At 62.1% G+C, this 57671-nt stretch carries 40 protein-coding genes and 7 pseudogenes (1 of these 47 running past the window's edge); 23 read left to right on the top strand and 24 right to left on the bottom strand.

Annotation, left to right across the window (positions count from 1 at the left end; translation table 11 throughout):
• The 4 genes from N825_RS28905 to N825_RS28890 form a co-directional block, all read right to left on the bottom strand.
• Nucleotides 1-510: the beginning of a glycosyltransferase gene (locus N825_RS28905; RefSeq protein ID WP_198038945.1), read on the bottom strand. It extends 831 nt beyond the left edge of the window; 510 of the gene's 1341 nt are visible here — the first part of the coding sequence; its start codon is at nucleotides 508-510; the stop codon falls past the left edge of the window.
• A complete protein-coding gene (locus tag N825_RS28900; protein WP_084165149.1) occupies nucleotides 497-2878 on the bottom strand; it encodes a GumC family protein in 2382 nt (793 codons plus the stop codon). The genes N825_RS28905 and N825_RS28900 overlap by 14 nt, the downstream gene beginning before the upstream one ends.
• 64 nt (nucleotides 2879-2942) lie before the next feature.
• Nucleotides 2943-4091, bottom strand: coding sequence for a glycosyltransferase (locus N825_RS28895; protein WP_063833946.1), 1149 nt, complete (start codon nucleotides 4089-4091; stop codon nucleotides 2943-2945).
• 89 nt (nucleotides 4092-4180) lie between these two features.
• Nucleotides 4181-4888 (bottom strand): sugar transferase, encoded by a 708-nt coding sequence (locus tag N825_RS28890; protein WP_084165148.1) that lies wholly within the window; start codon nucleotides 4886-4888, stop codon nucleotides 4181-4183.
• Between the two features lie 841 nt (nucleotides 4889-5729).
• On the opposite strand from N825_RS28890, the gene N825_RS28885 reads away from it, so the two are divergent.
• The 3 genes from N825_RS28885 (at nucleotide 5730) to N825_RS28875 (ending at nucleotide 9697) form a co-directional block, all read left to right on the top strand.
• Nucleotides 5730-6707: an acyltransferase gene (locus N825_RS28885; RefSeq protein ID WP_198038944.1), complete on the top strand. Its 978-nt coding sequence runs from the start codon at nucleotides 5730-5732 to the stop codon at nucleotides 6705-6707.
• A 397-nt stretch (nucleotides 6708-7104) separates the two neighbouring features.
• Nucleotides 7105-8274: a methionine adenosyltransferase gene (gene metK / locus N825_RS28880; protein ID WP_157619610.1), complete on the top strand. Its 1170-nt coding sequence runs from the start codon at nucleotides 7105-7107 to the stop codon at nucleotides 8272-8274.
• A gap of 172 nt (nucleotides 8275-8446) precedes the next feature.
• Complete coding sequence (locus N825_RS28875; RefSeq protein WP_084165147.1) at nucleotides 8447-9697, top strand: polysaccharide pyruvyl transferase family protein; 1251 nt, start codon at nucleotides 8447-8449, stop codon at nucleotides 9695-9697.
• Nucleotides 9698-9787: 90 nt separating this feature from the next.
• On the opposite strand, the gene N825_RS28870 is transcribed toward N825_RS28875, so the two are convergent.
• The 4 genes from N825_RS28870 to N825_RS40845 form a co-directional block, all read right to left on the bottom strand.
• Nucleotides 9788-10873: an acyltransferase family protein gene (locus N825_RS28870; RefSeq protein ID WP_037459532.1), complete on the bottom strand. Its 1086-nt coding sequence runs from the start codon at nucleotides 10871-10873 to the stop codon at nucleotides 9788-9790.
• Nucleotides 10874-10917: 44 nt separating this feature from the next.
• The gene (locus tag N825_RS28865) at nucleotides 10918-11979 is read right to left on the bottom strand and encodes a glycosyltransferase (RefSeq protein ID WP_037459530.1); all 1062 of its coding nucleotides are present in this window, start codon (nucleotides 11977-11979) and stop codon (nucleotides 10918-10920) included.
• A gap of 110 nt (nucleotides 11980-12089) precedes the next feature.
• A complete protein-coding gene (locus N825_RS28860; protein WP_157619607.1) occupies nucleotides 12090-13070 on the bottom strand; it encodes a class I SAM-dependent methyltransferase in 981 nt (326 codons plus the stop codon).
• A gap of 405 nt (nucleotides 13071-13475) precedes the next feature.
• Nucleotides 13476-17558 carry an Ig-like domain-containing protein gene (locus N825_RS40845; RefSeq protein ID WP_281174388.1) on the bottom strand — a complete coding sequence of 1361 codons (4083 nt, stop codon included), beginning with the start codon at nucleotides 17556-17558 and terminating at the stop codon, nucleotides 13476-13478.
• 447 nt (nucleotides 17559-18005) lie between these two features.
• Here N825_RS40845 and N825_RS39255 point away from each other — a divergent pair, with 447 nt between their 5' ends.
• From N825_RS39255 to N825_RS28850, 3 genes are all read left to right on the top strand, one after another.
• On the top strand, nucleotides 18006-18260 hold the full coding sequence (locus N825_RS39255; RefSeq protein WP_157619606.1) for a hypothetical protein: 255 nt from the start codon (nucleotides 18006-18008) through the stop codon (nucleotides 18258-18260).
• 406 nt (nucleotides 18261-18666) lie between these two features.
• A complete protein-coding gene (locus N825_RS39250; protein WP_157619605.1) occupies nucleotides 18667-18858 on the top strand; it encodes a hypothetical protein in 192 nt (63 codons plus the stop codon).
• Nucleotides 18851-20911, top strand: coding sequence for a recombinase family protein (locus N825_RS28850; RefSeq protein WP_198038942.1), 2061 nt, complete (start codon nucleotides 18851-18853; stop codon nucleotides 20909-20911). Before N825_RS39250 ends, N825_RS28850 begins: the two co-directional genes overlap by 8 nt.
• A 36-nt stretch (nucleotides 20912-20947) precedes the next feature.
• On the opposite strand, the pseudogene N825_RS28845 reads toward N825_RS28850, so the two are convergent.
• From N825_RS28845 to N825_RS28835, 3 pseudogenes are all read right to left on the bottom strand, one after another.
• Nucleotides 20948-21310, bottom strand: a pseudogene (locus tag N825_RS28845) (transposase); the annotation flags it as partial.
• Nucleotides 21311-21343: 33 nt separating this feature from the next.
• A pseudogene (locus N825_RS39245) lies at nucleotides 21344-21646 on the bottom strand (transposase); the annotation flags it as partial.
• A gap of 68 nt (nucleotides 21647-21714) precedes the next feature.
• Nucleotides 21715-22936, bottom strand: a pseudogene (locus tag N825_RS28835) (IS256 family transposase).
• A 301-nt stretch (nucleotides 22937-23237) separates the two neighbouring features.
• On the opposite strand from N825_RS28835, the gene N825_RS28830 reads away from it, so the two are divergent.
• Nucleotides 23238-23918: an IS5 family transposase gene (locus N825_RS28830; protein WP_084165144.1), complete on the top strand. Its 681-nt coding sequence runs from the start codon at nucleotides 23238-23240 to the stop codon at nucleotides 23916-23918.
• 105 nt (nucleotides 23919-24023) lie between these two features.
• On the opposite strand, the pseudogene N825_RS28825 reads toward N825_RS28830, so the two are convergent.
• Nucleotides 24024-24868 (bottom strand): annotated as a pseudogene (locus N825_RS28825) (IS256 family transposase); the annotation flags it as partial.
• 146 nt (nucleotides 24869-25014) lie between these two features.
• On the opposite strand from N825_RS28825, the pseudogene N825_RS40505 reads away from it, so the two are divergent.
• The 3 genes and pseudogenes from N825_RS40505 to N825_RS28815 all read left to right on the top strand — a co-directional run.
• Nucleotides 25015-25173: pseudogene (locus N825_RS40505) on the top strand (IS3-like element ISPsy28 family transposase); the annotation flags it as partial.
• Nucleotides 25174-25439: 266 nt separating this feature from the next.
• Nucleotides 25440-25850, top strand: a complete 411-nt coding sequence (locus N825_RS39240; protein WP_157619604.1) for a hypothetical protein — start codon at nucleotides 25440-25442, stop codon at nucleotides 25848-25850.
• 288 nt (nucleotides 25851-26138) lie between these two features.
• On the top strand, nucleotides 26139-27590 hold the full coding sequence (locus N825_RS28815; RefSeq protein WP_198038941.1) for an IS4 family transposase: 1452 nt from the start codon (nucleotides 26139-26141) through the stop codon (nucleotides 27588-27590).
• A gap of 37 nt (nucleotides 27591-27627) precedes the next feature.
• Here the strand turns inward: N825_RS28815 and N825_RS41070 are convergent.
• The 3 genes and pseudogenes from N825_RS41070 to N825_RS28800 form a co-directional block, all read right to left on the bottom strand.
• Nucleotides 27628-27849, bottom strand: a pseudogene (locus tag N825_RS41070) (IS6 family transposase); the annotation flags it as partial.
• Nucleotides 27850-28124: 275 nt separating this feature from the next.
• Nucleotides 28125-29125: pseudogene (locus tag N825_RS38155) on the bottom strand (IS110 family RNA-guided transposase); the annotation flags it as partial.
• Nucleotides 29126-29257: 132 nt separating this feature from the next.
• On the bottom strand, nucleotides 29258-30076 hold the full coding sequence (locus N825_RS28800; RefSeq protein WP_037459518.1) for an IS6 family transposase: 819 nt from the start codon (nucleotides 30074-30076) through the stop codon (nucleotides 29258-29260).
• A gap of 608 nt (nucleotides 30077-30684) precedes the next feature.
• Here N825_RS28800 and N825_RS28795 point away from each other — a divergent pair.
• From N825_RS28795 to N825_RS28775, 7 genes are all read left to right on the top strand, one after another.
• The gene (locus tag N825_RS28795) at nucleotides 30685-32484 is read left to right on the top strand and encodes a hypothetical protein (RefSeq protein WP_157619603.1); all 1800 of its coding nucleotides are present in this window, start codon (nucleotides 30685-30687) and stop codon (nucleotides 32482-32484) included.
• Between the two features lie 247 nt (nucleotides 32485-32731).
• A complete protein-coding gene (locus N825_RS39235) occupies nucleotides 32732-33028 on the top strand; it encodes a hypothetical protein (RefSeq protein ID WP_157619602.1) in 297 nt (98 codons plus the stop codon).
• A 112-nt stretch (nucleotides 33029-33140) separates the two neighbouring features.
• Nucleotides 33141-34109, top strand: coding sequence for a tyrosine-type recombinase/integrase (locus tag N825_RS28790; RefSeq protein WP_198038939.1), 969 nt, complete (start codon nucleotides 33141-33143; stop codon nucleotides 34107-34109).
• Between the two features lie 2 nt (nucleotides 34110-34111).
• Nucleotides 34112-34435: a hypothetical protein gene (locus N825_RS39230; protein ID WP_157619601.1), complete on the top strand. Its 324-nt coding sequence runs from the start codon at nucleotides 34112-34114 to the stop codon at nucleotides 34433-34435.
• Between the two features lie 248 nt (nucleotides 34436-34683).
• Nucleotides 34684-35229 carry a recombinase family protein gene (locus N825_RS28785; RefSeq protein ID WP_037459512.1) on the top strand — a complete coding sequence of 182 codons (546 nt, stop codon included), beginning with the start codon at nucleotides 34684-34686 and terminating at the stop codon, nucleotides 35227-35229.
• 544 nt (nucleotides 35230-35773) lie between these two features.
• Nucleotides 35774-37375 carry a sensor histidine kinase gene (locus tag N825_RS28780; RefSeq protein ID WP_037459510.1) on the top strand — a complete coding sequence of 534 codons (1602 nt, stop codon included), beginning with the start codon at nucleotides 35774-35776 and terminating at the stop codon, nucleotides 37373-37375.
• 603 nt (nucleotides 37376-37978) lie between these two features.
• A complete protein-coding gene (locus N825_RS28775; RefSeq protein ID WP_037459509.1) occupies nucleotides 37979-39658 on the top strand; it encodes a methyl-accepting chemotaxis protein in 1680 nt (559 codons plus the stop codon).
• Between the two features lie 327 nt (nucleotides 39659-39985).
• Here N825_RS28775 and N825_RS28770 read toward each other — a convergent pair whose 3' ends face one another.
• From N825_RS28770 to N825_RS28760, 3 genes are all read right to left on the bottom strand, one after another.
• Nucleotides 39986-41680 carry a methyl-accepting chemotaxis protein gene (locus N825_RS28770; RefSeq protein ID WP_037459564.1) on the bottom strand — a complete coding sequence of 565 codons (1695 nt, stop codon included), beginning with the start codon at nucleotides 41678-41680 and terminating at the stop codon, nucleotides 39986-39988.
• 177 nt (nucleotides 41681-41857) lie between these two features.
• Nucleotides 41858-42124, bottom strand: a complete 267-nt coding sequence (locus N825_RS28765; protein WP_037459507.1) for a hypothetical protein — start codon at nucleotides 42122-42124, stop codon at nucleotides 41858-41860.
• A 120-nt stretch (nucleotides 42125-42244) separates the two neighbouring features.
• Nucleotides 42245-42430 carry a hypothetical protein gene (locus N825_RS28760; protein WP_037459506.1) on the bottom strand — a complete coding sequence of 62 codons (186 nt, stop codon included), beginning with the start codon at nucleotides 42428-42430 and terminating at the stop codon, nucleotides 42245-42247.
• Between the two features lie 352 nt (nucleotides 42431-42782).
• On the opposite strand from N825_RS28760, the gene N825_RS28755 reads away from it, so the two are divergent.
• The 5 genes from N825_RS28755 to N825_RS28735 all read left to right on the top strand — a co-directional run bounded on the left by N825_RS28755 (nucleotide 42783) and on the right by N825_RS28735 (nucleotide 47080).
• Nucleotides 42783-43613 carry a carbonic anhydrase gene (locus N825_RS28755; protein WP_198038937.1) on the top strand — a complete coding sequence of 277 codons (831 nt, stop codon included), beginning with the start codon at nucleotides 42783-42785 and terminating at the stop codon, nucleotides 43611-43613.
• 28 nt (nucleotides 43614-43641) lie between these two features.
• Entirely contained in the window at nucleotides 43642-45684 is a 2043-nt protein-coding gene (locus N825_RS28750; protein ID WP_037459504.1) for a methyl-accepting chemotaxis protein, read from the top strand.
• Between the two features lie 2 nt (nucleotides 45685-45686).
• Entirely contained in the window at nucleotides 45687-46007 is a 321-nt protein-coding gene (locus tag N825_RS28745) for a hypothetical protein (protein WP_037459502.1), read from the top strand.
• A gap of 230 nt (nucleotides 46008-46237) precedes the next feature.
• Nucleotides 46238-46687: a PAS domain-containing protein gene (locus tag N825_RS28740; protein ID WP_037459499.1), complete on the top strand. Its 450-nt coding sequence runs from the start codon at nucleotides 46238-46240 to the stop codon at nucleotides 46685-46687.
• A gap of 171 nt (nucleotides 46688-46858) precedes the next feature.
• Nucleotides 46859-47080 carry a hypothetical protein gene (locus tag N825_RS28735; protein ID WP_037459497.1) on the top strand — a complete coding sequence of 74 codons (222 nt, stop codon included), beginning with the start codon at nucleotides 46859-46861 and terminating at the stop codon, nucleotides 47078-47080.
• 43 nt (nucleotides 47081-47123) lie between these two features.
• Here the strand turns inward: N825_RS28735 and N825_RS37085 are convergent, their stop codons facing one another.
• The 5 genes from N825_RS37085 to N825_RS28710 all read right to left on the bottom strand — a co-directional run bounded on the left by N825_RS37085 (nucleotide 47124) and on the right by N825_RS28710 (nucleotide 56523).
• Complete coding sequence (locus tag N825_RS37085; protein ID WP_157619600.1) at nucleotides 47124-48965, bottom strand: PAS domain S-box protein; 1842 nt, start codon at nucleotides 48963-48965, stop codon at nucleotides 47124-47126.
• A complete protein-coding gene (locus N825_RS28725) occupies nucleotides 48955-49965 on the bottom strand; it encodes a PDC sensor domain-containing protein (protein ID WP_157619599.1) in 1011 nt (336 codons plus the stop codon). The genes N825_RS37085 and N825_RS28725 overlap by 11 nt, the downstream gene beginning before the upstream one ends.
• Nucleotides 49966-50862: 897 nt before the next feature.
• A complete protein-coding gene (locus tag N825_RS37080) occupies nucleotides 50863-53316 on the bottom strand; it encodes a VCBS domain-containing protein (protein ID WP_051513423.1) in 2454 nt (817 codons plus the stop codon).
• A 115-nt stretch (nucleotides 53317-53431) separates the two neighbouring features.
• Nucleotides 53432-54787, bottom strand: coding sequence for an HlyD family type I secretion periplasmic adaptor subunit (locus N825_RS28715; protein ID WP_084165140.1), 1356 nt, complete (start codon nucleotides 54785-54787; stop codon nucleotides 53432-53434).
• Nucleotides 54788-54798: 11 nt separating this feature from the next.
• Nucleotides 54799-56523, bottom strand: a complete 1725-nt coding sequence (locus N825_RS28710; protein ID WP_051513419.1) for a type I secretion system permease/ATPase — start codon at nucleotides 56521-56523, stop codon at nucleotides 54799-54801.
• Nucleotides 56524-56789: 266 nt separating this feature from the next.
• Here N825_RS28710 and N825_RS28705 point away from each other — a divergent pair, with 266 nt between their 5' ends.
• The gene (locus tag N825_RS28705) at nucleotides 56790-56996 is read left to right on the top strand and encodes a hypothetical protein (protein ID WP_037459493.1); all 207 of its coding nucleotides are present in this window, start codon (nucleotides 56790-56792) and stop codon (nucleotides 56994-56996) included.
• Between the two features lie 454 nt (nucleotides 56997-57450).
• Here the strand turns inward: N825_RS28705 and N825_RS39880 are convergent.
• The coding region (locus N825_RS39880; protein WP_037459492.1) for a hypothetical protein at nucleotides 57451-57671 on the bottom strand (221 nt) is incomplete at its 5' end.

The raw sequence follows: 57671 nt of genomic DNA, 5'->3' as shown, positions 1-57671 counted from the left end.
GTTGGGACAAGCGATGAAATAGTCGTGCGCCGTCATGACGACGCGGTGGCGGACCCGCCGCAGCGCACCGAAGATGGACGGCGACAGGATCTTCGACCAGCCGTGGACATGATAGATCGTACCCGGCGTATCCGCCTCCAGGACCGTCGCGACCAGATCCCGTGCCGCCGTGTTGAAGAGGCCGCGGATGACGGCGCGCTGCCCGGACGACCGCAGGTTCTTCTGGTCAAGGGCCGCTACCGGGATGCCAGCCCGCTCGAGATCGGCCGACCTGCCGGCATCGCCACAGACGTAGGTGACCTGAAGCCCCTTGGTCCGAAGCATGCGCGCCGTCGACAACGCGATGCTGCTCGCTCCGCCGATGACCTCTGAATAATCGTTGATGACGACCACGCGTTCCAACGGAAGGCGCTCCAGCGGTGCCTGTCCCATCACGATCCGACCATTCAGCTGTCCCGGGTCGGACGCCGCTGACGCGACGCGTTCCGGGGCGGCGTCAAACATACTCATAGCGGGATCTCTCATGCGGCTGCGACCAGTTCTGGAAATGCCTCAGTCCGACCTGTGTCATCACCGTCCCCAGGATGGTGATTCCGGCGTGGTTTAGTTCCTGCTGCGCTGTCGTCACCGATTGCGCGGGGGTCTTACGCCACCGGGCGACCAACACCGCGACATCGACCAGCCGGACCAGCATGCGGGCGTCGGTGCCGACAAAGATCGGTGGCGCATCCAGGATGACGGTGTCGTATTGGGACGCCAATTCCTTGACGCACTTCCTGAACTCTCGGGACGAAATCATCTTCTCGGGATCGGGAGCGAAACTTCCCTCGATGAAATCAAGCCCGGGGGTCCGCGACTGCGCGATCACATCGTCCAGCTTGCAGGTTCCCGAGACGACATCGAGCAGCGACTTGCCGGTCGTGCGGCCAAGCAGGCGGCTCATGCTGGGCCGGCGCATGTCACAGTCGACCAGCAGCACCTTCATTCCCATCTGGGCGAGCGAGACAGCGACATGATAGGCCGTGGTGGTCTTGCCCTCGCCCGGCAGGGCCGAGGTGAACAGCAACGTCTTCGGCAGTCCGCCGCCGGAACTGTGCATGACGGAGGTCCGGATGGTGCAGAGCTGATCGTAGAACATCCTGTTGGTGTAGCCACCGCCCCCAGTCCGAGTCAGTTGCGCCGTCTTGTTGACATCGCGGCGGGAGAGCCGGGGCAGGATGCCCAGCATCGGCAGGCCAGTCGCCGTCTCGAGTTCCTTGGCGTTTTGGAAGCCGTGTCGCATCTGCTCACGCAGCATGATCACGACGAAGGCCGAGATCATCACCAGAAAGGTGAAGGCCGCTACCGTGATCCCAACCTTGGGCGACGAGTGGAGACGCGGCACCACTGCGCCCGATACAAGCCGAGCGTCGGGATATTCCACCTCGCCGCTGACCTCCGTCCGCTTCAGCCTCGCCAGCAGATCCTGGTAGAGCGTCTTGTTGGCATCCGCCTCGCGTTCCAGCTGGGCCAGCGGTACGGAAGCGCGATCGAGGCTCTCGGCGTTCTCCTGCAAGGTGCCAAGCTGCTCGCGCAGTTTCTCCTCGCGTGCGGTGGAGATCCGAAGCTGGGCCGCGAGGCCTGAAACGATCTTGTCGATCTCGGTCGCGATCTTGGACCCAATTTCGGTCCGCTGCGCCCGGAGATTGATCATCGCCGGGTGCGAATTGCCGTAAACGGCTGCGGCCTCCGCCTCCTGCCGGGACAGCGCGATCTCCTGCTCCCTCAAACGCTGCACCAAGGGCGAGCCGAGAACCTCGGGGGATGCGCCCGCACCGCTGCGGTTGTCCTGAAGCGTCTTCGCCTGGCGAAGGGCGGCCTCCTTCTGGGCACGCTCGGCGGTCGCCAGGACGAGTTGCGTGTTCAATTCGGAGAGTTGCTGTCCAGTCACGGTATTGCCGCGCGTCTGGACCAGTTCGTGCGCCTGGCGGTAACGCTGAACCGCCTGGTCAGACTGCTCAACAAGGTTGCGCATCGACTCGACTGTCGTGTTCAGCCAAGTGTTCGCATGAGTATTCGCTGCGATCTTCGCGTTGATCTGCTCGTCGATGTAGACCTTGGCCACCAGGTTCGAGATATGGGCCGCGAGATGGGGCGACTCCCACTCGCTACGGATGGTGATGACGTGCGACCGGCCGTCGTTAAGGATCTTCAGCCGGCTGAGGATGAGGTCGCGCAGGCCTTCCTCGGCGTCGTCATCGCCGTCCGGCAGGGTCGCATTCGCCGTGAGGGCGGCTCCCAGGTCTCCCATCACGGCTTGCGGCCGGGATGATGGCCGGTTGACGGCAGTTCCAGCCGCGGGATTGGTCGGACCCCCCGGACCCTCTATCGGATCGATCGTCGTTTCCGGGCCGATGATGCCCGACATCTCGTCCTCAATGAAGGTCCACGTGGCGGTGAACACGCCTTTGAAGGACTCCGCGTAAGGCTGGTAGAAAGGTTTGGTATCGATAATCGTTTCCAGCAGTTTCCGCTCGTCGTCATTCAGGCTCTTGACAACTAAGTCGGAGATGCGAGGCGACTGCAATACCTGCACTTCGCTCTGCACCATCGCCGGGTCGATCCGTGACTCGCTGACCTGCGTGGTCAGATCGGCTACGCGGGTCGTCGGAGGATCGATCAGAACCGTAGCCTCGGATGTGTATTTCTTGGGCAGGCTCAAGGTATAGGCGAGACAGGTCAATCCGGCGACGGCGCTGACGATCAATATGGCCGGCCATCCCCCCCGTATGGCCGACATGATGAGCTGAATCGAAAGGGCACGGGGATGGATCTGGCTGGCCCGCGCTCCGGATGGCTGATGCGCCTTCGTCGAGCGGTTGAACGTCATAGCGGTCATGACTTCATGCCTTCCGTCCGTTTACCGCCGCCGTGCCGACGAGTTCGAATCTTGTCCGGGCGGATCATATCTGCTTGGCCACGGCCGGTAGGTAATGAGGCCTGGAGCTGAGACGGATTTGGGCGGTCCGGTCCATCGTCTCCTCGATGACAGCCTTCATGCGCTCACGAAAATTGGCGCGAGCGAAGTGGCTGGACTGCTCCATGATCGTCTTCCGCGAGAACGCGTGCGAGTTCCGCTCGAACCATTTGACCGCCGCCACTAGGGAGTCGCTGGTCTGCTCGTGGAAAAGCACGCCGGTCACGCCGTCGATGATGGTGTCGCAGACGCCGCCCTTGCCATAGGCGATCACTGGCTTCCCGGCCGCCATGGCTTCCACCGGGACGATGCCGAAATCCTCCATTCCAGGAAAGATCAGGCCGCGGGACCGGGCGAGGAGATCGGAGATCGCTTCCTTGGGCTGCCAGCCGAGCAGGCTGATGGTGGGGCCGGCGATCTTCTGAAGCCGGGTCATCTCCTCGCCGGCGCCGATCACGACAAGGCGCTTGTTCATCCGGTTGAACGCCTCGATAGCGAGATCGAACCGCTTGTAGCGGACGAGTTGCCCAAGAGCTAGGTAGAAGTCCTCCTGCTCCCTTTCCAAGTAGTCGATGTTCGTGTTGACCGGAGGAGGAACGACTATGGATTCCTGCCCGTAGTAGCGCTTGATCCGCTGCGCCACGAAGGTCGAGTTGGCGATGAACCTGTCCACCCTGGCGGCGCTCAAGGCGTCGCAGATCCGCACGTAGTGGGCTACGGGCGCCGCGGCCATCCTGATCGCCGTGCCGAGGTGGCTGGAGTAGTTGGACCTCATGTCCCAAATGTAGCGCATCGGCGTATGGCAGTAGCAGACATGAACCGCGTGGGGCGCCGTGATGACATTCTTCGCCGGGCCGGATTCGCTGGAGATTACGAGGTCGTAATCGGTAAGGTCGAGTTGCTCCAGGGCTAGCGGCATCAGCGGCAGGTAAGCCTTGTAGAGCTTGACCGCAATCGGGAGTTTCTGGATGAAGGTGGTGTGGATGTCGTGTTCACGGATAACCTCCGAAATCGCCGAACGATCGAGCACGTTCGTGTAGACATCGGCTTCGGGATACATTCGACACAGTTCTTCCAGCACCGCCTCGCCGCCACGCATGGAAACGAGCCAATAATGGATGATAGCCACTTTCATAAGACCAATCTTTCACGTTTTTGGCCCCACCGCACGAATGGCGGCGGCGCAATATTTGTTGGGTTGTCGGATCTGTCGGCCGCGTGCCTTCAATAGGCGCCAACGCACGACAGAAGCACGCGGAAAGTCTTCAAGATGATCAACAGATCGTTTTTGATGCTCCATTGCGTGGCATAGGCCACGTCCAGAATGACACGCTCTTCATAGCCAAGATTGCTACGGCCGTTCACTTGCCAATGTCCGGTGAGTCCAGGCCGACAGCGATAATAGAAGTGTATACACGCGCCGTATTCCTTGAGCTCAGGCTTGGTGATCGGACGCGGCCCTACCATGCTCATCTGGCCAAGAAACACATTCAACAATTGGGGCAGTTCGTCAAGGCTGGTGCGGCGCATGAACTTGCCCAAAGGGCCCACTCTGGGATCGTTTCTGAGCTTTCCAGTCCGCCGCCACTCTTCCATGGCTTGGGGATGATCCGCCAGGTGCCGCTTCAAAATCTCGTCGGCATTGTTTCTCATGGTCCTGAACTTGAGACAAGGAAACGACATGCTGGTCGAACTGATCCTTCTATGTACAAAGATTGGTTTCAATCCGGATGCCACAAGGCAAACCGCGAGCAGCAACATCAAAGGCAATAGAAAAATTAGTAACATAGACGAAATTGCTACATCCATAAGGCGTTTTAGCTTTGAATCCCGAGGCAATGGGTAATGATGTGGCCTAGCGGTTCCGGTTGACAACTCGCCCTTGAGGGCGGTGCGTATCGGATTCTCATCTAAGGAGATGGTTTCGAACATGGCTTACTACCCCCTTATACTCGGTTGTTAAGCAAGTGCCTGTCAGTTATTGGATTAGATTTTCGTGAACAATATTCTTGGCACATCGCATGGCGAAAACTTTCTCGACTTCATCAGGTCCGACGGCGACACCGCCATACTAGCGATGATCAGAGTTTCTCGCGATCATATAAGTGGATATTGCAGTGCATAAATGGAGACGTTCGGGCAATCCGTTGGGGCAGGCTGATCCCATTTGGTACAAATTCGTTATGTCGAAAGATGCTGTACCATAGATTTAATGAAATTTTTTGTGATTGTAGTCCGCTGATCCTGCTCTTTTTCGATAGTTCAAGTCAGACGATTTATCATCGGCGCTTCGATCGATCCCCTTGTCATTCTCATAATAGGAATCGTTCAACGAAATATATGGATCTTAAACGGCCATTTTATTGTCATTTCTGGCTTTAAATGAGAAAAAATTGCTGTTATATTACGATCATGGTGATAACGTAGCTGTTGTCACACAGTGGGTGGGCATAGTGTCATTGCCGCGCGCGCCCCAACTGGCCGCACACGGATCCGCCCAAGCCATGCTTAGCCAGGACGTCAAGATGGGCCGGGGAGAGTCCCGCCGGTCAGCGTTGATCCCAGTGGTCCATCAGGCTCCCAAGGGTGGATTGACAAGAGATCGGCACCGCTGCCACATTGCTCCCCCACTTGTGGACCCTCATCGAGAACTCCGGCAATCCATCCAGCAATTCGATTGATAGAAGTTTACCAAAGTCGAGCGTGATCTTTGCTCCACATCGAAGGCTGGCTGACGCCTGAACCAAAAAATTAGATGATGAGGAGTTGCTTGATGGAAACTGGAAAGGGAAGATTGTTGGGGATCGACACGGTCCGTTACGCAGCCTTTGTTGCCGTTGTCCTCATACATACCGTTGGAAGTGATAGTGTCAACGAGTACGGAGTCAACGCTGGCGCTGTATTAGGACAGATGTCACGCTTTGCGGTCCCGTTCTTCTTCATAGCGAGCGGCTATTTTCTTGCCCAGCGTGAGCAAAAAGCAGTCATCGCCCTGATTAACGTCATGAAACGGATCGTTCCGGTATTCCTTTTTTGGTTGTTGTTTTACGTGTCTATCACCGACGGTGGTATCGCGCGCTTGCTCAATGTAAGATTTTTGCTTTCATGCCTCGTCAGCGGAGGTCCAGGATACCATCTATGGTTCCTGCCTTCACTGTCGTTATCCGCAGCGATGCTTATCCTGCTCAGAGGAAGAGGCTGGTTCACAATATTTAGCATTGCGATTATTTTCTATGTGACGGGATTAACCTTGGGATCATACAAGGAAATATTGCAAATTGGGTTCGATTTTCCTTTCAATACGAGGAATGGTCCTTTTCATGGGTTCCTCTTCATCCTGGTGGGATACTGGATAGCCAAAGCGAAGCCAGTCTATCCGGTCTGGGCCGCTGTATCCCTATGCGTGTTGGGTATGCTTCTCCATCTTTCCGAAGCGTTTTTTCTCGATTTTGCCCATTTTCGTCCTTTCGCCGCGAATGATTTCCTGCTTGGCACAGTTCCATTCGGCATTGGTACCTTCCTGCTATCCTTAAAGCTGCCATCGGATATTCCAGCCATTCGGAAGCTATCCGATCTGGGAACTTACAGCCTTGGACTTTATGGGATACACTTGTTGTTCGTGCTGGCGATCCACGATCGCAATGCCGGACTCCCCCGATCCCTGGCCGATACACTCGTCATCTTGTTGATGTCGACCCTGTCATGCATGCTCCTCGTGCGGGTAAAGGTACTGCGCCGTCTGTTGAGGTAAAGGCGTTCGCGTCTGGCATGTCCTTTTCACTCGCCTCCCAGGATGATTGTCCAGCCACCCAACATCATCTGAAGAGAACATGGTTCAAGGATGCTATCACCATGGAATTGCCACCCGGTATTCGAAAGTCAGGGCCAACCGGTCTAGTCCGCCCCGGACGGAGTGTTCCGCTCGGCGCACCAGCCATAGCCGGATCTCACTAGGCTCGTAAGGGTCAGATTCCGATCTCCTAATGCCGAGCGTTGATACGATTAGATTAATATTATGGTATTATAGATGCTACATCAGTAGTGCGCCAATATATGATCACCAGATTTTAGGAAGACACGATAAAATTCAAAATCTGAAAAATGATCCTCAAAATATATCCCGTCTTTCACCTTTTCAGGGGTTAGCGATACCTATGGAAAACTACTTGTTCACGAGCGAGTCCGTGTCTGAAGGCCATCCAGACAAAGTCTGTGATCGAATATCCGACGCGATCGTCGACCTTTATCTGTCGCATGACCCAACGGCCCGCGTGGCGGTCGAAACCCTCTCGACGACCAACCGGGTTATCCTTGCCGGTGAGGTGCGCGGACCCGACACGATCACGCCGGAGCTGCTGGTGGAAACGGCCCGTTCCGCCGTCAAGGACATTGGTTACGAGCAGGATGGATTCCATTGGGAGAACATGGACGTCAAGTGCTTCATCCATGCCCAGTCCGCCGATATCGCGCAGGGGGTCGACGCGACGGAAGACAAGGATGAAGGCGCTGGCGACCAGGGGATCATGTTCGGCTATGCCTGCACCGAGACGGAAGCGCTGATGCCAGCGGCCATCCACTACGCCCACGGCATCCTCCAATCTCTATCCGTCGCCCGGAGAAGCGGTGACGCCAACATCCTGGGCCCGGATGCGAAGAGCCAGGTCACACTGCGCTACGAGAACGGCATACCAGTTGGGGCAACGGCGATCGTGGTCTCGACACAGCACGTCGAGGGAGTTTCCCAGGCCGATGTGCGGGATCTGGTCTATCCGCATGTCCGGAAAGCCCTGCCGGAGCAATGGATGTGCGACGACGCCTTCTTCTACGTCAATCCGACCGGTCGATTCGTGGTCGGCGGGCCGGACGGCGACACGGGTCTGACCGGCCGCAAGATCATCGTCGACACCTACGGCGGGGCCGCCCCCCATGGCGGCGGCGCCTTCTCCGGCAAGGACCCCACCAAGGTCGACCGCTCAGCCGCCTACGCCGCGCGCTACCTCGCCAAGAACGTCGTCGCGGCCGAGTTGGCGGAACGCTGCACGATCCAGCTTTCCTACGCGATTGGCGTCGCCAAGCCGCTCTCGGTCTATGTTAACACCCATGGGACTGGGCGTGTCGATGAAAGCCGGCTGTCGGCGCTGCTCCAGGAGTTGGTCGATTTGTCTCCACGCGGCATCAGGACCCACTTGGGTCTCAACAGGCCAATCTACGCCCGCACGTCGTCCTATGGACATTTCGGTCGCGCGCCGGAATCCGATGGTGGCTTTTCGTGGGAGCGGACCGATCTGGTGCCGGACCTCCGTTCTGGGCTGGTCTGACGACCCCGGACTTATGACATCGACCGGCTGGCGCGGTGGCCGGGAGCGCTCGGGAAGTTTTCGGACGCTCCCGATCTCTCGTCAGTTTCATGATCATACCTCGGTGCTACGCCGCCAATCGAGCGCGCACCCCGCCCCGGATCGGCAACATGCGCAGGGTTGAGGAAATTCGATGCGGATCTGTCTGGCAAATGTGAGATACAGTCCCAATTTGGGCGACGGCCTGATCGCCGAATGCCTGATGTACGCGATAGAGACGGCGATGCCTTCGGCGTCGATCGACACCATAGACTTGGCGGGGCGGGTCGGTCACGCCGCGGAATACGGCAAGAACCGGCGCCTTTATCTGAAAGTGATGAAGTCTCTGCCGAAGCCCTTGAGACTGGCGGCGGTCTGCGGCGCGCTGCTGCCATCACTCGCCTTGAGACTGGGGCCGGGCTGGGCAGCGCGCCTGCGTAACGCCGATATCCTGATCATCGGCGGCGGCCAAATTTTCGCGGACTCCGATCTAAACTTCCCGCTGAAATTATCAACCGTGCTTCGGCAGGCGCACGCGACCGGGACACCGGTCGCGATCCACTCCGTCGGAGTATCGGCCGACTGGTCGACGATCGGACGCCACCTGCTGCGGTCCGCACTGACCAAGGCCGAACTTGTCTACGCCTCAGTCCGCGACGGATCGTCCGCCGCGCATATGAGCCGTCTGTTCCTTGAAGGTTCGTCCGTCCAAATCCGGCAGGTCAGGGACCCGGGGCTGCTGGCCAGCCGCGTCTACCCTCCCCGTCCGGCGTCCGAGCCACCGGATGCAGGGTGTCGGGAAATCGGCATCAACATCAGCCATCCCGACGTGCTAGGTTACCATTCCGACCGGGGAAACAAGATCGACCCCGAAGCCATGGCTTGTCTCTACCTGGAAACCGCTGAGAAAATCCACAAACTCGGGCTGAAGCCGGTGTTGTTCACCAACGGCTCGCCAGAAGACCACGGGTTCATGACCGCGTTGGCTGATCGGCTCATCCAGGGATCGTTGACGGCGGAGAACTTCCGGGTCGTGCCTCGCCCTACGACACCTTCAGAACTGATCGAGACCATATCGAGCTTCCACGGTGTGATCGCGCACCGACTCCATGCCAATATCGCGGCCTATTCGTTCCGGATCCCGCATGTCGGCCTGCCCTGGGACCGTAAGGTCGACAGCTTTTTCGCCTCGGTCGGTCGAGAAGCCTTCATGATCCCAGTGAACGGGGTGACGTCCGACATCGTCGTCTCGACCCTGGCGGCGGCTCTGGAGGCTGGCATTGATCCAGGCACCCATCACGCGGTGCTGAATGAAACAGCGGAGAGTATTCGTGGCCTGCTTCAAGCGGTGCAAGCGCATCGCGCCAAGGATCGGGAGCGCACTCTCATTTTGAAATCGATCTGACGCTCGCTTGGAAGCCGGTCTGACAACTGCAGGGGCGAGGATGGCGAAGGGAGCCCGCATCCCCGCCGCCATCGTCGCTTGCGAGATATTTCAGGCCGTGATCGCGACAGCTTCCGATCGGGGATGGCTCAAGCGGCGCAAGGCGGCCGTCAACGGCACTTCCACCGTCAGGTAGATCAGCACACCCGCCGCAGTGGCCGCGATCGACGAGATCCCCACGAAAACGACTGGATCGGCCCAAGGGATTGTCCTCCCGACAGCGACGATGGCGAAGAAGTGGAAGAGATAGATGCTGTAGGAGGCGTCGCCCAGGAACCGGGCCAAGCGGATGACCGAATGCGAACCTCCCCGCATATCGCCGAAGACGCAGAGACCGATACAGACGACCGCCATGAAGTACACGGCGGCCTGCGATGCGAGGGGAAACGGATAGGCTCCCAGCCATGCCACGGTGATTCCGATCGTCGCGAACATGACGGTGGACGCCACGAGGACAGGTTTGTTGATCCGCTGGCGCAGGCTGGGCATGCCGCGTTCGCACACGGCCAGCATCATTCCCGCGACAAACAGCAGAATGATTGGATCGGTCAGGAAGGTGAAGGCCGTAAGCGGTGAGGATGTGTCGCTCAATGGCTTGAAGGCGGCTCCCACCGTCACCAAACCGGCGAGGACGATCGTGGTGACTAGTATGCCCAGCCGCCTTCGCAATACCAAGGTCAGCGCAAACAAGGCATAGAAACCCATTTCGTAGTTCAGTGTCCAACCAACGCCCAGCACCGGCCGCATCGCGACGTCAACCTCGGGTTTGGCGAGGAAAGGAATGAAGAACATCGACTGGAGCAGGTGGGACAAATCCGGTGCGGTGCCGCCCCGCACGCGCAGGCCATACTCCAGCAACGTCGCGAGCCAGTACAGTGGAACAATTCGGATGATCCGTTTGAATAGGAACCTGCCCGCGCTTCCCTGCCGGCCGAAATTCTCATACGAGGTGCGGAGCAGAATGAAGCCGCTGATCGTGAAAAACATCAATACGCCGAAAATGCCCGTCCCCGACGCCACATCCAGCATCCGTTTGGTCATCGCGCCCCACCCGCTTGAATGCTCGATGGCATGGGCCACGACGATCAGGAAGGTGGCCAAACCGCGCATGGCTTGGATCGACTGGTATTTTTCCATTTGAGCCCTACCGATCAGCTTCCAGCCAGCATGGGAGATCGCTCTCAAGCCACCGTGTCGACGATGGTCAGGAAGCTTTCGATCTGCCGGTCGATGTCTATTTCGGGCCGGCGCGAGTGGGCCAGCGCCGCTTCAGATTTGGCGGCATGATAATCCTTGTCATGCCAAAGCCGGCGAAGCTCCGCCGCCCATACCTCCGGCGCCGCCTCGGCATCCAGGATCGTGCCACCGGGGCCGACCGCCTCGGGCAGGCCACCTCGGTTGCTGGCGAGTACGGGGATACCGCTGAACTGCGCCTCGGACGCGACACGGCCCCAGGTTTCGGCCTGCCATTGACTGGGCGCCAGTAGGATACTGGTGGACCCATAGACCGGCAGCATGTCCGAACTGCGTTCCGCCAGTTCGACGTTGGGCAGCCGACTCAGACGCCGCCGCAGATTCAGCAAGTCCTTAGGACCCAACGGCCATCCCTTGATGAAGCGGAACGGGATTTCCGGGCACGATGCCGCCAGCGCCAGCGCCAATTCCAAGCCCTTCTCGGCAACCGGATTGATGAAGGTGACGCAACGACGCTGACCGGCCGCGCGGTAGCGCTCCGGGCGGAAGACGGGGGGTATCACATGGGCATCGATCCCGAACCGCTCCTTAAAGCGGGCCGCGGTGAACCTGGAATTGGCGATATAGGCACGGAACGGAAGGTCCTTGCCCTCCCCCATCCAACGGTTGCGGCCCAACTCGAATTCCAACCCATGGAAATAGGCTATGACCGGTACGCCTCGGCGGGCGAAAGCCTTGCCGATCTCAACCATGTTGCCGTTCTGCACGACGACCAAGCGCGGCATCGGCAGTCCGGAGAGCTGGCTCCAAGGACGTCGCGACCGGTAGACTTGATACCCCAGCCCCATATCCGTCGAGATCTCAGCGCGCCGGATGTGGTTCGCCACTAAACGGATCACGCCAAAACCATCGCACAGCGAGAGCTTGGACAGAATGGCCGTCCGGTGCCCTCGCTGATTGAGTTCCAGCGCCATCTCATGGGTATTGATCTCCAGACCGCCGAAAACCTGCGGGAGATGTGGAGTTCCGGAGGCGAAGAGGAGGGTCACGCGCCGTCACGCTCCTGGATTGGTGCGGATTTCGACCGGTGGCCGCTCCAGAGCTTCTGGAAGCGGCCTACGTTTCTCGATGGAAAACTTCTTGATGGGAACCGTGACCGTCAGCGGCCCTGCCGCTTCGCTTCCATGTAGAGCCATTGCTGCAGCCCCGTGCGCCGCTCGTTCATCAACTCGACCGCCAAATCCGGCATCCGCCGCGGCAGCCAAGGCAGGATGTTCTTCGGAAAATCCTTAAGCGTTCGCGGCCGCGCGGTGATCCGTTCGATGTTGTGGGTCGCCGAGAAACGGTCAATCAGGGTTTCCGTGCAGCCTGGCACGAAGGCATCGTGGGTTTCGACCAGGATGTCCGTGATATCGAGTTCCCGAGCCCGCGCCGGGTCCAGTAGGTCGATCTCGCCGCCTTCGATGTCGGAAATCAACAGCGTTCGGCCTTCCGACGCGCCAAGCGCGCGCTTCAGGTCCGGCGGTTCGCAAAAGCCGTTGATGGTAAAGCGGTCGGCCACGCCATTCAATTCCGCAGAGTGCCGCAGCACTGGATGCAACTCGGCAAGTCCTTCGAACCCGACAATTCTGGCCTTGGGCAGGCGCCGCGCCAAGCCGACGGCATAATAGCCGTCGGCGGCGCCGACGTTGACGATCGTCTTGTAGTCGCGGGTGACGATGCGCTCAACGACGCCATGAAGCTCCAGTTCCTGCGTTCCCAGGATATAGCCCAGCAGGTGCCGGCTGGAAACAGGAGACAGGTCCATCCTCATGCCTTGAAACGGGCCGCTTACCACGGCTCCGCGCGCGGCGACCCTGACCATCGTGGTGACGATGTGCCAGCGCGGCATGACGAGCCACCGCGCGGGAGCCCTCACGAAGTCCGGAAGCTTCCGGTAGGACCGGTAAAGCCGGCTGGCGATGGACGAGGACTCGATTGCCATCCAAGTTGCGTGGCGCATATCGATCAATAACCTCCCGATGATCGGTGGCGGTGCCACCGGAGCTATGACGCCGGACTGTTTTCTGACCTTTCGCGAGGAAGGCTGGATTTCCAAAGAAACCTGAGGAACAACGCTCCCCAAAATCTTGGCTTGCACAAATCCGACCGCATAGTAAACGTCTAGGGAAAAAAAAGTAATTTCGTTCTTCCCTAGACGATTGTTTGCGCCTCACTCAGTAGATCGCATTTTTCAAAGGATAGTCACAAGCCCAGATAAATTATCGACTTTCATGGTGCGCCGCAAGAGGCTCAATCGGAGATGCGTCGATGGCATTCCTTGCCGCGGTTAAGCGCTATGGAGAGCCGAGGCGTAAACTGGCTAAGTGGTTTGGGCACCAATATGGGCAAAGTGTCTAAACTGCCAGATACTGGCCGTGTCGTGAAGGGTATAGGAGGATTTGTCCAGTCGGGTCGCGGACATGCACCTTGGAAAGGCGACTAGCGGGCGGCGCCGCGCGGTCGATGCCGGATCGGGAACGGAGCGTCCCGATCCGGCGGACACTCATTTGTACACGAAGTCAGTCTGGTCGAGGCTCGACGCCGTGATTCCGGCCAGGACGATCTTCACTCCGGCGGCGAAGTCGGAGATGTCGATTAACGTGTCAGCGCCCTGTTGTATGATGTGGCCGGCAAGGTCACTGAAGGCGTCAAGACCGGCGATCCTGTCGAAGAGGATATGGTCGGTTCCCTTCGTGTAATCCATTATCTTGTCGATGCCAGCGCCCGTGCGGAAGACGAATTGGTCCTCCCCCGCTCCGCCGGTCAGGATATCGGCCGCGCCGCCGCCGACAAGCCGGTCGTTGCCACCGCCGCCAATAAGGGTATTGGCCGCCTTGTCGCCGACCAGCAGGTCATTGGAGCCGCTACCCGTGAGATTGCCGATGGTGGACACTATCGCCTTGGCGGTGCCTCCGGGCGTTCCGCCTTCGTTAGGGAGGGTTGCCATGATGGCGTCGAACCAAGTGGCCGCCAGCTTCGCGTAACCCGAGCTGGTGGGGTGGACTCCGTCGGCTAGATCCTTGATTGTCAGCGTCGGCTCCACCAGCTTGACATGAAGCCCATCCTTGATCGCGTCAGCCGCCATTGCGCGGATCGCCTCGTTGGCTTCCGGGATCGGACGGGTCGGCCCAGACGGCGGAAGGGTGGACAGGAAGATCGTGGCGTCCGACCGCTGCGCCGCAACGCCGTCAATGATCTTGCGGATGTCGCCCGGCAGCGTCGGGATAGTGGCGGTCCCTTCCTGTAGCACGTCGTTCGTGCCTATCATCAGTAGCACGGCATCCGGATCATAAGTCTTCATCACGGTTGGGATCTGCGGCGCCCACCAGTCCGCGCGTTTGCCGGCGGCACCCATGTGGTCACGGTCGATGAAGCCAGGCGTACCGGTGTTCCACTGACCGACGTAATCAATCATCATGTCCTGCGCCGCGAACTTGTCCCAGAGAGGGGCGCGGTAGCCTTCGAGCTGAAGGCTGGGACCGTTGACCCACCCGAGCGTGATCGAGTCGCCAAGCGGCATCACCTTGAGGACCTGGGACCATTCCCTATCCTCAAGATTGGCGACGATGCCCTTCGTCGACGTGGCGAAGGAAAGCGTGCCTCCGCCAGCGGTCGGCTCGGCTGCCTCGACGATGCTGACCGTCAGGCTGGAACCGGCGGTCCCGCCCTTCCCGTCGGAAATGGAATAGGTGAATGTGTCCGTGACGGCCTGCCCCGCTACCAGCGCCCGCACGTTGGTGGCGCCGTTGGCGAGCGTGTAGCTGTAGGAACCGTCGGCGCCCAGGGTGAGCGATCCGTAGGTACCGTTGATGGCGTGACCGAGATTGCTGGCGGAACCCCGCACCTCGCTGACGGTCAGCGTGTCGCCATCGGCGTCGGTGTCGTTCGCCAGCACCGCGCCGGTGGCGGCCAGTATCCCGTCCTTGGACACTGTGGCGGTGTCGGCGTTGGCCACCGGGGCGTTGTTCAGCTTGGGGGGGGTGTTGGGAGAAGTGCTTGGCGGCTGACTCGAACTTTTCAGGATGATGAAGCTCGAGAGGGTGACAGGCGCGTTGAATGCGGCCATGGCCATTCCCGCCGCCTTCCCCGCGCCGTCCGCATCCCACATCAGGGTCTTTGTCGTCGTGTTGAAAAGGAACTGCCCGTGATCGGCCGCCGAGCCTTGAATCGTGGTCGTTCCCGTCACGGCCTTGAAATAGGAGGCGTCGAGTGCGCCGCCGGTCAGGCCATGCCCTTCGGTCAGGCCATAGTCGGCTGCCCAGATTCCGATCCGGTCCTCGACCATGAAATCGGTCACCTTGTCGCGGCTCGACGCATCGACTGGACGGAAGACGAACACATCGGCACCGGCGCCGCCGCTGAGGCTATCCTGCCCGGCGCCACCTTCCAGCATATCGGCCCCGCCATTGCCGACCAAGGTGTCGGCACCCGATCCGCCAAATAGATTGTTGGCGCCGTCTCCGCCCGTGATACGGTTGGCGAGGTCGTTGCCTTTCCCGTCCACCGCGGCGGTTCCGGTGATCGTCAGATTCTCGACGAAGGCGCCAAGCGTGATGGAGTTTCCGCCGGTTGCAGCGAAGGAGGCGCCATCGACGTTGATGGCGTCGATCCCGCCATTCAGCGCGTTTTCCTCCTCCACCACGCTATCGCCGGCGTCGTCCACATAATAGGTGTCATTGCCGGTCCCGCCGAACATGGTGTCAGCGCCCTGCTGGCCATACAGCTTGTCGTTGCCGCCGAGGCCACGCAGCACGTTCGCGCCGCTGTTTCCGTAGATGGCGTTGTCGCTGTCATTACCCGTGCCATTGATGGCGACGGCGCCCAAGAGGTAGAGTTTCTCCGTGTTGGCGGCCAGGGTCAGCGTCACTGTCGAGCGGACGGTATCGTATCCTTCGTCCGGCAATTCGACGACGGTATCGCCCGCGGTGTCGACATAATAGGTATCGTCGCCCTTACCCCCGGTCATACGGTCCAGGCCGGCCCCGCCATTGAGGATATCGTTTCCGGTGGAGCCTGTCAGGACATCGTTGCCCGATGTCGAAGTAGTGGACACGGCGGGTGGCACAGGAGTGCTGGTAACAGGAGTAGACATGAAGTCACCTGAGTAATTAAGATCGATGTTGACAATGGTACTGTCGTCTTTTGTGTTTTGATTGGGGCCGAGTGCGAAATCGAGTTGATCGCCGCCTTTAATTTTTACTGCCAGATTATTGAGTTGAAATTCTCCGGAGACTATTCGATCCAGCAGTGTCTCGCCGTTGAGCGAGATGCGCAGTTCGACGCCATCGCCAGCGCCGTTGAGCTTCCAAGTCCCATCGATTTCAATGGCGGCATCCTTGACCGCCGTATACCTTTGGACCGCAAAGATGGGATTGGCACCATCGCCGGCGGGCGTGATCCGCTGCGGCTCAACCTTCAAGGGCTGGAGATAGCGGTTCCCGAGATAGGACCCCCAGAACCAGGTTACTTCGCTCAACGGGACCAGCGCACCATCTTTTCCTTGCCCCCAGTAGGACCATTCGGGTTGCTGGAAATCCAGAAAGCTGTTCGACAGGACGCTGGACTTGCCGATCTTCATGTCAAAATCGCCCTTGACGACGATCGGCTCCGTGTCGAGCATCTTCACCGTCGCCAACGCCTGTCCCCGCGCATCCAGGAAAGTAGGCGTTCCAGTGAAGGTCACGGGCGTCTTGTAACCCCAAACGACATGCACATCTTGGGCATACTCGAAGACGTTCACCTTGTTGTCCCCAACATCCTCACGAACGGGATCCCCGTGGACCAGGAGTTGCTTCTGGAGAACGTTGAAGGAGTCAGCGGCCGGCTTCGGCGCGCCATCAGCCTTCAGAAGGCCCATGTTCTTGAACCAGGGCTCATCGATGAGCGCGTACCACTGGCTTTCCTTGACATGGGCGGCGGCCAGATTGGTGCCCATCTTGATCATGTAGCCAGGGGCATCGGCCGGATCGTCCAGCTCCTGCCCCATCTCGGTCACATGGAGCGGCTTGACACCGCCATAGCTGGCCATCAAAGCGTTGAGTTGGCCAATTTCCTTGCCAACGTATTCCGGAGTAGATGGATAGGGATGGATCGCCAGCCCATCCATGTATTTCAAGGCATCCAACTTGAAGAGACCTTCAAGGTAGCCAAGCGCTATGGAATGCGAAGCACCTCCTATGACGGTAACTTCTGGATGAGCCGCCTTGATCGCCGTGTAGGCGGTCTTCAGCATGGCCGTATAGTACGTCGCCCTGTCGTTCAGCGCCGGGCCAGTCACGAAGCCGCCGCCGTTATACTCATTCCAAATCTCGATCTGTTCGATTTTACCATCGTATTTGTCCAAGAGGGCGACGCAGTAATTAGCGAACGCCTTACGGCCCGCATCCGTATAGGGTGTCAAACCACCGTCGTAGAGTGGGTTGGGTGTGGAGACGACGATCAGGGGGTCGATTCCCTTACTTGTGGCGCTGTCGATATATGAACCGGAACTTGCTGGAAAAGCATAGACACCCGGAGACTTCTCCACTGATTTCCAGTAAATTGAGTCGCGAATGCTATTAGAACTAAAGGAATCTATCGATTTCATTAACTCCAGGCTCCAACCCTGTGAGAAATGTGTGACAATACCTAATTTCATAATGGTCACCTCATAGAAGTCGATAATGCACTTCCCTTTGTAGAATCGGATTCATTAAAAAATTATATTCGAATTGGAAAATCGCATCATTGTTCTAATTATGAATTTATAAGTTTTCAAACTTTACCTTGATCATATGCATTTTCCGTGTTCGTGAACTTCCTTTGCGAAATCGAGGCACTATGCGTTATGTGCGCGAGTTTGGAACAATCTTGTTATTGGTCACAAGGTTGGCAAAAAGTGAGGTGGCTCCGCTTGTCTAAGAGCATGTTTGTAGCGAGGCCGTCCCGGCCGGCACTGAGCGGGATGCTACTTCAAGCTGAACGGAGTCGTTGCGTCGGAGGAGCGATCTGGTTAGCGCTGTGGGCTTCTTTCTCACCGCTTGGATTGTAGTTTATGGGCACCGCCGTTCGTCCCGCAAGCACCACGTCGGCGTCGTGGAACGCGTTCTCCGACGTCGATGCCTTCGTGGATGAGGTACTGACCGAATTGGCGGCGATGGCGGCGGACGGCACACGCCCGACCCGCTCGGGACCAAAGCCGACGCTGACGGGCGCGCTGAGCTGGCTCCGCTTGTCTGAACAGATTTTTCGGCGGATAAGTGGAGCGCCTGCCGGGTTCAGGCTGCCGCGATCTGCGGAAGTGGGGTGAAGTAGGCCTGATCTGGTGTTTGCCGGTCAAGCCTGGAATGAGGTCTGCGGGAATTGTACAACGAAGCAACACAACGCCCATGGGACCGAGGTACGGGAAGTTCTTTATCCCTGGCATCCCTGGTTTGGCCGCGAGGCGCATGTTCACGAAGTCGTCAAGCGCGGCAACATGCCCGTGTTCTGGTGCAGTACGACGGCAGACCGGAAGGGTCAATGTTTAGCGGTGCCATCGTGGATGTTCGATCGCGCTGCATGCCTTCATCTTCACCCTGCCCAGGTACCACGGGTCGATGTGGCCGCACTGGATAATCTCAAAACACTGCTGTCGCATATCATCGGTCGAGTATCGACGGCCGTTTCAGTGATAGGAGCAAGGCATTCCTCCCACCAGAGCCGAGGAGATGCCGATGCCACGCACGAACCTGCCGCTCCCAACCAGACAACTCAGCCTGTTTCCTCAGTCCTGCCCAGGACCCGATCGGACCAGCCTGCCCAGGGAGGCGCTCGACACGGCGGCGCGTCTGATGGCGCGGATGCTCCTGACGGCGGCGGCGGGCAACGTGGTCGGCGGGCGGATGGGAGGACAAACTGATGAATGACAAGATCCAGTCGCATCACCTTGAGCGCAAGGCGGTGCTTTATGTTCGTCAATCTTCACCTCACCAGGTTGCTCACAACCGCGAGAGCCGAGCGCTGCAGTACGCCATGAAGGATCGGTTGCGTGCCCTGGGATGGTCGGAAGTCGAGATTGTCGATGAGGACCTTGGGCGCTCCGCGGCCGGAATGGTGGCGCGGACAGGCTTCGAACGGATGGTGGCCGACGTCTGCCTTGGCAAAGTCGGAGCGGTGGCGGCGCTCGAGGTGTCGCGCTTCGCCCGCAACAGTCGGGACTGGCAACAACTGATCGAGATGTGCCGTGTTGTCGACACCCTGCTCGTCGATCAGGAGACCATCTACGCGCCGCGCCAAGGTAATGACCGGCTCCTGCTGGGTCTGAAGGGCAGCCTGAACGAATACGAACTCGACCTCCTGCGTCAGCGCTCCCTGGCCGCACGCCACGAGATGGCGCGCCGCGGCGAGTTGGTCGTGATGGTCCCGATCGGATACATCAAGGCCGATGGCCACCACCTGGAAAAGGATCCCGACCACCGCATCCGGGAAGCCATCGCCCTGGTCTTTTCAAAGTTCGCCGAACTCGGCAGCGTCCGTCAGGCCCTGCTGTGGTTCCTCGAGCACAACCTCGATCTCCCAGCCCGGCGATCGGGTGCCGATGTCATCTGGAAGCGTCCCTGTTATGGAACGCTCTACCGGATCCTGACGAACCCGGTTTATGGTGGCGCCTATGCCTATGGCAAGACAAAGACTGTGGCGCTTCACGACGGACCGACCCCACGGCGCGGTACCCGGCGTCAAGCACGGGAGGACTGGTTGGCGCTGTATCCCGGCGCGCACGAAGGTTATGTCGATTGGGAGCGATCCGAGGCCATCCGGGCGATGATCAAGGACAACACTCAGGGCGGTGAAGCCTGTGGCGCAGCCAAGCGCGGCGATGCCCTGCTCGCCGGTATTCTGCGCTGCCGGCGGTGTGGCCGTAAACTGACCGTCCGCTATACCGGCAACGATCATGACATCCTGCGCTATGCCTGCAACCGCGGCTGGATGGACAATGGCGAGCCACGCTGCATCGCCTTCGGTGGATTGCCGGTGGATGCCGCCATCGGGGAACAGGTGCTGCAAGCCGTCGGCCCGGAGGCCGTGGAAGCGGCCCTGCGGATGGAGCGGCAGGAAGCTCAACGACGCGACGATGTCCGCGAGGCTCTCGAGCGCGACCTGACGGCCGCCCGATATGCCGCCGACCGAGCTTTCCGGCAATACGATGCCGCTGATCCGTTGAACCGGCAGGTCACGGCAGAGTTGGAAGTGCGATGGAACCGCGCCCTTGAGCGCGTTGTCGCCGTCGAGAACCGGATCGCGGCGCATGTTCAGACCGTGCCCCAACGACCGTCGGTGACATCCGATGAGTTCGCGACGCTGGCTGACGACCTGAAGATCGTGTGGCAGGACCCGTCTGCCGACGCGAGGCTGAAGAAACGGATCGTGCGGACCCTGGTTGAGGAGGTTGTCGTCGATGTCGACGATGAAGCTGCCGAAATCGTCCTCGTGGTCCATTGGGCCGGAGGCGTCCACACTGAACTGCGTCTGCCGCGTCGGCGCCGTGGTCAGTGTACCGGGACCTCCATTGAGATCGTCGAGGCCATGCGCGTGCTGGTCCGGATTGCCGGCGACGACCTGATCGCCGGTCTGCTCAATCGAAACGGCCTCGTCACGGGTCTTGGCAACCGCTGGACGCGGGAACGCGTGACCGCGCTCAGGTCACATAACAGGATCCCGGTTCACCGCCCGGAGGTTGCCGGCGGGGAAGGATGGATGAACCTGACCAAAGCCGCGGCGTTCCTCGGCATCAGCACCAAAACAATGCGCTTGGCCGCCGAGGGCGGCGAGATCGAGGCCGAGCATCCCCTCGCCGATGGACCATGGCTGTTCCGCAGAGCCATACTTGAGGGGGAAACCGGACAGCGGATTACAGATCAGGCCCGCCGGCGCCACAGGCACCCCGCGGGACCATCGAACGAGCAGCGATTGTTATTCTAATCAATGGCATAGCCGGGTGAGGTAGTATGAAACAGCATTGTAAAAGCCGAAGTAACTGGCGAGCGAATTCCGCGCCTCGGTTACCGTGTAGTAGGCGCGCAGGTACACTTCTTCATATTTTACGGAGCGCCAGAGCCGCTCCACGAACACATTGTCCCGCCATGCGTCCCGGCCGTCCATGCTGATAGCTATGGCGTTGGCGGTGAGCAGGCTGGTGAACACCGTGCTGGTGAACTGGCTGCCCTGATCGGTGTTGAAGATCTCCGGCTTGCCGTGGTTGGCCAGAGCTTCTTCGACCGCCTCGACGCAGAACCCGGCTTCCATCGTGATCGACAACCGTCAGGACAGAACCCGCCGGTTGAACCAATCGGTAACGGCAGCGAGATAGACGAAGCCGCGCGGAGCTATGGCGGAAATTGGGTGACGAGGTGATCAGGCGGCGCTCTGTGATGTCGGTACGCTGACCCCGATGCCGTCGCGGAATTTGACGCCCTGAATGATTTTGGGCAACTGGTTTTCGCCCTGGAGCCGTCGCCAGGTTCTGGATGCAGCCGAGATCAGCTTGAAGACCATGAGCTTTGCAGTGTCCTGGGAAAGCGCACCTTTGGTTCGGACCGTTCGGTGCCGGACCATGGCGAACACGCTTTCTATGGGGTTTGTTGTCCGCACGTGGTCCCAATGCTCTGCCGGGAAATTGTAGAAGGCCAGCAGAGCATTGCGGTCCTTGGTCAGGCACTGGTCGTGTCCGAAGGTTGGTAGGAATTTGCTGAGGTCGCATTCTCCTGAGCATCAGGGTCATCGGATCAGGCGGCGAGGTCAAGCGGCTCGTCGGCGGGAGCGACGTGCAGGGTGTCCCAGCCGTCAACGCGACGCAGGGTGATCTGGCCGCTGGCGAGCAGGGCCCAAAACAGCATGCAGGCGGTCTCGGCACACGGCAACAGGCACTGGGTCTTGATCCGGCGCTTGAACTCCTCATGCAGCCGCTCGATGGCATTTGTTGTCCGGATCGACTTCCACTGATCGGGCGGATAGAGCAGGAAGGTGAACAGGTTGGCGCCTGCCTCTTCGAGGCTGGCAGCGACCGCCGGGCACTTCAGCCGCCACTTTCGCACAAACGCCTTCCGCCTGGCTTCGACCGCCTTCACCGTCTTGCCGTAGATCATGTCGGTGTAGTCGGCGCTGATCTCGTCGTGCAGCTTCTTCGGCGCGTGGGCAACGAGGTTCCTATGCTTGTGCACCGTGCACCGCTGAACCGGCACGGTGGGCCAGAGAGCGGCAAGGGCCGCCTCCAGGCCCGGAGCGCCGTCGATGATCATCAGCTCCGGGGTGGCGAGTTTGCGGGCAACCAGATCGTCCAGGAAGGCGCGCCACGCCGCTTCGCTCTCGCCGCCCATGTTGCGCAGGCCGAGAAGAACCTTCTGGCCGTCGCGTCGGACGCCCAGCGCCACCAGCACCGAAATGCCGGTGGAGCGCTTGTCGAGCCGGACCTTGACCACGGTGCCGTCCAGTATGACACGCACGATGTCGTCCTGCGACAGATCCCGCCTCTGCCACGCCTCCCAGTCACCCTGGACCTTGCGCCACGCCCGGCTGACGGTGTCCTTGCCGACCGCTCCGCCGAACAGCGCTCCCAGGGCACGGCGGACCCGGCGGGTGTTGGTTCCGGCCAGATAGGTTCCGGCAATCAGAGCCTCGGCCCGTTTGGTCAGCCGCTTGTAAGCGGGCAGCGTTTGGTTGCGCCACTCCTGTGTCGTGCCGTCGGCCTCGACCAGCCGGGCACGTGGCACAGACACCGTGGTCGGACCGAAAGTGCCAAGGATCTGGCGATCGCGGTGACCGTGCCGATGCCCCGTGGCCGGCCCGGCGCGCTCATAACGCCCGCCGGTTCAGGACCGCCTCCAGTTCGCTCTCCAGCATCGCCTCAATGAAAGAGCGGATGTGCTGGCGCACCCCAGCCTCCAATGGATCGAACCAGTCCTCGCCGAGCAATGGAACCGGAGCCTCGTTGGCTGTAATCTTCTCCATGGCGTGATCTCCTGCGGCGGTGGTCAGACCGCCGATGTGGGTTCTTCACCTTCAGGAGATTACGCCACCCGCCAATTTCCTACCAACCAAGCGACACGACCCAGGCACTCGACGGCCCCAGAGTACTTGGCGCCGTACTTCTTCTCGAAGGTATCAAGAGCACGCTCCGCCGGCTTAGAGGCGGTTTCCAATAATCCGCAGCCCAAGCGGTCGAGCGCAGCGGTCAGGCTATTCAATGTACAAATTCAGGTGATGCTCTCCCATATGTAGCTCCTGGACAGTATGGGAGTGATCATTGGAAATGACGATCGACGGTCTGGTCGCTGGGATCATCGAACGAATTGAAGGAAGTCTGGCGGAACGCGGACGACCTCGTCCGCCTGTGGCGGAAGTGGTTGGGACGTTACGATTTTTTCTGCGTGAAGGCGTCCAGTGGCGCGAACTTCCCACCCGCGACGGTCGCGCGTCCGGCTCGACCCTGCGCCGACGGTTGCGCGAATGGCGTGACACGGCGGTGCTGGCGCGGGTTCATGGCGTGCTTCTGCGCATGGCGCGGTCCGATCCCGAAGCAGCCGCCCGCGAGTTGGACGTGATCGTCGACAGTTGCGGCGTCCGAGCCAAGCAAGGTGGCGACCTGACTGGGCCGAACCCGACCGACCGGGGCAAACGCGGCACCAAGTATCACATCGTCGTCGCGAGCGACGGACTGCCGCTGGGCGCGGTGGCGTCGGCCGCGAATGTTCATGATACCCGAATGTTCCCTGAACTGCCGCGCCTCGCCCTGCCAGTCGGCGCCAGGATCGCGCGCCTCCTCGCCGATGCCGGCTACGACAGCGCCGACAACCTCTGGCTCTGCCTGCGCGAGGGCATCCAGCCCCTGATCCGCGGGATTGGTTCCGAACACGGCTCCGGCCTCGGCGTCGTCCACTCCGTCGTCGAGAACGCCAACGCGTGGCTGCTCAACAACAAGCGCCTCGATTGAAGACACGACCGCTCTGCCGGTATCTTTCAATCTCTGCTTACCACAGCCTGCTTCTTTGTCATCCCAAACAGGCTCGCCGATTTATGAAAACCGCCTCTTAAGGTCGGGCGCCATCCAGATTTTCCGCGGGCCCTGCTTGACCGTGGGCTGGATGGATTTCGCCACTTTGTTGATAACATTGCCGGTTTTGTGAAATCAGCACCGCTGGTGCCGTGTTCCGGGAAAGACCTCGCCAAGCGCCTTCCAGAAGCCCAAAGCACCATCGGCAGCCGCCAGTTCAGGAGCGATCGTGAGCCCGCGCGCCTTCAAGTCGATCAGCAGTTCGCGCCAGCTCTGGGCGCTTTCGCGGACGCCGACCTGAAAGCCGAGCAGTTCCTTTTTACCTTCCAGCGTGGCGCCGATCATCACCAGCATGCACTCGGCAGTGGGCTCCATACGGGTCTGGAGGTAGACGCCGTCGGCCCAGACAAAACATAGCGTCGGGCCGACAGGTCCCGCCGCTGCCAGCGCGTATAGTCCTCCGCCCTGCTATCCTTCAGCCGGGCGATGACGGAAGGCGACAGGTTGGGCGCATCCTTGCCAAGCAGGACACCCAGCGCCTCCTGGAAATCACCGGCCGAAATCCCCCGCAGGTACAGGATCGGCAGCAGAGCGTCGAGGCTGGTGGTCCGGCGCGCCCAGCGCGGCAGCAGCGCCGAACTGAACCGGATGCGCTCGGCTGCCGGGCCAGGAGCGCGATCACGGACCTTGATCCGCTGGACCTCGATTGGCCCGATCCCCGTCTGGATCAGGCGTTTTGGCCCGTGGCCATGCCGGACCAGCCGGTCCCGGCCGTCAGCCAGCTTCAGGTCTTTGCCGGCAGCCAGGAATGTCGCCACCTCGGCTTCAATGGCCTGCTCCAACAACTGGCGTGCTCCCGATCGGAGAAGGGTCGTCAGCGGATCATCGATTTCTTAGGGCTGGCAAAGCCGGACAATGCTGGTATCTTCGTTCATGGCGTAGCGCTCCCTCATGGATGTTCTGGCAGGCGTCAAGCACCTACCTCGTTACGCCACCTTCCTCACCTCGTCATCACCCAGTTTCCGCCATAGCTCCGTTGAAGGTTAAACGCCTGCATGGCATGCACTTCGAGATCCGGCGCCAGGCCAAAGATGAGGTTATTGACTGGCTGACCTTCCACAGCCGGAACAGAATGCATTCCACCCTGGGCTACACAAGCCCGATGGTGTTCGAGGAAAATTGGCGTCGCCAGCAGCAAAAGGGTGGCGGCATAACTCAGGCGCTATGGGAGGCGCTGCACGGGGGCAAGGTCAAGCAGACACCTTCTCCCACGCTCTGCCATGCTCCCCTCTGCGATAACGTAACCGACAATTTTCGCATCACATTGCCGGAGGGCGTTCGGGTTCTCAGGTGAACCGGGTACACCTTTAACAGGAATTTTTCATCTCTGCAAAAAAGACCCTTTTCATCCCTTTCGATCAGGACCAAGGTTCAGTTACTGAAGGCTTTAGGAGCAGCGCAATGTACAGGACGTTGAACATCACTAACCATCATCAGTGTCATGAGGAAATATCCTCAGGCATGAACTGCTCAGATTTGTCTGATTTAACCATGAGAGACATAGTTGCTGTTAATTATCTTACAGTATCTATGGGATTTTCCCTCAGAGAAGCGCTTCAGATGACAGAACAATACTATGCAGTACCTTGTGGAGGCATAACGATATGCGAAGCGATATTGAAGAAATGGCACACCGAAGCCAGAGATGCCGACAGGCTTATAAACCGTCGACTTGAAGATCTTGTCTATGAAGCCAGAACTTACTTTTTCGGGGACAAATGGATAGTTTTTTCGGCCATGCCAATTGTGGGAGCAATGAAAAAAAGTTTACGAAAGGGCAGTAAATACGGAGTTGGTGCAACGAAGGTTTAACTAGCTAATGACGGATTTCATATAACTTGGAAGTATTCACAATTTTGCGTTTCGACGGTTCCCTCTCTTCCTCACTGTCCTTGGTGTAGCAGTCGGCGTCGGGAGCTTGGCAAAGTGTAGAAGGCGGTGTTATCGGCGGCGGCCGGAAATAGGCTTGGAGATGCAGTCTTGTCCCAAAACTACCTTTGGCAGGGTAAGCGTCCGGGGAACCTTTCAATTACCCACAAACCGCCGCCGTGCCGGCGCTGGTGACGATGTCTGGTCCGGGCAAGAGTGGCCCATGGTCTGTTGGCACTGAACGATGTTCAGGAGGCGCCGATGGCCACGGGATCAAACGCATGGATTGACGATGAACTTTCCGGCTGCCGCCTCGCCGACGAACGGTTGGGCCGGCGGCTGCGCACGCTGATCGAGCAGCTGGCCGGGGCGATGGGGGACAGCATTCCCCTGGCTTGCCAGGACTGGGCCAACACCAAGGCAGCCTACCGGTTCTTCGCCAACGACCGGGTGAGTGAAGGCGACATCCTCGCCGGGCACTTCGATTCGACACGCCGGCGTGTCGCGGCGGCCACCGGTCCCATCCTGGTCATTCAGGACACCACCGAGTTCTCCTTCCAACGCGAGCACCCGGAGAAGATCGGCCAGACCGTCCGGGTGAACAGCGGCCAGGACAAGGACGGCCGGTTCCGCATGCACACCGTGTGTGGGCTGCTGATGCACGCCAGCCTGGCGGTCACGACCGAGGGCTTGCCGCTGGGCCTCGGCGCGGCCAAGTTCTGGACCCGGACCAAGTTCAAGGGAACCGCCGCTCTCAAAAGGAAAATCAATCCGACGCGGGTTCCCATCGAGAAAAAGGAGAGTATCCGCTGGCTGGAGAACCTGCGCCGGACCACCGAGCTGTTCGGCGATCCCGGGCGGTGTATCCATGTCGGTGATCGCGAGAGCGACATCTACGAGCTGTTCTGCCTGGCTCAGGAACTGGGGACGCATTTCCTGGTGCGGACCTGCGTCGACCGGCTCGCCCTCGGCGGCGACACGACCGTCGACCGCGTGATGGAGGAGGTCGCGGTCCAAGGCGTGCATGCCGTCGAGGTCCGGGACCGCGAAGGCCACGTCGGCACGGCGGAAGTCGAACTGAGCTACCGCAGCCTGCGCGTCCTGCCGCCGGTCGGGAAGCAGAAGCGCTATCCGGGGCTCACCCTGACGGTCCTGCATGCCCAGGAACGCGAGGAGCCCGCCAACCGGCCCCGGATCGACTGGAAACTCGTCACCGATCTGCCCGTCCTCTCCCCTGATGCGGCGATCGAAAAGCTGCGCTGGTACGCAGTGAGGTGGAAAATCGAGGTGTTTCACAAGATTTTGAAATCGGGGTGCAAGGCAGAGGAAGCGAGGCTCCGAAGCGCCGACCGCTTGGTCAAGCTGATCGCCATCTATTGCTTGGTGAGCTGGCGAGTTTTCTGGCTGACAATGATCAATCGGTCGGCACCCGACATCGGTGCCGGTGTCGTCTTCACGAACCGCGAGCAGGAAATCCTTGACTTCCTGGTTCCAAACAAGGCCCCAAACCTACCCGGCAGCAACACCCTCGAGATCTACCTTGTCAAAGTCGCCAAGCTCGGCGGTTATCTCGCCCGTCGCTGCGATCCCCCACCGGGAAACATGGTCATGTGGCGCGGCATGGCGCGCCTGATCGACATCACCTTGGGCTCGGAGATCGCGCCGCAGCTTGTGGGTAATTGAAAGAGCTTGCGGGCGTGGGCGCATCCCTGGTCGGTGATTAGGCGGCCAAACGGACGCCGGCGACCTCGGCCCAGTCCTCGAAAGCCTGAGCGCGAGCGGCGCGGTACTGGCTGGCAGTGACGTGGTCTCGGCGGAGATGGAAGAGATTGGCGATGGGGTTGTGGATCGAGACGAAACGCTGAACTTGGCCGGCCGACTTGAACCGCTTCATCTGTCGTTCGCGTCGTCGCGTTGGCTGATGGGAGTTCTCGGCCCGGTTCTGTCATGTGTGGATGGCCCCCTGCGTGCAAGAGCTTTTTTGAGCCACGTTGGAACGCTTGCAGTCATGTGTCCGGCCTTTCTGGGCGGTCGTTTGACCGCTGGCCCTGATGGGATCCGCGGGTCGAGGCCTAATCAGCTTTCCGGGGGCAGAACCCCATGACAGAACTCAGGCTTGTCTCGATCCGTCGGAGCGACCGACGTGCCATCATCGTGCTCTTGCAAGCCTCGGAAGAGGGCTCGGCGGCGGCTTAAGCCGGCGTCGCCGCGAGCCCCCCGGAAGTCCTCCTTCTTGCTCATCACCGCCCAGGCAATCCGGGCGATCTTGTTGGCCAGGGCGACCGCCGCGACCAGGCGCGGCTTGCGCGTCAGTAAGGCTGCCACCCAAGGATGCGCCCGGAGCGACTTCGAACACTGCAGGGCTGCCTGCGCCCCGATGATCAGGAGCCGACGCAGTTGGCCGTTGCCCTGCTTGCTGACCCGCCCGAGCCGGTCCTTGCCGCCGCTCGAGTTCTGCCGCGGCACCAGGCCAAGCCAGGCCGCGAAGGCCCGCCCGTTGGCAAAGGCAGAGCATCCGCCACGGTTGCGGTAAGGGAGCTGGCGATGATCGGGCCGATGCCTGGGATGGTTGCCAGCCACCGGCTGGCCTTGCTGGCGGTATGCCAGGTCCGGATCTGCTTCTCGATGGCATCGATCCGGGTGTTCAACTCATCGACCAGCGCCACAAGCGCAGTCAAGGCGTTACGGGCCTCGGCCGGAACACGGTTATCCGTCTCGTCCTGGACGATCTGTGTCAGACGCTCGAGTTTGTGCAGGCCCTGGGCCTCGATGATGCCGAATTCCGCAAGGTGGGCGCGTATGGCGTTGGCCAGTGCAGTGCGCTGACGAACAAGCAGATCGCGGCTGCGGTGCAGCGCCAGGACCGACTGCTGCTCGATGGTCTTGACCGGAACGAAACCCATGTTCGGCCGCCCAACCGCCTCGCAGATCGCCTCGGCATCGGCGGCGTCGTTCTTGTTGCGCTTTACATAGGGTTTGACGTACTGCGGCGGCATCAGCAGCACCTCGTGACCGAGCGTCCGTAATTCCCGCGCCTAGTGGTGAGCGGTCGAGCACGCCACCATACCAATCCGGCACGGTGGCAGCTGGGTAAAGAAGACCAGCACGTCCTCGCGCCGGAGCCGCTTGCGCAGTACGACCGCTCCGGTCGCGTCGACGCCGTGAACCTGGAACACGCGCTTGGCCAGATCGAGGCCGATCGTGGTAATCTTGGTCATGGATGGGGCTCCCTTGCTGAGGATCGTCGATGACCCCAGTGTGGCACACAGAGGCCGGGTGGGGGCCATCCACCCCATCAGCTTTCGGGGAAAGTAGAGATGGTGCCAGGCTGATGTCTACCAGAAGCTGCATCAGGCGGCGGAGATCAGGTCCCGCAGCGCGGCCACGCGTTGCAGGTGGATAATCCGCCGATGGGCGAGCGAGACGTTCTGGTTGATGTAGGTGGCCGGGCGCAGGAAATTGCGGACCTCGTCGAAGGCGCGGCAGAAGCGATGGGCCGCATCGAAGTTCTTGAAGCCGCGCATCGGCCGATAGCGCCCTTTTATGCCCCGGTGATTTTGTTCGATCACATTGTTTTTGTACTGACTGGTGCGGTGGTCGACGTCGGTGCCGAGTTCGTCGGCAATGGCCTTGGGATAGCTGGTATGGCCGTCGGTGGTGACCTGCTCCGGCTCGACCCGGGTGACCGACCGGGCGGAGCGTAGGAATGCTTTCGCCGCGGCCATGTCGCGGGTTGCGCTGAGATAGGCGTCGACCAGGGTGCCGTCGCGGTCGATCGCCCGGTAGAGATAGCACCATGCGCCGGCGACTTTGACGTAGGTCTCGTCGACGTGCCAGCACCAGCCGGCCTTGCCGGCCCGGCGCTGGCGAAGGCCCTCGGTCAGCAGCGGCGCCAGCCTGGCTTCCCAGTCGCGCACCGCCTCGTGGGTGAACACAAAGCCCCGGATCAGGAACATCTCCGCCAGATCCCGCAGGCTGAGCTTGTAGCGCAACCTCCAGAAGACGACCAGGAACACGATGTCAGTCGGGACCTGGACCCGGTTCAGTGCCGTGCCGGTCCGCTCATTGAACCGCCGCCCGCAATCCCGGCAGTGGAAGCGCCGGAAGCCATGGACCGTTCGCCCCTCCCGCTCGGTGGTCGACGACATGTGGCAGTGCGGGCAGCCCATGACGGCTTTCTTGATCGCTCAAAACGTGGCCGAGGAACCTATCCGCTGGGCGCGCTCTCGGCAAGCTGCCCCGAGATCTGACAGAACCCCTCCACGCGTGGCGGAAATGATGACGCGCTGTTTGGCGTCGGCCGATACACTCTGCGCGTCGGCGTCGAAGGTTCTGAATATGCTCGTGTCTCCCGCGCAACCCGTGAGTGAGATCACTGAAAACAGCAAGGCTGGAAGAATTAGCGAAGTATGGCCCCTGCCGGTACGTATGAGCGACCTCCGGTTTCTCGATTAGCTTCGGAATGACAAGGCGGAATGCCATGTATGGAATAGGTTGTGATCACGGATATTCATAAAACTGATTGGAACTGATCTTGATGTTCCAAATCACCCATGAATGGGGCCGTTCTGGCTCAAAAGATCATAATATCATTACTTTTGATTATTGCGTTTCGCGGTTTTATTAGTCAATAGTTTTGCTAGATCATGTACATTTGGGTAACTTATAGAATTTATAAGTATCAAAAGAGGAAAACTGAAGCATTGTCATACTTATGGCAAACATGTTTTGCTTCGTGGGTGTCGTGACCGCATGATTGGTTTCAGGGGAAATCTTCATGCCCACTCCCCTTTCCAGCGCGGAGTCATGGAAAATGCACTCTTCCGAGGAAAATGAATCCGCCACCACGTCTGAGCGCGAGGTCCGCCGGATCGGGCTCATCGTGGTCCATGGCATTGGCGATCAGGGGCGTTTCCATTTCCTCGACGCACTCGTTCGGGATCTGCAGTGTGGCTTCAAGGCGGCCAGGGAAAACGCCATCGTATCCGTGGTGCTGCATACGCCTGCGGCGTCGCTGGTGGGGGCCGCAGCGCCGACGCTCAGTGAAGGGCCGGGCCCCAGCGCCGAGATCGTCATACTCGATGAAAAATGGGAGACACGCGTCGGAATCCATGAGGTCTGGTGGGGCGACATCATCGATCCGCCGACCATCTTCCAGCCGTTGCGCTTCTTCGCCTGGGGCCTCGCCATGTGGGCAGTTCCACTGAAGCACAGGAGGACGTTTGAAAAAGGCCAACCCGGCAAGGTTGGGGAATTCCTGGCCGAGCCCGATCCTCCCGAAGGCCGTGGCTTTCTGACCAAGCTCGGAGTCCGGGCACGCCTGTTCCTCGTCGGCTACCTCGTCATCACGGCTGGAATCGTGCTGTATCTGGTCACGGCGCTGCTTCGTCTGATCACGCGCCAGAACATTCCCGACCCGGTCATGACGGCCGTCAGCTACATGTCGGACATCAAGCTCTACACCCAACCGACCTCACCCGATACCGTCCCGCTCGACCATCTGGGTCAGCACGCGCGGTTCGCGATCCGCGCCCGGATGTTGCGCACCACGGTTGATGCCGCTTTGCGGGACTATGATGGTTGGTGGGTGCTGGCACACAGCCTAGGTTCGGTCGTCGCGTTTTCCGGTCTGATGACACCGGAGGGCCTGATCGCGCGCTACCTGGACGAGCCACGGTGGAGGCGACTGGAGGCGGACGCGAAAGCCGCCCTTTTCAACGACGAAACGAAGGTGCCGAAAGACACCCGAGTCGATCGGCCGGCTTGGCTCGAACCCGACGCGTGCGTCAGCCACAAGGAGCTTTTCAAACGCTTCCGAGGCTTGGTCACCTATGGCTCCCCACTTGACAAGTTCGCCATGCTTTGGCCCGCCACCATTCCGACGCTGCGTGATCAAACGCCCTTCGGCGAGGCGACCTGGCACAATTTCTATGACGAGACGGACCCTGTATCCGGTCGCCTCGACAGCTTTGACAAGGTAGGAGCCAAACCGGCAGGCCTGCGCCCGCGAAACATCCCTTACTGCTCGTCCCCGATCCCGCTGCTCAGCCATGTCAAGTACCTGGGCGTGCCGCGCCGGGATCGGAAAGGTGCCCAAGACAGCTTGACCGGTCGACTCTGCGCCTGGTTCCTGGACACCTCGGCGCCGGCGAGCTCACCCAAGATACCCAAGTTCGAGGCGGGGAAAGGAGGGCGCTGGCTGTCGGAGGAAATGCCGAAATGGAAGGCGCGGCGCGCCTGGAACTGGGTGTTCTGGATCGGGCTCGCTATCCTCAGCCCGTTGTTCACGGCCTGGATTGTCGATTGGCTCCGCCAATCCGGCTGGTTGGATGGAATCCTGCCCGATTTCATGGGTTGGCCATCCCTGCTGCCACAGTCGATGGGTGGCCTCGCCCTTGCCATCGCCGCGCTCGCGGTGCTGATTGTCCTCGCGGCCGGACTATTGGGCAAATTGCTCGCCTTCTCAATCCGGGATATCGATCCCGAAGCTCCGGCATCGGCGTTCGGGGGCGTCTTCTCAGGCGATACGACAGGCACCGCGAAGCCGGCGGTCAAGGACAGCGCGCCATATGCCTGAATGCTGAAATCGAGCGAACGCAAGGTTCATTGCCTGCTTTGGACAGGGCGCAATCTGGCTGAGTACAGTTCGCTTTATGACACATGAAGGACGTTATGTTTCACTAAACGGGGGGTCTCCAATGCAACTGTGGGCGACGTTCGACCTTGCCAGCCTGTTAGTCGGATTGCTGATCGGTGTGGTGTTGGCTTTCCTGATGCGGCTCCGATCGCTAAGGCGGCTTGACGTTGATGTCCGAAGGATAGGCATGAGCCTCGGCGTTGAAGGCTTTGAGGAAAAACCAGGCGGGGTCAATATTGGTGGTAATGTTGGAGAATATGTTGGTAGAGATAAGACTACTAACCGCTATGGTGATATGGTGAGAAATATTAACTCCATGTTGCAACGTGATGAGTCTGTAAAGTTGTTGAGGAGATATGGAGATAGATTAACGATTTCAGATTTAGAATTAAAAGATGACTTAAATACTATACAGGATAGAGGCGGCGATTATTGGACTCAGCAATGGATTGACAGGTGTTTAGAAGACAGGTCAATCAAGTAGAATATTAATAACATAATTAGAAGTTATGAAGCTGATGGATGGAAAGTTAAAAATCTAAATTTTGACAACACACCTGATGAAATTCATGTCAACTTCGAGGCTGAGAAAATTGATGATTATCGTTGATCTCAGATTTTCTCATGATGGAGTATCAAAAATATTTATTATTTCATTTATATTGAATTCTCATAGTGCGAAAGCTAACAATAGTTGTATTGATTTGTTCACCGTCACCACTCGAGCCGCCTACGCCTGCGCCTGCTCGCAAATCCTCGCCTGGGGCGAAGGTCACGGCCTCGCCCTCCCCGCCATCCAGCCGGTGCATGTGGCGGCGTGGGTCGAGAAATTGGGCCAGCAGCTCACCACCGTGCGGATGCTGTTTGACTGGCTGGTGGTCGGTCAGATCGTGCCGAGCAATCCTGCGGCCAACGTGCGAGGCCCCTCCCATGTCGTCAATACCGGCAAGACCGCTATGCCGACGCGCGACGAAGCCAAGGCGCTGCTCGCCGGTATCCCCACGGACGCACTGATTGGCCTGCGCGACCGGGCGCTGGTCGCCACCCTGCTCTACATCTTCTCCCACGTCTCCGCCATGCTGGGCATGCGCGTGGAAGATTACTATCCGGTCGGCAAACAGTGGTGGCTGCGGCGCAGGGAGAAAGGCGCCAAGGAACACGCCATGGCCGCAAATCCGGTGCTGCAAGGCTATTTGGACGCCTATATCGAGGCGGCAGGCATCGCCGGAGAGCGGAAATGCCCCCTCTTCCGTTCTGGCGCGAAAGGCTCCGGCCAGCTCACCAACAAGGCCATGTCGCGCGCCGGTGTCTACCGCATGATCCAGCGCCGCCCCGAGGCGACGGGCCTGGATACCAGGATCGGCTGCCACTCCTGGCGGGCGCGCGGCATCACGGCCTATCTGAAAAATGGCGGGCTGCTCGAACACGCGCAGCAGATGGCGGTGCATGCCAGGGCGAGCACGACGAAGCTGTATGATCGACGTTGTGAGGCGGTCTCTGCCGAGGAAGTCGGGAAAATATGGTTACATAGGAAATGCAGAGAACCTCAGACAAAAGGACCATAAAAATGGATGGGTGGCGGCAGACCATAAATTTAGTTATAGCAATAGCTGATATTGGCGGAACAGCTGTGCTGATTTTTGCATTATGGGCTAATCGTTTCGATCTTGTTCTTTCAGAACTAGTAATAAAGAATTTTGCAGCAATAATAGGATTGCCTTTTTCTTTCATTGGGGCGTTTGTTGTTGTAGCTTTGTTTAGGCAAGGTGCTGATCCCATCGAATTCGAAGGGTTCGGCCTTCACTTTAAGGGTGCTTCCGGTGAATTAATATTGTGGATATTGTGTTTTATTGCTATATCGGGCGCCATACGCCTTCTTTGGCGAAATTAGTTAAACGGTTGCTTGAGAGTGGGCAGAAGCTTATCTGGTCTGCATTGTCGAACTCAATCAGCAAAGACGAGACGCCCTGCCATCGCTGTCAGCAGCGTAATTCCGCCAAGCGGTAGGGTACACCCATGCGGAACAGTTCCGCGGAACATCCGAACCCAGCTTCCACCTGTGCCATTAGGGTCCACTTTCGCCAAACGGCACAGCAAGGTATGATGGTCTAGATCCTAACGGAACAGACCGAGGGGAAGATGGCGATCTACGGTTACGCGCGGGTCTCGACGACCGATCAGGACCTGACGCTCCAGCGGGAGGCGTTGATGGTGGCCGGCTGCCTCGTGGTCCGCGAGGAGAAGGTCACCGGAACGACAAGGTCGGGTCGGTCCGAACTGCGGACGCTGATGGAGTTCCTGCAGCCGGGCGACACGCTGATGGTGACCCGGATCGACCGGCTGGCGCGATCCATCGGCGACCTCCAAGACATCGTCCGCGAGCTGAAGGCGAAGGGTGTGGCGCTCAAGGCGACCGAGCAGCCGATCGACACGTCGACCGCCGCGGGGAAGGCGTTCCTCGACATGCTGGGCGTCTTCGCGGAGTTCGAGACGAACCTGCGGCGGGAGCGCCAGCTCGAGGGCATCGCCAAGGCCAAGGCCGAGGGCGTCTACAAAGGTAGGAAGCCCAAGCTCGACAGGGCCACCATCCTGGCCTTGAAGGCGGAGGGCCTGGGCGGTAGCGAGATCGCCCGCCGGCTCAAGATCGGCCGGACGAGTGTCTATAGGCTGCTGAGATCCGCGTAACGCGCTTCGCGGCAACCCTCACGGCGGCGAACATCCGGCGACCCGCGCAATCCGGAGCGGTCGAAATCCGCGGCTGGCCGCACATGGCGGTGGGTCGCGTGGGATGAAGCTTGGCTGTTGGAAGCGGCATGGGCATTCGCGCACGATCACCAGCCCTAGGGTCAGGAAGGTGCCGACCGTCATGAGGAGAGCGAAGTGAGGGGAGTGGACGGTCCTGTCGGTGGTGGGGGATGTCGCAAGAGAGACCCCCGTCGGGATCGTCTTGATCGTGGTCATCCAGGTTTCCGATATCCTCGTCACAGGATCCAAGGGACACCGCCCATGGAGCGGACGGGATCATGCTCCAAGCGAGGGGACATGTCGCACCCACCGGTTCTCGTGGCATCGTCTGACCATCAGGGGAGAGGTTCTCCCAATCGGCGCATTTTAGGTAAAGTTATTTCGCGATCGGATCAGATGATATATACAAATGGCGATGTTGTTGGCACGCCATTGGTGGGGCACGATGTTTGGAACGGCGGGTGACGGGTTTGGGTCGCGTCGGATGCGTTCCGTGCTGTTCGGCGCCGCGGGTCTCTTCATCATCGCGCTCGTTTGCACCCGTGGCCTGTTCCTGTCGATCGAACACCGGAGCGCCCTGGAGCGCGCCGAGGCGGCGTCGCGCGACGTCACCGTGATCCTGGAGGAGCACGCGCGGCGCACCTTCGAGACCGGCGACCTGATCGCCGAGGACGCCCTCGGTTTCGTGGCTGGCCGCGGTGGGGTCGGAGGTCTGCGGGGCGACTACGAGACACACCGTTTCCTGGACAAGCTCGCCGGCAAAACCACGGTGAGCAGCGTCATCTGGATCATCGACGCGTCCGGCGTTCCCATCGCGATGTCGAACCGGTTTCCAACAGTCCCCTTCGATCTGACGGATCACTCCTGGTGGAAAGCCCACGCGCTGGAGGGAGTCGACCGTCATGTCGGCCCGGCCCTGTTCGGCAGGCTGATGCCGGAAATCTTCTACACCTACAGCCGCCGGATAACCGGGCCTGACGGGACCTTCCAAGGTGTGGTGCTGATATCGCTCCGCCCGACCTTCTTCCAGACGATCGCGCTCACCACCGACTATGGGCGTGACGCCATCTTCGCGATGGTGCGCCCGGATGGCCAGATCGTGGCCCGAACGAACCTGCGCGACGATCAGATCGGCGTGACCGTGCGGGACACCCCCATATTCACCAGGTTCCTGGGCCAGGCGACCGGCACGTATCGCGCAGCGACCGCGCTGGACAACCAGGATCGGATCGTGTCCTTCCGGCGCGTGCCGGAATGGTCCGTCATCGTGGTGTCGAGCATCCCGGCGCGGGCCGCCTTGGCCGCCTGGTGGCAAGGCGTCGTCTGGAGCCTGCTCATCCTGGCGCTGGTCGTGCTGGGCGTCGGCTGGTTCGTCCGGACCGGACTCCGGGTCAGCGGCGCCGAGGAGAAGGCGCGGGCCGCCCTCGCGACCGCGTTGGACGACAAGGAGGCCGCGCGGGCCGCGCTGGCATCGGCGCTGAGGGACAAGGATATCCTGTTCCAGGAGGTCCATCACCGCGTCAAGAACAACATCCAGGTGACCTCGGCGCTGTTGGCGATGCAGGAGAGGCGATTCGAGGATCACGATGTCAGGGCCGCGTTTCGCGAGACGGGGGATCGGCTGATGGCGATAGCGCTGGTTCACGAGACCCTGTATCGGACCGACCGCGCCTCGAACGTCGATTTCTGCGATTACATGGCGGGCTTGCTGCGGGGACTAGCCGAAAGTCATGGCGCCGAGCGGCGCGGCATCATGATCCGGACGGATCTGGGGCGGGTGACGCTTGGCCTCGACCAAGCCATTCCAGCGGCGTTGGCGCTGACCGAGGTGCTGACCAACGCCTTCAAGCACGCCTTCCCGGAAGACGCCGGTGGGGTCATCCACGTCATCTCGCGGCGGGATGGGGATGGCGTCGAGATCGAGGTCCGGGACACCGGGTCCGGGATGCCTGCCAACACCAACCAGCCGGGCGGCTCGCTGGGACTGACACTGCTTGAAAACCTAGTGGCACAGGCGAATGGGCGATTCACCTTCAGGAATGATGGAGGCACCGTGTTCAACATGTCGTTGCGGGAGAATGGTTGACCGTCCATGGGCAGCATGCCCACGAGCCTGTTCGGAATGGTTGGTTCCCATGACGAGGCAGGCGGTTTTCCGCTGAAGCCGTGACGCTGACCGGGATATCGCCGACACCATCCTGTTTCGCCCGCCGCTTCCACATGATCATCATTGGGCGATGGTCCTGGGCAATGAAAGTTTCCCGAACCACCTCGCGGGTAGGCGTCGATGGGCTTCTCGTTCCCATACGCATTTCGCACACGGTTTTTCCGAATTTGCGAATCCGCCGCGCGAATGCGAAAACGCCCATCCGATCCGTCGATCCGTATCAATTAAAATAAAATTCCATTTCTACCGCGTGATTGGTTCGTATCTCGAACCTATCGAAAGATGACCTAGTTCCATTCATCTATGATGTTCACTTGTGACATATTCAGGCAACTGTATCCCTCCGTATAGTCCCGCTTGGCATCCCATGTGCAGATCAGTGGGCCAGAAGATCAAGATCAGCGCTCAACCCGGTATCGATCGAACAAAAAGGTCGGCATGGGGCGAACACGGCTTGGTTTCGTATTCGCGGCCTGGCCATGGATGTCGGGCGATACTCTGGTTTCAGGATTTAATACCATCATGCTCAACCGCGTGACCATCGTCTTCCGCCTCCACGTCCTCATCGCCGCCGCGCTTCTCGGCATCATGGCGCTTGCCGCCTTCGGTCTGTTTTCCCTCCATTCGAGCCTTGTCAACGACACCCACGCGAAACTCCGCAACCTCGGGGAGTCGGCTCTTTCCATCGCCGCCCACTATCACGCGCTGAGCGCCCAAGGCGCGATGTCCGAGCCGGACGCCAAGGCGGCGGCCGCCGCCACCATCGGCGCGATGCGCTATGACGGCACCGATTACTTCTGGATCAACGACACGACGCCGGTCATGGTCATGCACCCAACCAAGCCGGAGCTCGATGGCAAGGATCTATCGGACCTGACGGATCCCACCGGCAAGCATATCTTCGTCGAGTTCGTCGCCGTCGCGCGGCGGTCGGGCGGCGGTATCGTCGAGTATCAGTGGCCCAAGGCCGGCAGTGACACTCCCGTGGCAAAAGCCTCTTATGTGGCGAGCTTCGAGCCTTGGGGCTGGGTCATCGGCACCGGCGTCTACACCGATGATGTCGCCAGCCAGTTCCGGAGCGAAGCATTCAAGGATCTCGGGATCGCCCTGTCCGTGCTGATCGTGGTCGCCGGCCTCGCCATCGTGATCATCCGAGGCATTCGCCCCCTGGCACTGATGACGCGGGCGATGGGGACGCTGGCGCGGGGCGACGTCTCCGTGGACATCCCGGGTCGCGATCAGGCGGACGAGATTGGCGCCATGGCCGCCGCCGTGCAGGTCTTCAAGGACAACGCCGTCGAGCGGGCGCGGCTGGAGGTCGGGCAGGCGGCCGAGCGCGCCGCCAAGGAGAGGCGGGCGATCGAGATCGAGCGCATGATCGCCGATTTCGATGGCGCGATGGGCATGATCCTGCGCACCGTGTCTTCCGCCGCGACCGAGCTGGACGGCACCGCGCGGAGCATGGCCTCGACCGCGGAGAGAACCAGCCAGCAGGCGACCGCATCGGCGGGAGCCGCCGAGCAGACGGCCGCCAACGTCCAGACGGTCGCCGCCGCCACCGAGGAGATGACCGGCTCGCTGCTGGAGATCTCCCGCCAAGTCAGCCGTTCGACGGGGATCGCCAACGACGCGGTCGGTCAGGCCGAGCGAACCGATGCCACGATCCGTGGCTTGGCGGCATCCGCCGAGAGGATCAACGACGTGGTCGTCCTGATCTCCGACATCGCCAGCCAGACCAACCTGCTGGCGCTCAACGCCACGATCGAGGCGGCGCGCGCCGGCGAGGCCGGCAAGGGCTTCGCCGTGGTGGCGGGTGAGGTCAAGCAACTCGCCGGACAGACCCGGAGGGCGACCGAGGAGATCACCGCCCAGATAAACGCGATCCAGCGGGAGACCAGCGGCGCCGTCGCCGCGGTCCGTGGCATCGGTGGCACGATCCGACAGATGAACGAGATCACCACGACCATCGCCGCCGCCGTGGAGGAGCAGAACGCCGCCACCGCCGAGATCTCGCGCAACGTGACGGAGGCCGCCACGGGTACTCGGGAAGTGTCGGGCAATGTCGCCCAGGTCATGGAGGCATCGGAACAGACCGGCTCGGCGGCGACCCAGGTGCTGGGCGCGGCGGGCGAACTGTCCCGGCAGGCCGAGATGCTCCGCCACGAGGTCGAGGGCTTCCTCGCCGGTATCCGGACGGCTTGAACCTTGCGGAGTTCGGCACCCTGAACCGATCCGATCGTACGGCGGGTGACGCCGCCGCGACCGGGTAGAGTGGCCGAAATCGGACTCGGATCGCCACCGGCGCGGACTGTCGGACCCACCCTCTCCATGGGGATGTTCCCGGAGTGCGCGACCCGCGTGATCCAACGGCTGGGTCGCCGGAGTGTCGTGGAGGGTGATCCTTGGCGCGAGGCCCATACCGGGAAGGCGGGCTCGCCGGGTGCCGCGTTGGCGCCAGGTTGTGCCAAGGCTCGGACGGTCGCCGCGGTGGCGACGGCGGGGGAGGCGCGCCTTCCCCGCCGTCGCGGATCAGGCGGCCCTGACGGTGGCCAGGAACTTCACGACTTGTCGACGCAGGGAGGTCGAATCCGCGGCGAGACCCGCCGCCGCGTCCAGCATCCGCGTGGCGGCGGTCCCCGTCTCGGAGGCCGCCTGGGTGACGCCGGCGATGTTGCCGCCGACCTCGGCTGTGCCGGCGGCGGCCCGCTGCACGTTGCCCGCGATGTCGCGGGTGGCGGCACCCTGCTCCTCCACCGCCGAGGCGATCGCGGTGGTGATCTCGTCGATCGTCCCGATCGTGCCGGTGATGCCGCCGATGGCCTCGACCGCGTCGCTGGTCGCCCGCTGGATCTCGGCCACCTTGGCCTGGATGCCGTTGGTGGCGTTCGCCGTCTGGTTGGCCAAGGCCTTCACCTCGGACGCGACCACGGCGAAGCCCTTGCCCTGCTCGCCGGCTCTGGCCGCCTCGATGGTGGCGTTCAGCGCCAACAGGTTGGTTTGGCCCGCGATGGAATTGATCAGGTTGACCACTTCGCCGATCTCGTTGGCCGCGACCGCCAACCCCTCGATCAACTCGCTGGCGCGCCCGGCCTCGGTGACGGCCCGCGCGGAGATCCGCGTCGAGGTCTCGACCTGGCGTCCGATCTCGGTGACGGAGGCGCTGAGTTCCTCGGCGGCGGCCGCCACCGTGTTGACGTTGACGCTCGCCTGCCCGGAGGCGACCGAGACCGCCATGGCTTGACGGCTGGCCCGCTCCGCCGTGGTCGACAGGGCGGCGGCCGCGCCCTCCATCTCCGTGGCCGCGGCGGCGACGGTGTCCACCACCCCGCCGACCCCGGCCTCGAACTCGTCCGCGAGCCTCAGCAGCATGGCCTTGCGCTCTGCCTCGGCGGCCGCCTTGCGCTCGGTCGCCTCCCGCTCCAGGCGCCGCATCCCCAGGGCGTTGTCCTTGAACACCTGGAGGGCCTGGGCCAGCGCGCCGACCTCGTCCCCGCGGCCGGTGCCGAGCACCTCGACCTCGAGGTCGCCGGCGGCGATCACCCGCATCGCCGCGATGACTTCCGCCAGAGGGCGCGCGACCAAGCGCAGCGCGATGAAGCCAAGCAGCGCCATGGCCGACGCGAGCCCGGCGCCCGAGACGGCGTATAGCAGCCATGTCGCGTCGGCGGCGAGCTTGGCACCGTCGGCGCGCTCCAGCTTGAGCGCCCGCTCGTTGTACGACGTCACCTCCTGGATCAGGCGGGCGAGTTCGGTCCGGATCCCCAGGCCCTCCGCCGAGGAGAGCGCCTGCGCCTCCTCGTCACGGGACTGGAGGGTCAGGTCCATCACCCTTCGCGCGATCCCCTCGTACTGGCCGATCATGGCCGTGAGCCTCTCGAGCACGGCCCGGCGCTCCGGCAGGGAGAGCGGGATGATGAGCTCCGCCGCCTTGTTCGCCCGGGCGATGCGCTCGTCGAAGAGCTTGACGCTCTCCCGCTTCCTCTCCTGGGTGGTCTCGACGATGACGTTCTTCTCGGCGACCGCCGAGGCGTTGACGGCGGCCTCGATCTGGAAGGCGAGCGAGGTGCGTTCCGCGGTCCGGCCGATCGCGGTGTCGAGGGAGAGGGCCAGCCGCTCGAGCGACCACTGGGCCTCCCAGACGATGGCGCCGGTCACCAGCAGCAGGATGGCGACCGGGAAGGCGAGCTTGTGGACCAGCTTGAGGTTCGTGAACCAGTGGAACATGATGGTTTCCGGATCGGGCCAGCCTTCGCGGGCCATGTGGGTTTGGGTGCGGCTATCCCAAAGATGTAAATCTTTATTGCAAAACCTGATTTGATCAGGATCAATCGACACTGGGAAAAGACCGTGCCGGATCATCCGCCCGGAGTGTTTGGGGCGGTCGCGCCACGGTGGGCGGGATCAGCCCGGCACAGCCGCGTCCAGGATCCTCTGGTGGCCCCTCTCCACCAGGTATTCCCGCGCCGCCTCGATCCACCCCACGGAGCCCCCATCGTCGTACAGGGAGATGGAGTCCTCATACATGGTCATCAGCATGATCATGTTGACGTCCTTGTGGGGCGTCGCGAAGTAGCAATGGAGTAGACAGTCCAGCAGGGTCTTGGCGCAGAACGCCTCCAGACGGTGACGTTCGGAGGCGGTGAGACCCATCGTCTGAATATCGAGCATGACATCCGATTTCCACTGACCATTACACGGATTGAATTCGTTAATGATTGTTAATGATTGTTAATGATCCACTTTCCCATGATGATGTGTTTCCCCCATCGAGTCATTACGGGAAAACACCTATACCTCTTCTCGACGATTATTTTTCTTGTCCGCCAAATAGCCGTCGCCTTCGATCTCCCAACCCACCAGGGAAAGCTGGGCGCGCAGGATCGCGAGGCGTCGCGTGAGATCCGGGGACGCGAGACCAAGGGACACCTCGTCGATGGCCTTCAGGGCATCGCTCATGTGGTTCAGGGGCATCATGCATATCCCATAGTGATTTGTACGACGCATGGCATACATCTTATGTCTTAATGAATCATCAACATGCTGTTGGATATGGCTCGCGACAGCTTGAACCGAGCCATTGGATTGCGATGCAAAATGCGAATTCATTCATCACCACCCAAGACGAATTCGCATTTCGCCTCTTGGTTAACCGTCATTAACCACAAGTGAATCGACCAATATCACGCATTCATGTTCTTAAGGTTAGGGTGATCAAGCAAAAATATAAGCTTTCGCTAACACGGATCATCGAAGGCATCGGTTTTTTATTTGGGGAAGTTGGCATCGGTCTTGCTGATGACACTCCACGCTGGAGTATGGTTTCAAGATGAAGAGCCAAGAGCGCATCATGCCGCGAACCAACAAGTACGACCGCCGCGCCATCCTGCGGCACCTGACGATTGGAGGGGTCGCCGCCTGTCCGATCTGCGCGACCGTCGCCAGGGCCGTCGCCGGCGAGGCCCACCACGGCGCCGGCGGTGGGGCGCCGCGGTGGACCTACGAGGGCGCCGAGGGGCCGGAACGTTGGGGTGTGTTGACCCCCGAGTTCCGCTCCTGCTCGCTTGGCCTGGAACAGACCCCGATCGACATCAACAAGGCCATCAGGGCCGAGACCGGAGCCCTCGACGTCTCGTTCGTTCCCGCCCCGGCGACGGTCGTCAACAACGGCCACACCATCCAGGTCAACTGCGGATCCGGAAGTCACAGCGTCATCTCCGGCATCCGCCACGAACTCCTCCAGTTCCACTTCCATCATCCATCGGAACACCTGCTGTCCGGCAAGGCCTTCCAGATGGAATGCCACTTCGTGCACAAGGCGGCCTCGGGCGCGCTGGCGGTGATCGGCGTCCTGATCAACGCCGGAGCCGCCAACACGGCCCTGGACCCGGTGTGGGACGTCATGCCGACCAAGGCGGGCGAGGAGGTTGGGCTGGCCGGCGTCTTCGATCCCGCCCCCCTGCTGCCCGTCCAACGCGCCCACTACCGCTACGTCGGTTCGTTGACCACGCCACCATGCTCGGAGGGCGTCACCTGGACCATCCTCGGCGCGCCGATCGAGGCATCGACCGCGCAGATCGCCAGGTTCGCGGCCCTGTTCCCGAACAACGCCCGGCCGGTCCAGGGCCGCAACCGCCGCTTCCTCCTCGAGTCATTCTGATCCCGCGCCTCCACCAGGAACCCACCCGATGTCATCCTCCCCCTCCGGATCCCGACTGGGCGCCGCGTTCGACAACACCAGGATCCAAACCAAGATCGGCTTGGCCTCGGGCATGGTGCTGGTCGTCATGACCGGCCTGTCGGCCCAGAGCTGCGTCTCGCTCAACAGGATCAACCACGAGTTCGACACCTACGCGGGCAGCGTCGAGGTCGTCGACGCCGCCCGCGTGATCGACCGGGACATGGTCGATCTCCGCCGCCACGTCCGGGAGTACGCCTTCACCGGGCATCCCGACAGCACCGGGAAGGCGCGCGCCGCGATCACCCAACTGCGCGCGGATTTCGAGAAGGCGGGGGCCGTGGTCCGGCTGGAGGACCAGAAGGCCAGCCTGGCCGCCAGCAGGGAGCTCTTCGACACCTACGCCGGCGACTTCGACAACATCGTCGCGTGGAAGACCGAGGGGGAGAAGTTGGTCGCCGATGTCCTCGATCCCGATGGATCGGCGGCGGCGCGGGATCTCGAGGAGCTCAGGCTGCTGGCGGTGAGGGAGGGTGACGGCGACGCCGCCATGCTGGCGGGCGCCGCCCTCGAGACGCTGCTCCAGGGCCGATTGGCCGCCAACAAGACGCTGGCGCGCCACGACAAGGCCTCGGCCGAGGCGGCGGAGGAGAGGTTCGCCACCCTCGGCCGCACCCTCCAGGCGCTGGCCGACGCCAGCGCCGGCAAACCCTACGGGAAGGCGGCGACCGAGACGAGGGAGTTGGCCAAGGCTTACCGCGAGGCGTTCGAGCGGGCGGCGGACCTGGGCCAAAGGATCGATCACGAGATCACCGGCCCCATGTTCCAGGCCGCCAACGAGCTGTCGGCCGACGCCGCCCGGATCCGCGACGGCGCGATCGAGGAGGAGCACCGCATCGAGGCCGAGACGAACGCCTTCATCGAGTTCACCGAGAACCTCATCCTCGGCCTGTCGGTCGCGGGCTTCCTGCTCGGCGCCACGCTGGCCTGGATGATCGGCCGGGCGATCTCCCGCCCGATCACGGGGATGACGGACGCGATGAGACGGCTGGCGGGTGGTGACCGGACCGTCGGGATCCCGGGTGTCGGGCGCCTGGACGAGATCGGCGCCATGGCCGAAGCCGTCGACGTCTTCAAGCAAAACGCCATCACCGCCGACCGGCTGGCCACCGAACAGCGGACGGAACAGGCGAGGAAGGAGGCCCGGACCGCCGAGGTCATGAGGTTGGTCGGCGACTTCGACGGCTCGGTGTCGATGATCCTGCGCACCGTCTCGTCCGCCGCCACCGAGCTCGACGGCACGGCCCAGAGCATGGCGGCGATCGCCGAGGAGACCGATCGGCAGGCGACCGCCTCGGCGGCGGCGGCGGAGCAGACCTCGGTCAACGTCCAGACCGTGGCGTCGGCCACCGAGGAGATGACCGGCTCGCTCCACGAGATCGCCCGCCAGGTCACCCGCTCCAACACCATCGCCACCCAGGCGGTGGAGCAGGCGGAGCGGACCAACGCCACCGTGCGGGGGTTGGCCGACGCGGCTCGGACGATCAACGAGGTGGTCGTCCTGATCTCCGACATCGCCAGCCAGACCAACCTGCTGGCGCTCAACGCCACGATCGAGGCGGCGCGCGCCGGCGAGGCCGGCAAGGGGTTCGCGGTGGTGGCCTCCGAGGTCAAGAGCCTGGCCAACCGGACGAGCCGGGCGACGGGCGAGATCTCGGCCCAGATCAGCGCCATGCAGGCGGCGACCGAGGGAGCGGTCACCGCCATCCAGGACATCGGCGTCACGATTGGCGCGATCAACGACAGCTCCACCACGATCGCGGCGGCGGTCGAGGAGCAGTCGGCGGCCACGGCGGAGATCTCGCGCAACGTCACCCAGGCCGCCGCCGGGACGCGCGAGGTCTCGGCCAACGTCTCCCAGGTCACCCAGGCGTCGCAGCAGACCGGCGCCGCCGCGAGCCAGGTGCTGGGGGCCGCCGGCGAGTTGGCCCAGCAGGCCGAGATGCTGCGCGGCGAGGTGGAGCGCTTCCTCGCCGGTATCCAGGCGGCCTGATCATGGGAAGCGTCCATAACATCGATCCCGCCAAGGCACGGGGGGTGCGCGAACCACGCGCCCCCGATAACCCGAACCCGGCGGAGGCTCTGCGACGCATTGGCGAACAACTGGCCGAGACGCGGCTCGGCCTCACGGTGGCGGAGATCCATCTCGTCCTGGTCTCGGATCGTTTGGACCGCGTCCTCGATCATGGTGAAAGAACGATGGACTTCGTCCGGGAATGCCAGGAAGCCCGCGAACTGACGGATATTGCCGAGATGGAGCGTGTCCGTGACAGGTTGAGGGCGGTGCTGACCGATCTCGACGCGACCCGGCCTTGACGCCTGCGGTCTTTGCCCGGAGAGGGGTGGTCGTCGCCGACATGGTCCTTGGCGATCGCTCCCGGGTGGCTGGATCCACCTCGTTCACGACGTGGCCAGCTCGGGTTTGGTGGCGTCCACGGCACCTGGGGGTTGGACATCCTCGACAGCCGGTCTCCCGTGGTCTCCGAGATTTTCCGATCGGTGGCCCGGAAGGGAGCCGTTCACGATCCCCATGTTAGGTTGGAATCATGGAACAACCCCTGTTGGACGCCCTGGCCTACTGGGAGGGCAAGAGATCCGACCGCCGGATGCCCGCCCGCCGCGACCTCGACCCCGTCCTCGAGGTTCCGCGCCTGCTGCCCTGGCTCATCCTGGTCGACGTGCTCCGGAAGCCGCTGGACTTCCGATACCGGTTGATCGGCTCGGGCGTCGTGGACAGATCGGGTCGGAACAACACAGGCAAGCTCATCTCGGAGCTGCCCGGCGTCGGGCCCGACAGCCTCCTCTGGAGGCCGCGGGCCACGGTCGTCGCGACCGGCGTCCCATTGAGGTGCGAACCGCCCTACGTCGGTCCGACCCCCGGCGTGCATGGGGTCGTCGCCCTCCACCTGCCGCTCTCCGACGATGGGGAGACGGTGAGCATGATCCTCACCATGACGATGTTCCACGGCGGTTCCGGCCAGCATCCGACCGCCTGACACGCCACGTCCACCCGATCCATGATCGTGAAGGGGCGTCTTTCCCGACCCTTCGCCCATCGGGTGGTACGTATTTGTCCTGATTGCGCCGTCTTCCAGAAGTCCCGGAAGATGTCGCCAACAGGGAACCGCCCAACATTCTTGACCCTTGGCGCGACGGAAGGGGATGCCATGGCCGGGAAGAACCGACAGCCCGCGAACGACACCCAGGCTTTGATCGCCGGCATCGGGCACGCCCTGTCGGCCCTGTCGATCGCGCTCATCGAGAGCGGCGCCGTCCGTGCTGAGGTGCTCGACGCGGCCGCCGGTCCCGCCTCCGCCATCGAGGGCGTCGAGGGTCTGTTCTGTCAGATCATCCGAGCCGCGGCCGCCACGCCGAAGCCCGGAACCTGAGGGTGGGCGGCCGGACACCCCGCCCGGGCGCCCGCGACCCGGCTCAGCCAGCCGCGCCGGAATCGAACAAACCGCCGACCGCGCCCAGAAGGTTGTTGGCGTTGACCGGTTTGACGAGCACGGGAGCCCGTGGATGGCGCTCACCCGCCACGCCGCCTCCCTGGTAGCCGGTGCAGAACACGAACGGCACACCCATGTCCTCGAGGGCGGAGGCAACGGGATCGACGGTCGCGCCGAACAGGTTGACGTCCAGCACGGCGGCGTCGGGCGGGCCGGAGCGCAGCAGGTCGAGCGCGTCCTCGACCCGGCCGACCGGCCCCAGCACGACGTAGCCGGCGCCCTCCAGGAGTTGCTGGAGCGCCATCGCCGTCAGCGCCTCGTCCTCGGCCACCAGGATCCGGCGACCGGGGATCGCGGGCGGGGCTGGAGCCCATTGCGGCTGGTGGATCGTGACGGTCCCACCGACGCCGCTGCCCTGCCAGGTGTCCTCCGGTAGGGTGATCAGGCACGCCAATCCCGGAGCGGCCCAGTACAGCTCGAGCGCGCCGCCCAGTTGCCCCTCGATCACCTGGCGCAGCAGGACCGAGCCGAAGCCTTGGCGCGTGGGTTCCCCCAGGATCTCCGGACCACCAATCTCCTGCCACCACAGGCACAGGGTGTTCCCGACCTCGGGAGGCGACCAGACGACCTCGACCCGGCCTACGGGGTGCGACAAGGCACCATGCTTGACGGCGTTGGTCGCCAGCTCGTGCAACGCCAGCGACACCGCCTGGCTGGCCTCGGGTCGGATCGACACGGGTGGGCCGGACAGGCGGAAGCTCTCCTCGCCGGCGCGGGCGAGGAGTTCCTCCAGCAGCAGTCTGCGCAGGTCCGCGCCGGACCAGCGCGCCGACGCCAGGACCGAGTGGGCCCGCGCCATCGCCTGGATGCGTCCCTCCACCGCCCGGGTGAACTCGGCGGGATCCTCCGAACGGGAGAGTTGGACGATGGATTGCACCACCATCAGGGCGTTCTTGGCCCGGTGGTCGACCTCGCGCATCAGGAGCTTGATCCGCTCCTCGCCGTCGCGCCGCTCCGTCATGTCGGCCGCCATGGAGACCACCAGCCGGTGACCGGTCTCATCGGCACCGATCGGGGCCGACCGGAAGGCCCAGGTCCTGCGTCGACCCGACGCGGTGCGGATGACGTACTCGCCCTCGTCGATCGGTCGATCCAGCGCGTAGAGGCGCTCGATGTCGGAGCGGACCACGGCGCCTTCGGGAGCGTCCCCGCCATAGGCCCGGTCGATCCAGTCCCGCACGTTCGCCAACTCCCCGCGGGTGTAGCCGGTGATGTCGAGCCAGGCGCGGCTGACGTGGAGGATCTCCCCGGCCTCGGAATGGACCATGGCGGGGAACGGCGCGCCATCGACCACGCGGCGTAGCCGGTCGCGCTCCGCCGCCTCGCGCCGCTCCGCGTTCCGCCGGGCCGAGATGTCGCGCATGATCCCGGTGAAGAACCGCTCGCCCGAGGAGTCGCGCCACTGGGCGATCGACAGCTCCAACGGGAACGGCGCGCCATCCGCCCGGCGCCCCTCAACCTCCCGTCCGATGCCGATGATCCGTCGGACACCGGTCCGCAGGTAGGCCTCGACGTAGCCGTCGTGGGCGGCGGCCTGGGCGTCCCCCATCAGCACGCGGACGTTCCTTCCGAGAAGGTCCTCGGGAGCGTGCCCGAACATCCGGGCCGTCGCGGGGTTGCACGACCGGATCACGCCGTCCTCGCCGATCACGACCATGGCGTCGACGGCGGACTCGAACACCGCGCGGTACTGCTCGGAGGTCGACTGCAGGGTGCGGTCCCTGATATCCAGCGTGTCCGCCATCAGGTTGAAGTCAGTGGCCAATCGGGCGAACTCCACGGCGTTCCCGTCGACCCACGCGCGCGCCGCCAAATCCCCCGAGCGCCACCACCGCCAGATGGGCCGCGGGAGCGCGGACGTACTGGCGGCCAAGCCAGAGCGCCAGCAGGACGGAGCCGATGGCGGCGACGGCGAGCGGGAGGAGCGTCAGGAGCCGCGCCCGCCGGATGGCGCTCAGGGCGCCCGCCTGGTCGAGTCCGACGGGGACGAACAGGTTGGTGGGTCCCCCACCGACCGGCGAGAAGGCGACCAGCCGCGTCGTTCCATCGAGATCCCGCAACTCGCGCGCGCCGCCATCGCCCTGGAGCGCCAGTGTCATCAAATCATCGGGGAGGCGCGCGCCGGTCAATCCGCCGACATCGGGAATCCTGGCGAGGATGGTCCCGGTACGGTCGGCCACCGTCAGCGTCGCGTTTGGGGGCAGGGGCTCGTCGACCCCGAGCGCGCCAAGCGAGTGGGTGGCGAGCAGCGCCGCGACGACGCCAACCACCGCGCCGGTGACGCGGTCCCGGATCGGCACCGCCAACGGCAGGGCGGGTCCGCCGCCCGTCCGCGCGACGACATGGGATCCCACGGCGAACCGCGCGCCGCCCAGCGCCGCCACGAGAGGCTCGCGTTCGGCGGCGTCGAGGCCGACCAGGGGGACCTCGGTGGCGCACCTGACGACGCCGCGATCATCCGTGACATGGATGTCGAGATGGGCGGGAAGCTCCTCCGCCAGACGGTCGAGCAGATCCTGGCACCCATCCCAATCCCGCTCGATGACCACCTTGGTCTGGCGCAGCACGGTCAGGATCTGACGGACACCGGCGATGGTCGCGGCTTGTCGGTCCTCGATCAGGGCCAGGAGGCGCAGGGCCTCGGCCCGGGTGGCGTCGACCTGCCGGCTTTCCAGTTCCAGGGTCGACCACGCCTGAAGGAGGCTGACCGGTACCAGGGCGCAGCCGACGACCAACATGAGCCGGTGGACGAGTTGGAGCCTCATGACGATGCCATTGGGATAGGGCTCCGGCACCTCGACGGGGACGGATGATGGCGGAAATCACCTGGCCTTTGGGATAGGGAGTGGAGCGGCGTTCGCTTCCCATCGCCCTACACACGCGTGAGGGCAAACGGAACCAGATGCCAAACAGAAAAGATCCGATATGACATTCATGCCAAAAAAGTGCCTTGAGGCACTTATGTTTCAATATCCCGGACAGGCATGAACCAAAGATTGAAATTTTCACTTCATCAAACAGCGGTCTCGTTCACCTTGACCAAAGCTGGTTCGCGAACCGGCGCAAACACCCCAACCATGCGGCGGTGTCGAAAACCGTGAACCAGGCCCACTTTGTCTGTGGTTTCCACGACGGAGGCGTTCGCGCGGGCTCTGTCGCGGCTTTTCGCGGGGTAATGGATTGGATGGAGGGGCGAGTCTTGGGACGCGGGAAGCGACGAAGGCATGCGGAACTGGAAGAACCCGGCAAGGACCGGCGGATCACGGCGGAAGTGATCCTGTCGGCGATACGCTGGTATCTGCGGTTCCCGCTTTCGTGTCGCGATCTTGAACTGATGCTTCGGGACCGCGCCATGTTGGTCGAATCACACCCTTTGTCTCCATCATAACATTGCAATAGAAACAGCATCAACGTCTTGCCAGTACCCTTGCAACATCAGGTGCGCAGGAAATCGGTGGTCGGCGTAGGACGGAGCAGAGGGGCTGTGATGCCTACCCCATCCTCGCCAACCACCCGCCTCCACAAGGCCCGGCACCCAAGTTGCCGGTGCTAGCCTTGAGGAAGGCTTGTCATCACATTGTCCTACTCTGATCGCCCACCCGACTTCAGGCATGGTGCTTCCCGACTTCAGCGCGATCAGATCGTGGTCAAGTCGGCCAGAACTAGCCGATGATCAGGTCATTGTGATGATAATGCAAAGAGTTCAACAGAACCTGCTCAAGGCTGTCCACTCCGTCTAAAGTGTCATATGGTGAACCCATATAAGGCTTGTCCTGCCAATCATAAGCACTCAAGAGAACAGATCCGTTTCCATAGGAGCCTCCAACGATGACCGGTACATCCTTGTTCCTAATCGCGAGAACGTCAGCGTCAGGATCAACACTCGAAAAGAACCGGAAAAACTCTGTGGAACCGAAACTTGAGTATCCTTCTCCTATCTTATTGGAAAGCCCAGAAAGCTCTCCCTCCTCAGTGAATGAAATGACTGTATTGTAATTAACGTAGCCACCCCCTTGTATTTTCGTTGATCCGAGCATGTTTGCAGTATTAGCAGCCCAATCCGCCGCATCCCATTCTGTTATCAGAAGACCTCCATCGTGAACCCAGTTCTTGATTGATTCAGTGCCGCTTGTTCGATTCAGGATGACTACATCATATCGCTCCAAGTGGGCTTCAGAGTATGCTTCCGACTGATATCCACTTTGATTCAGGAAATGCGAGAACAGGTCTTGTCCTTTGACTCCGATCCGTAGCGGTCCCGACTGCTCTGTCACATCTTCAATCGCAACCGTGAACGATCCTGATGCTTCTCCTCCCTTTCCGTCCTCCGCAAAGACGACGAAATCTAGGCTCGCACCGTCTTTCTCGTAATCAAAAGCCCGAGCGTTCGTAACCTCGCCGGTGTTGGGATCAATAACAAAGTTTCCGTCGGACTGAACCCGCTCGCCGCTCTCGCCCTTGAAGTAGTAGGATATGTTATCACCATCAACGTCAATCGCATTCAGGTCGGCGACTTGAAACCCAGCCGCGATGTTTTCCTTGATGGATCCGGAAGCGAGATTGGAAATGCTTGTCGGAGCATCATTGGTCCCCGTCACGGCCACCGTGATCGTCTCGCTGGCGGTGCCGTCCGCCGATCTCACCGACAAGGTCTGTTCGACGGTCTCGCCCGCCCCCAGCGCCTGAGCCGCGGCGTTGTCGATCTGGAAGCCCCAAGCGCCGGTCAGATGGTCGAAGGAGAAGGTTCCGTGGCTCGCCGTCAGGCTTGTGGGATCAACGGCCTGGAACCGGTTCTCGCCCGTATCGACATCCGCCACCGTCAGCATGCCGCCGGTCGAGGGAGTGCCGTCCTCGACCACCGCGCCGCCGGCGGTACCGGAGATCGTGGCGGCGTCGTTGGCGCCGTTGATCGTCAGCGTGACGCTCGCGGTCGTCGAGAAGCCCTGGTCATCGGAAACCGTGTATTTGAACGTGACCTGCTCGGTCTCCCCTCCCCTCAGATGCTGGAACGCCTGGCCAGGATCGTAGGTGAAGGTGTTGTCCGGGTTCAGCTTGAGCGCGCCCGGCAGATCGTGGGCATCGAAACCGGTGACCCTGAGCGCCGAATTGCCGGCGGCCAGGAGGTCGACGTCATTGCCGAGCACCGAGAAGGTGACGGCCGAGTCTTCGCCGGTGGCCGCAGCGTCGTCGTGGGCCTCCACCGGCGCCACCAGCACCAGCTTCTCGAACTGCCGGACCGTGAGGTCGAAGGACTTGAACTGGTACATCCAATTGCCGTCGCCGGCGAGATGCGTTTGGAGTCGGGAAACGTCGGCCAGGATCGCGGCATCCTTGGCCTCCGCGGCCGAGAACACCAGCTGGAGCGTGTCGCTGCCGCCTTCGCCCCAGTAGTCGTCGTGCGCGCCGGCGCTGTCCGCGATCACGTGTCGGACGGTGTCGTTGCCACCGCCGAGGTAGGCGGTGTCGCTACCGCCCCCGAGATTGACCGTGTCATTGCCCTCACCAGCCCAAACCTGATCGTTGCCGGAACCGGTCGTGATCTTGTCGGCGCCGGCGCCGGTGTAGACACGGTTGACCCCGTCACCGGCGTTGATCGTGTTGTCGCCCTCGCCGGCGTAGATCTGGTCGTCACCCGAACCGGTGGTGATCTTGTCGGCGCCGGCGCCCGCGGTCACGCGGTTGTTGCCGTTTCCGGCATCCACGGTGTTGGCACCCTCACCGGCGTTGATCTCATCGTTGCCGGCGCCGGCCGTGATGACGTCCCCACCGGACCCCGTGTTGATCCGGTTCCGCCCGTCGCCGGCGTTGATCGTGTTGTCACCCTCGCCGGCGTTGATCTGGTCGTCGCCGCCGCCGGTGGTGATGTTGTCCCGGCCAGAACCCGTGTTGACGATGTTGTTGCCGCCACCGGCGTCGGCGACGTTGTTGCCGCCGCCCAGGTTCAGCACGTCGTTGCCCGAACCCGCCGTCACGACGTCGTCACCGTTGCCGGCGTTGACCGTGTTGTTGCCCCCACCGGCCTTGACCGTGTTGTTGCCTTCGCCGACGTTGAACTGGTCGGCGGCATCCGATCCCTGGTGGGAGTCGTCGCCATTGGTGCCGTTGTAGGTCGCCATGTTCGCCTCTTCGTTTCTGGTTTTGTGAGTGGGAATCCCGCTCCGCGCGCCACCTCGAGGTCGCGGTTCGGGATTTGGTGGTCGTTGGGATGCGCGCGCCGGGACGGGCGCGGCCCTACTCTTCCCGGAATGCCCGGCGGAAGCGGTTCCCGAGAGGCTGGATCAGGTACTCCAGCATCGTCCGGGGGGTGGACACCACGAAACCTTCCAATGGCATGCCGGGGGAGAGACGGAGATCGCCCAGCTTGGCTCGCGACGTCTCTTCGAGCCGGATGCGGGCGAGATAGTAGGACGCTTGCGTGCGGTCGTCGGTCAGCGCGTCGGCGGACACCCAGGACACCGTGCCGTCGACCCGCGGCGTCGTGCCGGTCTGGAACGAGGTCAGCATGACCTGCGCCTCCTGCCCCTCACGCACCGAGTCGACGTCCGACGGCTGGATCCGCACCTCGGCCATCAGTTGGTCCCCCTCCGGAACCACGTCCAGGATGGCGCCGCCGGGCGGCACCACGGCGCCCGGCGCGAAGTAGGCGAGGTTCATCACCACGCCGTTCTGGGGCGCCCTGATCTCGCGCCGCGACTGCTGGGCCCGCGCGGCCTCCAGCTGCTCGGAGACGGCGGACAACTTGGTTTCGGTTTCCCGCAGGTCCGTCGCCACCTTGCGTTGCGCCTCGTGGCGCAGACCCAGGATCTGGAGATCGGTCTCGCCGATCGAGAGCCGGGCGCCCGACATCTTGCCGAGCAGCTCGGCCCGCGCGCCGTCCAGTTGCGCCGCCGCCCTTTGCAGCGCCAGCAACCGGGGACGCTTCTCGAGCCCCTTGTCGACGAGGTCGGCGACACCCCGCGTCTCCTCCCGGATGAGCGCGAGCTGCGCGTCGGTCGCCGACAGCCCAGCCTGATGGGCGGCGATCTGCGCGTTCAATTCCGCGACGCGCTGCCGCAGGATGTCGATCTGCCCGTTCAAGGCCAGGCGTTCGCGCTCGAACAGATGCTCCTGCCCGTCCAAGGCCGGCGCCACGCGCGCCTCGTCCCGGCGCCGGGCCAGCTCGTCTGGAAACCGGACCGCCGGCAGCCCGTCCCGCTGCGCCTCGAGGCGGGACCGCTCCGCCAGGAGGGAGATGTGTTGGCCGTCGAGCAGGAGAAGCTGGGCGCGCGTCTCCACGTCGTCGAGCCTGAGCAGTGGCTGGCCCTCCCGCGTCCGGTCGCCGTCGCGCACTAGCAGTTCGGCGATGATGCCACCCTTGTCGTGCTGGACAGTCTTGCGGTGCGAGTCCACCTTGAGGGTTCCCGGCGCGATGACGGCGGAGGCCAGCGGGGCCGTCGCGGCCCAGGCGGAGAAACCGCCGATCCCAATCAGGATCGAGGCCGATCCAAACAGCATCGCGCGACCGACGGGAGGACGGGCGGGCACGGCTCGCGTGGTCGGCGCGTCCGGGATCACGGGGTTCATGGTGGCTCCGGGTCCGGTTGTCATGGATGTCGTCCTCACGTCCGGGCCCGAGCCTGGATCGGTTGCGTTGGTTGAACGGACGGCCGCGCGCCTGGCTGGACCCCGTTCATCCGCCGCAGGACTTCGCCACGGGGACCGAAGGCCTCCATCACGCCCGCCCGCAGCACCAGCACCTTGTCGACGCGCGCCAGCACGGCGGGACGGTGGGCGATGACGACGACGCTGGCCCCACTCTCCTTCAGGCCCGCGATCGCCGCGTTCAGGCTCTCCTCACCCTCGGCGTCCAGGTTCGCGTTGGGCTCGTCCATCACGACGAAACGGGGCCGGCGCAGCAGCGCGCGGGCGAGCGCCAGACGTTGTCGCTGGCCACCCGACAGGTGGGTTCCGCCTTCCCCGATCTGCGTCTCGTAGCCTTTCCCGAGGCCGAGGATCATCTCGTGGACGCCGGCCATCCGGGCCGCCTCGACGATTTCGGCGGGCGAGGCGTCACCCCACCGGGCGATGTTGTCGCGCACCGTTCCCGCGAGCAACTCGACGTCCTGTGGGAGATAGCCGATGCCGCGCGCCAGATCCTCCCGTCCCCACGTCGAGACATCGGCGCCATCGAGCCGAACGACGCCGGAGCTCGGCGCCTTGACACCAACGAGCAGACGCGCCAGGACGCTCTTGCCAGCGGCGGAGGGCCCGATGACCGCGACCGCCTCGCCCGGCTCCACCCGGAACGTGACGCCCTTCAGAAGGGGGCGGGACGAACCGGGAAGCGCGTAGCACACGTTCTCGACCGAGAGGCTTCCACGCGGAGCCGGCAGCGGCATGGTCCCGGGCCGGACCTCCGGGCGGGCGAAGGACGCCTCGAGCCGCCGCCGCGCCTGAAGGGCCTGGGCGACACTTTTCCACATCGACATCGCCTGCTCCACCGGCGCCAGGGCGCGCCCCATCGTGATGGAGGCGGCGATCATGGCGCCCGACGTGACCTCATGGCGGATCACCAGCCAAGCGCCCGCTCCGAGGATGGCGATCTGCAGGCCTTGGCGGATGAACTTGGACAATCCGACCAGGAGAGACCCTCGGATCGCGGCGGAGTCCTGGTTCTCGGCGGCTGTCCGCGCGGCCGACAACCAACGCTGGCCAAGCGCTCCCGTCATGCCCAGCGCGTCGATCACCTCGGCGTTGCGGATGCCCTGTTCGACCACCCGACGCGCCGCCAGCGCGGCGGTGGCGGCCCGGCCGAAAAGGGCTTGGGTCAATCGATCGTTCGCGACCGCCAGCGCCAGGAGCAGCAGGCTGCCACCGAGGGCGACGTGGCCGAGAACCGGATGGAGCAGGTAGACGAGGGCGAGGTAGATTGGGACCCAGGGCGCGTCGAACAGCATGATGAGGGCGGGGCCGCTGATGAATCCCCTCAGCGAGGCGAGATCCCCCATCGCCTCGGATCGGTACTCGCGCCCGGCGATGGTGTCGCCGATCACGCGCTCCAGCACGGGCCGTCCGAGATGCTGTTCCAGCCAGAGGCCGACGCCGGTGGCGAGGCGCGCCCGGGCGTAGTCGATCATCGCCATGACACCCAAGGCCGCCAGCGCCATCAGCGTCAGGAGTGCCAGCGTCTCGATGGATTGGCTGCCCAGGACCCGGTCGTAGACCTGCATCATGTACAGCGACCCCGTCAAGTACAGGAGGTTGACCACGAGGCTGAACCCCGCGGCGCACAGGATTGCGGGTCGGCAGGCGCGGAGCCCGCGGTCGAGCGCTGTTTGACGCATGAAGGGAAAACTCTCCACCAGGAGGCGAGTGGCAAAAGGTTCCCAAGGATCAGATAAATTTTATCTTTTTTCATGCCATATTCGGATGTAGGCAACCACTCCGCATGGCTTCCAAAAATGTGGTACTTCTATTGAGGAACCACTTAGTCTGGTTTGACGTTGCTTATGATCAAGGTGCGAAACTTGTTGAAATAATATCTTACCGTTACGATCGATTGTTTCCAGTTAGCCCGTCTTGGAAGGTTGGTCCCATCAAGGGATCGGGTATGGCGATCCTGTCTCGTCTCCCAACCCACGACCAGACCAACAACCTCTTCCTCCCGCCCGGCCACTTGATGCACGCAACCGACCACCATGCCGAGCGAACCCGCGCCTTCCAGGCGTCGCACGATGTCTGCGGCTTAACGCTGGCCGCATGGTGCGAACCGGCCTTGTTCAGCACCAAGCTCGTCCAATCCTCCGCTCTCCCCTGAACAAATAGACGATGCCCCTGTGGCGAATGGGGGTGGGTTTCGGACAGCTCATCTCGGCGTCAGGACTGGCCGGTTTTGGGTGTGCGGATCCCTTGACCGAAATCGGGGTGCGGAAACCTGGTTCGAAACCTCCCGACCGAGTGAAAACCTAGCCTATGGGCCGACGCTTCCAAGGTTTATGAATCCGTGGAACGAGCCTTCGTCGGCTTCGTGATGACTGTCCCGACCGACATGAAAAGGTCCTCGCCGATGGGCATCTCCCGGTCGATGTGATCGACCAGGGAGAGGATAAGCATGTCTAACAGGTGTGGACATCAAGCCCGGTCCGCCCATCCTCGCGGTGCCGCGGACGGTTCCCCGCGACCGAGCTTGACGTGTAACCTTGGCGAGTTGGTCACCGTGTTCGATGGCGCGGCTCGGCGGACTGATCGTAAGCACCTGGGAGGATAACCCGTCAAGCCGCCGCGCGTTCGAGCAGCCTGGTCAGGACTGGCTTGATCGCGGATCCCGCGACCTCGTTCAGATGGAACTGTATCCGCGTCCCACCATCGGTGTGTCCAACGATGCGTGCGCTGATCGGAGTGGACCCGTCGATGCGGATCGTGATCGGGTGTCCGACCGGCCTCGCCAAGTCGATGTCGACCTGGGCACCGCCGTAGGACACGTCGACGGTCC

This window comes from Skermanella stibiiresistens SB22 (assembly GCF_000576635.1).
Taxonomy (GTDB): domain Bacteria; phylum Pseudomonadota; class Alphaproteobacteria; order Azospirillales; family Azospirillaceae; genus Skermanella; species Skermanella stibiiresistens.
The sequence above is the reverse complement of the archived record's forward strand: the minus strand, read 5'-3'. Positions and strand labels throughout refer to the sequence as shown.

Excerpts from the sequence above, each read along its gene's own strand:
- N825_RS28900 (WP_084165149.1), bottom strand. The coding sequence starts at position 2,878 with ATGACCGCTATGACGTTCAACCGCTCGACGAAGGCGCATCAGCCATCC.
- N825_RS28895 (WP_063833946.1), bottom strand. The coding sequence starts at position 4,091 with ATGAAAGTGGCTATCATCCATTATTGGCTCGTTTCCATGCGTGGCGGC.
- N825_RS28890 (WP_084165148.1), bottom strand. The coding sequence starts at position 4,888 with ATGTTCGAAACCATCTCCTTAGATGAGAATCCGATACGCACCGCCCTC.
- N825_RS28885 (WP_198038944.1), top strand. The coding sequence starts at position 5,730 with ATGGAAACTGGAAAGGGAAGATTGTTGGGGATCGACACGGTCCGTTAC.
- N825_RS28875 (WP_084165147.1), top strand. The coding sequence starts at position 8,447 with ATGCGGATCTGTCTGGCAAATGTGAGATACAGTCCCAATTTGGGCGAC.
- N825_RS28870 (WP_037459532.1), bottom strand. The coding sequence starts at position 10,873 with ATGGAAAAATACCAGTCGATCCAAGCCATGCGCGGTTTGGCCACCTTC.
- N825_RS40845 (WP_281174388.1), bottom strand. The coding sequence starts at position 17,558 with ATGAAATCGATAGATTCCTTTAGTTCTAATAGCATTCGCGACTCAATT.
- N825_RS39255 (WP_157619606.1), top strand. The coding sequence starts at position 18,006 with ATGGGCACCGCCGTTCGTCCCGCAAGCACCACGTCGGCGTCGTGGAAC.
- N825_RS39250 (WP_157619605.1), top strand. The coding sequence starts at position 18,667 with ATGCCACGCACGAACCTGCCGCTCCCAACCAGACAACTCAGCCTGTTT.
- N825_RS28850 (WP_198038942.1), top strand. The coding sequence starts at position 18,851 with ATGAATGACAAGATCCAGTCGCATCACCTTGAGCGCAAGGCGGTGCTT.
- N825_RS28830 (WP_084165144.1), top strand. The coding sequence starts at position 23,238 with ATGACGATCGACGGTCTGGTCGCTGGGATCATCGAACGAATTGAAGGA.
- N825_RS39240 (WP_157619604.1), top strand. The coding sequence starts at position 25,440 with ATGTACAGGACGTTGAACATCACTAACCATCATCAGTGTCATGAGGAA.
- N825_RS28800 (WP_037459518.1), bottom strand. The coding sequence starts at position 30,076 with ATGGGCTGCCCGCACTGCCACATGTCGTCGACCACCGAGCGGGAGGGG.
- N825_RS28795 (WP_157619603.1), top strand. The coding sequence starts at position 30,685 with ATGCCCACTCCCCTTTCCAGCGCGGAGTCATGGAAAATGCACTCTTCC.
- N825_RS39235 (WP_157619602.1), top strand. The coding sequence starts at position 32,732 with ATGAGCCTCGGCGTTGAAGGCTTTGAGGAAAAACCAGGCGGGGTCAAT.
- N825_RS28790 (WP_198038939.1), top strand. The coding sequence starts at position 33,141 with ATGATTATCGTTGATCTCAGATTTTCTCATGATGGAGTATCAAAAATA.
- N825_RS39230 (WP_157619601.1), top strand. The coding sequence starts at position 34,112 with ATGGATGGGTGGCGGCAGACCATAAATTTAGTTATAGCAATAGCTGAT.
- N825_RS28785 (WP_037459512.1), top strand. The coding sequence starts at position 34,684 with ATGGCGATCTACGGTTACGCGCGGGTCTCGACGACCGATCAGGACCTG.
- N825_RS28780 (WP_037459510.1), top strand. The coding sequence starts at position 35,774 with ATGCGTTCCGTGCTGTTCGGCGCCGCGGGTCTCTTCATCATCGCGCTC.
- N825_RS28775 (WP_037459509.1), top strand. The coding sequence starts at position 37,979 with ATGCTCAACCGCGTGACCATCGTCTTCCGCCTCCACGTCCTCATCGCC.
- N825_RS28770 (WP_037459564.1), bottom strand. The coding sequence starts at position 41,680 with ATGTTCCACTGGTTCACGAACCTCAAGCTGGTCCACAAGCTCGCCTTC.
- N825_RS28765 (WP_037459507.1), bottom strand. The coding sequence starts at position 42,124 with ATGCTCGATATTCAGACGATGGGTCTCACCGCCTCCGAACGTCACCGT.
- N825_RS28760 (WP_037459506.1), bottom strand. The coding sequence starts at position 42,430 with ATGATGCCCCTGAACCACATGAGCGATGCCCTGAAGGCCATCGACGAG.
- N825_RS28755 (WP_198038937.1), top strand. The coding sequence starts at position 42,783 with ATGAAGAGCCAAGAGCGCATCATGCCGCGAACCAACAAGTACGACCGC.
- N825_RS28750 (WP_037459504.1), top strand. The coding sequence starts at position 43,642 with ATGTCATCCTCCCCCTCCGGATCCCGACTGGGCGCCGCGTTCGACAAC.
- N825_RS28745 (WP_037459502.1), top strand. The coding sequence starts at position 45,687 with ATGGGAAGCGTCCATAACATCGATCCCGCCAAGGCACGGGGGGTGCGC.
- N825_RS28740 (WP_037459499.1), top strand. The coding sequence starts at position 46,238 with ATGGAACAACCCCTGTTGGACGCCCTGGCCTACTGGGAGGGCAAGAGA.
- N825_RS28735 (WP_037459497.1), top strand. The coding sequence starts at position 46,859 with ATGGCCGGGAAGAACCGACAGCCCGCGAACGACACCCAGGCTTTGATC.
- N825_RS28725 (WP_157619599.1), bottom strand. The coding sequence starts at position 49,965 with ATGAGGCTCCAACTCGTCCACCGGCTCATGTTGGTCGTCGGCTGCGCC.
- N825_RS37080 (WP_051513423.1), bottom strand. The coding sequence starts at position 53,316 with ATGGCGACCTACAACGGCACCAATGGCGACGACTCCCACCAGGGATCG.
- N825_RS28715 (WP_084165140.1), bottom strand. The coding sequence starts at position 54,787 with ATGACAACCGGACCCGGAGCCACCATGAACCCCGTGATCCCGGACGCG.
- N825_RS28710 (WP_051513419.1), bottom strand. The coding sequence starts at position 56,523 with ATGCGTCAAACAGCGCTCGACCGCGGGCTCCGCGCCTGCCGACCCGCA.
- N825_RS28705 (WP_037459493.1), top strand. The coding sequence starts at position 56,790 with ATGGCGATCCTGTCTCGTCTCCCAACCCACGACCAGACCAACAACCTC.